The sequence below is a fragment of the Aquiflexum gelatinilyticum genome, assembly GCF_024741135.1.
GTDB classification, from domain to species: Bacteria; Bacteroidota; Bacteroidia; order Cytophagales; family Cyclobacteriaceae; genus Cognataquiflexum; species Cognataquiflexum gelatinilyticum.
The window spans coordinates 1-57,671 of the sequence record NZ_JANSUY010000001.1 but is presented as its reverse complement, the minus strand read 5'-3'; the positions used below and the strand labels follow the sequence as shown (position 1 = coordinate 57,671).

At 41.2% G+C, this 57,671-nt stretch carries 43 protein-coding genes and 1 pseudogene (1 of these 44 running past the window's edge); 32 read left to right on the top strand and 12 right to left on the bottom strand.

Annotated features, from left to right (window positions below; genetic code table 11):
* The 7 genes from NU887_RS00220 to NU887_RS00190 all read right to left on the bottom strand — a co-directional run.
* Positions 1–186: the 5' end (the start) of a YceI family protein gene (locus NU887_RS00220; protein ID WP_258421334.1), read on the bottom strand. 354 nt of this gene lie to the left of the window's left edge; 186 of the gene's 540 nt are visible here — the first part of the coding sequence; its start codon is at positions 184–186; its stop codon lies beyond the left edge, outside the window.
* A 10-nt stretch (positions 187–196) separates the two neighbouring features.
* On the bottom strand, positions 197–820 hold the full coding sequence (locus NU887_RS00215) for a hypothetical protein (RefSeq protein WP_258421333.1): 624 nt from the start codon (positions 818–820) through the stop codon (positions 197–199).
* 248 nt (positions 821–1,068) lie between these two features.
* A complete protein-coding gene (locus NU887_RS00210) occupies positions 1,069–2,448 on the bottom strand; it encodes a sensor histidine kinase (protein WP_258421332.1) in 1,380 nt (459 codons plus the stop codon).
* Entirely contained in the window at positions 2,445–3,113 is a 669-nt protein-coding gene (locus tag NU887_RS00205) for a response regulator transcription factor (RefSeq protein ID WP_258421331.1), read from the bottom strand. The genes NU887_RS00210 and NU887_RS00205 overlap by 4 nt, the downstream gene beginning before the upstream one ends.
* A gap of 75 nt (positions 3,114–3,188) precedes the next feature.
* Complete coding sequence (locus NU887_RS00200; protein WP_258421330.1) at positions 3,189–5,441, bottom strand: lipid-A-disaccharide synthase N-terminal domain-containing protein; 2,253 nt, start codon at positions 5,439–5,441, stop codon at positions 3,189–3,191.
* Positions 5,434–6,171 carry a glycosyltransferase family 2 protein gene (locus NU887_RS00195; protein WP_258421329.1) on the bottom strand — a complete coding sequence of 246 codons (738 nt, stop codon included), beginning with the start codon at positions 6,169–6,171 and terminating at the stop codon, positions 5,434–5,436. The genes NU887_RS00200 and NU887_RS00195 overlap by 8 nt, the downstream gene beginning before the upstream one ends.
* A gap of 709 nt (positions 6,172–6,880) precedes the next feature.
* A complete protein-coding gene (locus NU887_RS00190) occupies positions 6,881–7,801 on the bottom strand; it encodes an AraC family transcriptional regulator (RefSeq protein WP_258421328.1) in 921 nt (306 codons plus the stop codon).
* A 221-nt stretch (positions 7,802–8,022) separates the two neighbouring features.
* Here NU887_RS00190 and NU887_RS00185 point away from each other — a divergent pair, with 221 nt between their 5' ends.
* From NU887_RS00185 to NU887_RS00155, 7 genes are all read left to right on the top strand, one after another.
* A complete protein-coding gene (locus NU887_RS00185) occupies positions 8,023–9,549 on the top strand; it encodes an aldehyde dehydrogenase family protein (RefSeq protein WP_258421327.1) in 1,527 nt (508 codons plus the stop codon).
* A 214-nt stretch (positions 9,550–9,763) separates the two neighbouring features.
* Positions 9,764–10,174 (top strand): DUF779 domain-containing protein, encoded by a 411-nt coding sequence (locus NU887_RS00180; RefSeq protein WP_258421326.1) that lies wholly within the window; start codon positions 9,764–9,766, stop codon positions 10,172–10,174.
* 45 nt (positions 10,175–10,219) lie between these two features.
* Positions 10,220–11,380: a dipeptidase gene (locus NU887_RS00175; RefSeq protein WP_258421325.1), complete on the top strand. Its 1,161-nt coding sequence runs from the start codon at positions 10,220–10,222 to the stop codon at positions 11,378–11,380.
* A gap of 61 nt (positions 11,381–11,441) precedes the next feature.
* Positions 11,442–12,206, top strand: a complete 765-nt coding sequence (locus tag NU887_RS00170) for a DUF5995 family protein (protein WP_258421324.1) — start codon at positions 11,442–11,444, stop codon at positions 12,204–12,206.
* A gap of 73 nt (positions 12,207–12,279) precedes the next feature.
* Positions 12,280–14,706 carry a DUF5686 and carboxypeptidase-like regulatory domain-containing protein gene (locus NU887_RS00165; protein ID WP_258421323.1) on the top strand — a complete coding sequence of 809 codons (2,427 nt, stop codon included), beginning with the start codon at positions 12,280–12,282 and terminating at the stop codon, positions 14,704–14,706.
* Between the two features lie 142 nt (positions 14,707–14,848).
* Positions 14,849–15,073, top strand: a complete 225-nt coding sequence (locus NU887_RS00160) for a DUF2683 family protein (RefSeq protein ID WP_241140492.1) — start codon at positions 14,849–14,851, stop codon at positions 15,071–15,073.
* Positions 15,070–15,336 carry a Txe/YoeB family addiction module toxin gene (locus NU887_RS00155; RefSeq protein ID WP_258421322.1) on the top strand — a complete coding sequence of 89 codons (267 nt, stop codon included), beginning with the start codon at positions 15,070–15,072 and terminating at the stop codon, positions 15,334–15,336. Before NU887_RS00160 ends, NU887_RS00155 begins: the two co-directional genes overlap by 4 nt.
* An 87-nt stretch (positions 15,337–15,423) precedes the next feature.
* Here the strand turns inward: NU887_RS00155 and NU887_RS00150 are convergent, their stop codons facing one another.
* The gene (locus NU887_RS00150; protein ID WP_258421321.1) at positions 15,424–16,455 is read right to left on the bottom strand and encodes a DUF4407 domain-containing protein; all 1,032 of its coding nucleotides are present in this window, start codon (positions 16,453–16,455) and stop codon (positions 15,424–15,426) included.
* Between the two features lie 273 nt (positions 16,456–16,728).
* On the opposite strand from NU887_RS00150, the gene NU887_RS00145 reads away from it, so the two are divergent.
* The 4 genes from NU887_RS00145 to NU887_RS00130 all read left to right on the top strand — a co-directional run bounded on the left by NU887_RS00145 (position 16,729) and on the right by NU887_RS00130 (position 21,606).
* The gene (locus NU887_RS00145) at positions 16,729–17,394 is read left to right on the top strand and encodes a GDSL-type esterase/lipase family protein (RefSeq protein WP_258421320.1); all 666 of its coding nucleotides are present in this window, start codon (positions 16,729–16,731) and stop codon (positions 17,392–17,394) included.
* A gap of 209 nt (positions 17,395–17,603) precedes the next feature.
* Positions 17,604–17,897: a thiamine-binding protein gene (locus NU887_RS00140; protein WP_258421319.1), complete on the top strand. Its 294-nt coding sequence runs from the start codon at positions 17,604–17,606 to the stop codon at positions 17,895–17,897.
* Between the two features lie 158 nt (positions 17,898–18,055).
* Positions 18,056–19,219, top strand: coding sequence for a hypothetical protein (locus NU887_RS00135; protein WP_258421318.1), 1,164 nt, complete (start codon positions 18,056–18,058; stop codon positions 19,217–19,219).
* A 2-nt stretch (positions 19,220–19,221) separates the two neighbouring features.
* Positions 19,222–21,606, top strand: a complete 2,385-nt coding sequence (locus NU887_RS00130) for an OmpA family protein (RefSeq protein ID WP_258421317.1) — start codon at positions 19,222–19,224, stop codon at positions 21,604–21,606.
* A gap of 291 nt (positions 21,607–21,897) precedes the next feature.
* On the opposite strand, the pseudogene NU887_RS00125 reads toward NU887_RS00130, so the two are convergent.
* The 3 genes and pseudogenes from NU887_RS00125 to NU887_RS00115 all read right to left on the bottom strand — a co-directional run bounded on the left by NU887_RS00125 (position 21,898) and on the right by NU887_RS00115 (position 25,921).
* Positions 21,898–22,706 (bottom strand): annotated as a pseudogene (locus tag NU887_RS00125) (glutaminase).
* Between the two features lie 245 nt (positions 22,707–22,951).
* Entirely contained in the window at positions 22,952–24,412 is a 1,461-nt protein-coding gene (locus NU887_RS00120; protein WP_258421316.1) for a hypothetical protein, read from the bottom strand.
* A 108-nt stretch (positions 24,413–24,520) separates the two neighbouring features.
* Entirely contained in the window at positions 24,521–25,921 is a 1,401-nt protein-coding gene (locus tag NU887_RS00115) for a hypothetical protein (protein WP_258421315.1), read from the bottom strand.
* Positions 25,922–26,118: 197 nt separating this feature from the next.
* Between NU887_RS00115 and NU887_RS00110 the strand changes: the two genes are divergently transcribed.
* The 5 genes from NU887_RS00110 to typA all read left to right on the top strand — a co-directional run bounded on the left by NU887_RS00110 (position 26,119) and on the right by typA (position 30,578).
* Positions 26,119–26,463 (top strand): PadR family transcriptional regulator, encoded by a 345-nt coding sequence (locus NU887_RS00110; protein ID WP_113925922.1) that lies wholly within the window; start codon positions 26,119–26,121, stop codon positions 26,461–26,463.
* A gap of 124 nt (positions 26,464–26,587) precedes the next feature.
* Positions 26,588–27,268: a hypothetical protein gene (locus tag NU887_RS00105; RefSeq protein ID WP_258421314.1), complete on the top strand. Its 681-nt coding sequence runs from the start codon at positions 26,588–26,590 to the stop codon at positions 27,266–27,268.
* Positions 27,265–27,888 (top strand): hypothetical protein, encoded by a 624-nt coding sequence (locus NU887_RS00100; protein WP_258421313.1) that lies wholly within the window; start codon positions 27,265–27,267, stop codon positions 27,886–27,888. The genes NU887_RS00105 and NU887_RS00100 overlap by 4 nt, the downstream gene beginning before the upstream one ends.
* Positions 27,885–28,589, top strand: coding sequence for a hypothetical protein (locus NU887_RS00095; protein WP_258421312.1), 705 nt, complete (start codon positions 27,885–27,887; stop codon positions 28,587–28,589). The genes NU887_RS00100 and NU887_RS00095 overlap by 4 nt, the downstream gene beginning before the upstream one ends.
* A 183-nt stretch (positions 28,590–28,772) precedes the next feature.
* Positions 28,773–30,578, top strand: a complete 1,806-nt coding sequence (gene typA, locus NU887_RS00090; protein ID WP_258421311.1) for a translational GTPase TypA — start codon at positions 28,773–28,775, stop codon at positions 30,576–30,578.
* 382 nt (positions 30,579–30,960) lie between these two features.
* Here the strand turns inward: typA and NU887_RS00085 are convergent, their stop codons facing one another.
* Entirely contained in the window at positions 30,961–32,415 is a 1,455-nt protein-coding gene (locus NU887_RS00085; protein ID WP_258421310.1) for an NADP-dependent isocitrate dehydrogenase, read from the bottom strand.
* A gap of 223 nt (positions 32,416–32,638) precedes the next feature.
* Here NU887_RS00085 and NU887_RS00080 point away from each other — a divergent pair, with 223 nt between their 5' ends.
* From NU887_RS00080 to NU887_RS00005, 16 genes are all read left to right on the top strand, one after another.
* Positions 32,639–33,424: an enoyl-CoA hydratase/isomerase family protein gene (locus NU887_RS00080; RefSeq protein ID WP_258421309.1), complete on the top strand. Its 786-nt coding sequence runs from the start codon at positions 32,639–32,641 to the stop codon at positions 33,422–33,424.
* Between the two features lie 22 nt (positions 33,425–33,446).
* Complete coding sequence (locus NU887_RS00075; RefSeq protein ID WP_258421308.1) at positions 33,447–34,970, top strand: lipopolysaccharide biosynthesis protein; 1,524 nt, start codon at positions 33,447–33,449, stop codon at positions 34,968–34,970.
* Positions 34,967–35,401 (top strand): dUTP diphosphatase, encoded by a 435-nt coding sequence (gene dut, locus NU887_RS00070; RefSeq protein WP_258421307.1) that lies wholly within the window; start codon positions 34,967–34,969, stop codon positions 35,399–35,401. Before NU887_RS00075 ends, dut begins: the two co-directional genes overlap by 4 nt.
* A 241-nt stretch (positions 35,402–35,642) precedes the next feature.
* The gene (locus tag NU887_RS00065) at positions 35,643–37,331 is read left to right on the top strand and encodes a tetratricopeptide repeat protein (protein WP_258422034.1); all 1,689 of its coding nucleotides are present in this window, start codon (positions 35,643–35,645) and stop codon (positions 37,329–37,331) included.
* Positions 37,324–38,061, top strand: coding sequence for a lipoprotein insertase outer membrane protein LolB1 (gene lolB1 / locus NU887_RS00060; RefSeq protein ID WP_258421306.1), 738 nt, complete (start codon positions 37,324–37,326; stop codon positions 38,059–38,061). Before NU887_RS00065 ends, lolB1 begins: the two co-directional genes overlap by 8 nt.
* Positions 38,062–38,064: 3 nt before the next feature.
* The gene (locus NU887_RS00055; RefSeq protein ID WP_258421305.1) at positions 38,065–39,309 is read left to right on the top strand and encodes a murein hydrolase activator EnvC family protein; all 1,245 of its coding nucleotides are present in this window, start codon (positions 38,065–38,067) and stop codon (positions 39,307–39,309) included.
* Positions 39,310–39,419: 110 nt separating this feature from the next.
* Positions 39,420–39,623 (top strand): twin-arginine translocase TatA/TatE family subunit, encoded by a 204-nt coding sequence (gene tatA / locus NU887_RS00050; protein WP_113925911.1) that lies wholly within the window; start codon positions 39,420–39,422, stop codon positions 39,621–39,623.
* Positions 39,624–39,646: 23 nt separating this feature from the next.
* The gene (gene gatA / locus NU887_RS00045; protein ID WP_258421304.1) at positions 39,647–41,077 is read left to right on the top strand and encodes an Asp-tRNA(Asn)/Glu-tRNA(Gln) amidotransferase subunit GatA; all 1,431 of its coding nucleotides are present in this window, start codon (positions 39,647–39,649) and stop codon (positions 41,075–41,077) included.
* A gap of 17 nt (positions 41,078–41,094) precedes the next feature.
* On the top strand, positions 41,095–42,522 hold the full coding sequence (locus NU887_RS00040; RefSeq protein WP_258421303.1) for a lytic transglycosylase domain-containing protein: 1,428 nt from the start codon (positions 41,095–41,097) through the stop codon (positions 42,520–42,522).
* A gap of 70 nt (positions 42,523–42,592) precedes the next feature.
* Positions 42,593–43,696 (top strand): DUF4837 family protein, encoded by a 1,104-nt coding sequence (locus NU887_RS00035; protein WP_258421302.1) that lies wholly within the window; start codon positions 42,593–42,595, stop codon positions 43,694–43,696.
* A gap of 22 nt (positions 43,697–43,718) precedes the next feature.
* Positions 43,719–45,983 (top strand): NADP-dependent malic enzyme, encoded by a 2,265-nt coding sequence (locus NU887_RS00030; protein WP_258421301.1) that lies wholly within the window; start codon positions 43,719–43,721, stop codon positions 45,981–45,983.
* Positions 45,984–45,986: 3 nt separating this feature from the next.
* Entirely contained in the window at positions 45,987–46,586 is a 600-nt protein-coding gene (gene ruvA, locus NU887_RS00025; protein WP_258421300.1) for a Holliday junction branch migration protein RuvA, read from the top strand.
* Between the two features lie 301 nt (positions 46,587–46,887).
* The gene (gene sov / locus NU887_RS00020) at positions 46,888–53,760 is read left to right on the top strand and encodes a T9SS outer membrane translocon Sov/SprA (protein WP_258421299.1); all 6,873 of its coding nucleotides are present in this window, start codon (positions 46,888–46,890) and stop codon (positions 53,758–53,760) included.
* A 55-nt stretch (positions 53,761–53,815) separates the two neighbouring features.
* On the top strand, positions 53,816–54,193 hold the full coding sequence (gene gcvH, locus NU887_RS00015) for a glycine cleavage system protein GcvH (protein WP_258421298.1): 378 nt from the start codon (positions 53,816–53,818) through the stop codon (positions 54,191–54,193).
* Between the two features lie 278 nt (positions 54,194–54,471).
* Entirely contained in the window at positions 54,472–55,146 is a 675-nt protein-coding gene (locus NU887_RS00010; protein ID WP_258421297.1) for an energy transducer TonB, read from the top strand.
* Positions 55,147–55,266: 120 nt separating this feature from the next.
* Entirely contained in the window at positions 55,267–55,935 is a 669-nt protein-coding gene (locus tag NU887_RS00005; protein WP_258421296.1) for an energy transducer TonB, read from the top strand.
* Positions 55,936–57,671: the final 1,736 nt, after the last annotated feature.

The window sequence follows — 57,671 nt, the reverse complement described above, 5'->3', positions numbered from 1 at the left end:
GGTATTTCCGGTATCATCAAGGACAATCACGGCATTTACGTCTTTGTTGACACCTGTCCAGTCATGGAGTGAATGGCTGGCGCTGTAGGAAATTTCCGAGGTATCTTTTTTGGCCTTCATGCTGACACTTGGCAGATTAAGTCCGGAACCCACTATTAATAATATTAAAATCAGGTAGATTTTCATGTGTTTAAATTTAGAATTTCATGACAATGGTCGCTCCTGCAAATGCTCCAAATGCGGTAAATGCTGCTGCTTTATGGAATTTGGCATATCGGGGATCTTCGGCTTTCTCGGCCAACATATTGGTCGCTACCATGGCGGTAAAGTGAATGGAAGCCAGGATTTTGTGTGCTTTGATGGAATTCAACCCTTTGACTTCTTTGGAAATAAGAGGCGGAGGTGAAAAGAGCGAAAGAGCAGCACCTGTAAAATACCCGATATTCACTGCTGCTGCCAGGCTTTCGTGCGCATCCTTGAGTTGGGTTTCGCCATTGTAAAGCTTTCCGCCGACTATCCCTTGGGCGATCATCCCGGCCAAAGTTGCATATCCGAGGACCTGATGCGTCACAAGCATAGTTCTTCGGATTTTGAGTTCTTTGATCCGGTTTTCTTCATTGAGCGGCATGATGCCTGTTCTTCTCAATAGTCCCCTTTCACCCCAGAATATTCTTTGGGTAAACATGATTTTGTCAGGAAGCAATTTGACGGGTTCTTCAATTTCCGAATCCAAAGACAGCAAAAGGCTATCGACGTCTTGGGCTAAAGCAGAATATGTAGTCGCTATGAGAATGGTAATAATTGTAATGAACTTTTTCATGGTAGGGGAAATAAAAAGGCCTATGTTGGCTCAAATGTATCCCCGGTAACCTTTGGCTTTCCTTAGGGAATTCTTAAGGTTTGCTTAAAAAAATATGGCTATCCTTTTCTTCGCCTATGCCCTAAAAATCTACTACACACAAGGCTCCTGAACGGATGGAATTGCAAACCGAAGTTTCAATCTTAGTCCCTATCCCAAAATGGTGTCGTTATAGTTATAGGTACACTGTATCTGATGTACTCAAAAAATTAAACCTTATCCGGAAAAATAAGCCGTACAGCTGTCCCATGACCTTTTTCACTTTGGAGGAAGATGGAGATTCCCAGTTGGTCACATAATTTTTTAACTATCGAAAGTCCCAATCCGGAGCCCTGTACTTTGCCAAGTTCAGGCGAATTTTCACGATAAAAAGGATTAAAAACTTTGGACTGGGCCTCTTTATCAATACCGATTCCATTGTCCTTCACTTCAAGAATACCGTTGGAATCTTCTCTCCAGATGGAAATTGAAACTTCTGTGTCTTCCTTGGAATATTTCAGGGCATTTTGAAGGAGGTTGTTCAATATGATAAAAACCGATTTTTCATTTGACTGCACGTAAAGAGGCAATTCGTACCGGTTTTGGAAATGGACCTGCCTTCCTTTGCTTTTAAAAATCGAATCTGTCACTTCTTGCGCTATACTACCAAGATCAATTTCATGGATATCCCAGGCATCTTTTTGAAACCTTGCCAAGGCAAGCAACTGATCAATGATGCTGTTTAATTTGTCGATTTCTTCCAGACCTGATTTTACTTTGGCGATGTATTCATGCTGTTCCCGGGGCTTACGGATCAACACCTCAAAATTTCCTTTGAGCACAGAAAGCGGTGTTCGCAGTTCATGAGAGGCATCCGAAGTGAATTGTTGCTCTCTTTTCATGGCCTCTTCCAACCTTTCGAGCAGGTCGTTGATGGCAACTGTAAGCGCTTTTATCTCATCGTTATTTTCCGGAAGGGGTATCCGCTCGTTGAGATTTTTCTGGGAAATCATTTTTGCCCTTTTGGTTATTTTATCTACAGGCTGGATACTCTTCCCTGCCAAAAACCTCATCGTCAAAAAAAGCGATATCAAAATAAGGGGATATAAAAGAAATAATATTATCCTGAGGTTATTGAGTAAGTTTCTTGACTCCTCAAATGAAGTAGCGACAAGGAGGTAGCCCTCAATTTTTCCCTCATGTTTTAAAGCAATCTGCATTTGTCGTAATTCCTGATTTCCCAAAAACTGGTTATATCCTTCTATATCGGAAGAATGGTTTTTTTGGAAACCAAGTCTCAGGTTTCCCAGATTAGGTGAATTATCAAGTTGATTCCCTTCCGGATCTACGATTTCTATAAATATCGGATGAAACTGGATTTCCTTATGCTCCTCCTCTTCCCATTCGTCTTTATGAGAAAACCTGATCTTTCCATCCACGACTGTAATCTGATCTTGGTGAACTTTGGTCTCTAAGGCTAAATCCTGGTCGATGATCCTGATTAGGGTCCAGTTTGCGACCCCATATATCAGCCAAAAAGCAAGCAAAACAATCAGCGCAGAGGCGCCTGTAAGGTAAATGGAAAGCCGGATTTTATAAGGGAGATTCATATTTCCTGTGCCATGTAACCGACACCTCTGATAGTCTGTAAGTAATTATCTTCTTTGCTGAGACCGAGTTTTTTTCTGATGGAATTGATAAAAACATCGATCACGCCGGTGTCATATTCAAAATGGATATTCCATACGCTTTCTATGATTCTACTTCTCCTGCATACTTTTCCCTTGTTTCGGATGAGAAATTCAAGGAGAGCAAATTCTTTTTGCGTTAGGAAAACTTCCTTTCCATCCTTTTCTACCCGATGGTTTTCGGTATACAAAACGATCGGTCCAAGGGTGAAATTCAGTTGCTGTCCTGATTTTGGTCTTAGCTGCACCCTGATCCTGGCAAGCAATTCTTCAAAATGAAAAGGCTTTCTGATGTAATCATTCGCACCCGCCTGCAGTGCAAAGACTGCTTCATCAGAAGTATCTTTTGCGGTAAGAAATATCAGAGGCGTATCAGGAAAGGCTTTTCTGAAGTTTCGGGTAATTTCTATTCCACTCATTCCGGGAAGCATCCAATCCACCAATAAGAGGTCGTAATCTCCACTTAAGGCTAACTCCAAGCCATGTTTCCCTTCATCTGCCACGTCTACTGCATAGGATTCCTCTTCAAGTCCTTGTTTCAAAAAACCTGAAATCCCCTTCTCATCTTCTATTACCAAAATCCTCATGATCTGATATTTTCCATTTTTCTCAAATTACAAATTCTTTCCATTTTTAAAGATGATTAAGTAGGTGAAATCACCTCAATAAAACAAAAGCCAACCATCTAGTTCAATTTGATTTGGAAAAAGTGTTATGGCTTTTTGGACCATAATGGGGCTCTTGCCGTCATTTTTGATCATTAAAACAGATTGGTCAGGCATCTTTTGTGATAACCAATCCGGATCATCTTTAAGGTTAATCAAATTGGCTTTCCATAAATCGTCTTTTTGAAATTGGGTTTCCCTATTCAGATCAGCCGAACCGTCGTAGAGAGAGATAATATTTTTATCTGTTAAAAATGACATGGAGGGTATCCTTCGGTTGTAGACCAAAATATGTCGGGCTTCCGGAAGTTCATCATTGATAAAAGCAGCAACGTTTTTTTGATCCTTGACCAGTCCTGAATTATTTCCCATAAAATAGGTTGATGCAGCAGTGATCCCCATGATAAATAAAAATGCTGTCAAAACAGCCCTGTCCATCGATTTGATAGTGACAAGCCGAATGGAAATCAAAAGAGCAGCAGTCAGAACGAGGATAAAGAAAAATTTATATTTGAGGACAATCCTCGGGTCCAAAAGCGGACTAAATCCCAAACCTAAAATGACAATAATGTGAAACCAAAACTGAATCTTATCCCAAAAAACCTGACTTTTTTCAGGCAAATTTGACCATATGAGAGCACCTGCAAGTGCTATGGCGGGAAAAATTGGAAGGATATAAAGGACAAGTTTGGATTGGCTCAGGGAGAAAAATACCAAAGGAATAAAGATCCAAGCCAGTAGTAGGGACAATCGCTTATTTCTTTCAAGCAAGATTTTTTTGGCCTGAAATAAAATAATCCAAATCCAAGGAAAAGCAGTTACTCCGACGATGGCAAAATAATACCAAAAGGGCTGACTTCTGCTGAAGGTATTGGTGGAAAACCTTTGGATTGTATGTTTGAAAACAAAATAATCTAAAAATTGCCTGTCTTCAATATATAACAAAACAAACCAGCTAAGTCCGATTATAAGGAATATTCCCAAGCCTAAAAGATGACCGAAGAGATTTCCCAGTTTGGTTTTTTGACTGATTTTTTGAAATAGCAAGACTGAAACCGGAACTATCAAAACCACAGGGCCTTTAGTCAGAAAACCAAGTCCAAGGAACAGGTAGAACAAGAGCAAATGCCTTCTTTGCTGAGCTTTGAAATACAAAAACCAGGAATACATAGCAGCCAAGACAAAGACCGCGAGGTATGCATCGGTTGTTAAAGCCCTTCCCGAGACAATTATGATGGAAAATGATGCGAAAATCAGAGCAGCATAAAATGCAGTTTTTCTATTTTCGAAAAATAGCTTCCCAATCTGAAAGACTAACATGACCTGTACGAGGATGGCGATTTGTAAGATAAAACGTGCAGCCCATGAAGAAATTCCGAATACCTTATACGCTAATGATGTAATCCAATAAGTCATCGGGGGCTTATGATAATGATAAATTCCCATCAATGTAGGATGGATATAATCACCGGAAGTCAACATTTCTTTTGATATCTGAGCATACCTGGCCTCACTGCCTTCGGTTACTTCCCAGTTTCCAAGATTAAAAAACAAAACCATTCCCATAAAAACCATGAGCGTAGGGAGTCTGAAATCTCTGAACTTTGAAACCAAAGAAACAGGCTTTTTCAATATAGGCTGGTAATGGATGTACATGTTGCGAAAGTAAACAACCAAACCAAATGCTTGCCCAATAAAGAGCACCGCATCCTGCCTAAATATTGCGTAAACCGATATCATCAATGCCCCTGCAATGCTGATATACCAAAATGAAATCGGGAAGGCAGACTCATTGAGTTTCTCCGAATGCAACCATTGAATCACAAATCTGGAGGAAAAGATTACCTGTCCTACTGTTCCCCAAGTCAAAAGTAACCCGTCTATTTCGGGATTGTCCATGAAATTTTGCCAATTGAAATTCAAACCGAAAACCAGGAAACTAAACAGGAGTGCAGGTAGCATAAAAGCAAATAACCGTACCGTATATGGCAACCTCCCCCAATCACCTTTGATCTGAAGGTTACGGATGTAAATGACATACCCAATCAGCTGGCCTCCAACAATAACGATGTCGTTTTGGATAAACCCATAAACAACAAGGAAAAAAGAAGCAAGTAAACTCAGCTTCCAAAACAAAGCAGGTGATTCAACTTTTTGGGATTTTTCAGTCTGGAGTAATTGGACCACAAACCTTCCAGCAAAAAGTCCCTGGGCAGTCAAGCCTAGTCCCAACACCAAAAGATTATTCATGATACACCATGGTTTTGGAAAGGTGCATTTCCTTTACGGAATAGCTGATTTTCCTTTTTTTTAATCTATATACTAGAATCAAATCCAACAAGGGTTGAACCATTCTGTTGAAGGTGTTAAATTTCGATTTGCCTTCAGTCCTTGGGAAATGACTGACAGGAATAACCTTTATCCTTCCACCATAGATCTGGGTCAAGGCTGGGAAGAATCTATGAAAACCATTGAAATAAGGAAGCTTCGAAGCAAATTCTCTATTGAAGATTTTCAGGGGGCATCCTGTATCCTTCATACCGTCCTTCAATAATGAATTCCTGATCCAATTGGCAAAGGAAGAAGATATTCTTTTACCTATTCCATCTTTCCGGTTCTGCCGCTCACCCGTCATCAGGTTAAAGGATTGAAGGTGATTCTCAAATTTCAGGAAGTCCCTTGGGCTGGTCTGGAGGTCCCCATCGATATAGCCTACCCATTTGCTTTTGGAATAATCGAAACCTGCCTTAATCGCCGCACTTAAACCCTTATTGGTTTCAAATGAAATAAAGCCAAATCCTTCATTTTGGGTACAAATTTCTTTGATCAAAGATAAACTACCGTCTGTCGAACCGTCATCTACAAAAAGTGTAAAGATCTCAAACTTGGATTTTCTGCGATAATGATCAACTTCGGACCATATCTTTAGAATATTTCCTTCTTCATTGAATACAGGTATGATAATCGTGATACCATTCATTTTAAAAATGTTTTTCTCCAAACAATGTGTCAAAGTTCATTCTCCAATCTTAAGATTGGCTTAAGAAAAACTTAAATAGGCCTTAAAAGAATGGGATCTAATTCATGGTATCTTTGTGAAGAATAGAGTAAAAAAAAGAAATAAGAATCGGATATCTCTTAAATATTCATCCTTTCATCTCTTTGAATGCAAAGCTTTCCAAAAATTCTGCATGAAACCATGTTAGCAGGATAATCATCGGAGATGAATCCACATCAAGCTAGAAAAAGAGCCAAAACCTAGGCATTTTCCATTTTTTATTAAGATTCAAGCAATTTCATAATGTTTTTTGGATCTCAGGGTCAAATTTTCATGCAAAATCAAAAAAATATATCCCAATTACTTATTGTTGGATTGGTATTGATTTGGTTGAATTATAAAAATGTATAAAATCAAAAAAGTGGTTTAAATTTTAACCAATATTTACATATTTTTTGTTGAAAAGTAAAAAACAGGTTTAAAAAATAGACATAAAAAAAGGAGTCTCTGTAAAAGACTCCAAGTGTGGGTTTATTTGTAACTGACTACAGCCGTATAAACTTTGGTAAATTATAAACATTTAAATGTTTTTCACTACCAAAATTTTTTAAACTTAATAAAAGCATATTAAAAGACCATAAAAACCATAAAATATTTTTTAACAATTTTTAAACATCCGAAGGATGTTTGGTTATTTCTGTGTTAACTGAAAAACCTTTGGAGTAACACCAAATTCGTTTTTGAAAGCCCTTATAAAGTAGGTGATATTGTTAAATCCAGACAAAAAACAGACTTCCTGAATTTGGTAATTAGCTAGTTGAAGATATTGTTTGGCCAGCCTGAGTCTTTCCTTCAGGATATAATCCATCGGAGAGAGGCCAAGCTCCACTTTAAAAGTCCTGGAAAAATGCGCTTTACTCATACAAGCCTTTTGGCTGAGTTCATCAAGGTTTAAGTTTTCCCGGATATTTGTTTTGATATAGTCAATAACATATGCCATCCTGTTGGAGGATGAAAGCGCTTTGTAGGTCTTTTCAAGCATTTCCCTGGCTTGGGTCTGGGAAAGCCTTATCAAAAGTTCCTTCAATGCAAAAGAGGCGATAAGGTCCTTTTCTTTGGATCTTTCTTTTACCCCGATCCTGATAAACCTGTTGATAATTTCTGAAAGGTCTTGGGTATTGATTAAATGAAAATAGGATAGGTCCAAACCCCAATCCTTGGTCACTTCCTTATCAGGAAGCCTTTCGTTCAATAGATTGAAGGTGTTTTCTATCATCTCTTTGGAAATTGACAAGGCAATGCATTGCGTGGGATTTTCCAGATTTGCTTCCGGAAAGTCGATTTTCATCACTTCATTGGGAGGGACTATCACAGATTCACCCGGCAAATATTCAAATCCGGGTTTTTCAAACAAATGCATGACCTTTTTCCCTTTGAGCATGGTAGTCAATACCAGGTCTCCAAAAGTCAGGTTGACATTTTTAGCCTCTTGGTGGGTTTCAAAAATATTGAGTTCGCAATCATGCAAAGTATATGTAGTCCTGTTTTCCACTAGGGTTTTCAGGTCTTTTTCATTCCTCCAAGGCACTCCGGCTATAAAATTATTTTGCATTTTGGATATTTTGGGTAATGTTAAAGTTAGCAATTACGAATGTTTTTTCAAAAGCATATTTAATTTCAGCATCCGTTTGGGATGGGTGATTACGGATTTTGGACTGAGCATTTGCCATTAAATACTCAATTAATCAATTTAAGTGGATGACTTGATCGGATAGGTGGATTTTTTAGAAAACTTATTTGGGAAATTTGAATAATTCCAAAATAACCTAAATCATGACAACATTAACATTATCCGAAGCAAAGCCGGTTGATCGGCCTCACATCAAAGAAAAGTATGACCATTTTATCGGAGGCAAATGGGTAGCACCCTCTTCAGGTGAGTATTTTGACAATATTTCTCCTATTGACGGAAAAGTATTTTCCAAAGCTGCAAGAGGGAACAAAGCTGATATTGAAAAAGCATTAGACGCTGCACATGAGGCATTTCCTTCATGGTCCAAAACTTCCGCAACTGAAAGGAGCAAATTGCTCAACAAAATAGCAGATGTAATAGAGGCCAACCTGGAGATGCTGGCTAGAATAGAAACAATAGATAACGGAAAAGCATTGAGAGAGACAAGGGCTGCGGATTTGCCGCTGGTGATTGACCATTTCCGGTATTTTGCCGGTGTGATCAGGGCTGATGAAAGCACCATCTCCGAACATGACGAGCATACTGTCAGCATTGCACTTCATGAACCGCTAGGGGTTGTGGCGCAGATCATTCCATGGAATTTTCCGCTATTGATGGCCACATGGAAGATCGCTCCTGCACTTGCTGCCGGATGCTGTACCGTCGTCAAACCTGCGGAACAAACTCCTACAAGCATCATGGTGCTGATGGAACTCATTGGTGATATCCTTCCTCCGGGGGTCCTGAATGTGGTTACAGGATTTGGGGTAGAAGCAGGGAAACCTTTGGCATCATCCAGCAGGGTTGCAAAAGTTTCTTTCACCGGAGAGACAACCACAGGTCGTCTGATCATGCAATACGCTTCCGAAAACCTAGTTCCTGTCACCATGGAATTGGGCGGCAAATCTCCCAATATATTTATGAAGTCTGTTGCAGCTGCCGATGATGATTTCTTTGACAAAGCAGTGGAAGGTGCAGTACTTTTCGCATTGAACCAAGGCGAAGTCTGTACCTGTCCTTCCAGAATTCTGGTCCATGAAGACATCTATGATGTGTTTATGGAAAGAGTAATCGCCCGCACCAAAGCCATCAAAATGGGACATCCTTTAGCCGAAGACACCATGATGGGTGCCCAGGCTTCCAATGACCAATTTGAGAAAATCCTTTCTTACCTTGATATCGGGAAGCAGGAAGGTGCAGAAGTGCTTTGCGGAGGCACAAAGGCTTCTTTGAATTCGGGATTGGAAAATGGTTACTATATTCAGCCTACCATATTCAAAGGCCACAATAAGATGAGGATCTTCCAAGAAGAAATCTTTGGTCCTGTCGTCTCAGTGACTACTTTCAAAACCACAGAGGAGGCCATTGCCATCGCCAACGATACCATGTACGGATTAGGTGCAGGACTTTGGTCAAGGGATGCACACGAACTGTATCAAGTTCCACGAGCGATACTTGCAGGACGGGTTTGGGTCAATTGCTACCATGCTTATCCTGCACATGCCCCATTTGGCGGTTATAAAAAATCAGGCTTTGGAAGAGAAAATCACCTTATGATGCTCAACCATTACCGTCAGACCAAAAACATGCTCATCTCCTACGACAAGAAAAAACTCGGCTTCTTTTAAGGAGATTGAGACAAGAGATTTGATACGTGAGATTTGAGAGGTTTCCTTTGAATGAAGGAAACTTCTCTTTTTTTACAAAAAACAATTATTATAAATAATTATGGGGTTACTTACCGCCAACCATATAAGATTCGGATCGAAGTGCATTAGTAGCGGCCATGGACTATGGACCGTCACCTAAGGTCAAATTAGCTAAAAATAAAACCCAAAAACCATGACACAAAAGAACAATTTGCCAAGAGTCCTGATCACCGAAGCGGCAATGGAAGTGATAGACACTTTGAGAAAACGGTTTGGATCAGATCTGATGTTTCACCAAAGCGGTGGCTGTTGCGACGGTTCTTCTCCGATGTGCTTCGAAAAAGGCGATTTCAAAGTTGGCGGAAGCGACATATGGATGGGCGAAGTATATGGCTGTGATTTTTTTATGAGTGCAGACCAATTTGAATATTGGAAACACACCGAACTCACTTTAGATATTACTCCTGGTAGGGGAAGCAGTTTTTCGATTGAAATCCCTATGGGAATTCGTTTTTTAATCAGATCAAGGCTCTTTACCATGGAAGAATTTGAAAACTTGATTCCCACCAAAACTGGGGATGAGGTGATGGATAGCATGTTTTGACAATTCTTATTTTTCGTTATCTTCATATCGAAACCTTTTACCTCTATGAAGAAAACTTTAATCGCATTTATCGGTCTTTTTTTAATTTATTGGATTGCTACGATGGTGGTGCCAGGAATCATTGAGAAAAAAGGAAATCCCGTCAAAACCCTTCCTCCTTACAAAGTATCTCCTGAAGCCCAAGCCCTATTCAATTCCTTTGATTTTGTGGCTGACCTTCATTGCGATGCTTTGTTATGGGGAAGAGACCTGACCAAAAAATCAGAAAACGGTCATGTGGATTTCCCAAGAATGCAGGAGGGAAATGCAGCCATGCAGGTTTTCACTATTGTGTCTAAGTCACCCAAAGGTCAAAACATGGAGGTCAACAGTGAGGACGCAACTGACAATATTACTCTGCTCAACATCGCACAGGGCAGGCCCGTATCCAACTGGTTTAGTCTCATGAAGCGGACGCTTTATCAATCTGCCCTGTTGGAAGAATTTTCCAGAGATTTTGATGGGCAATTCATGATCATCAAGTCCAGTGAAGATGTTAAGAAACTGGCAGAAGCAAGAAAAACAGACAAAAACATCATTGGAGGCCTATTAGGAATCGAAGGAGGACATGCCCTTGAGGGGAAAATAGAAAATCTGGACAAAGCGTATGAAGCGGGGGTGAGGCTGATCGGCCCATCACATTTTTTTGACAATGAACTCGGTGGTTCGGCACACGGCCTGAGTGGCGAAGGATTGACAGATTTTGGCAAAGCCGTAGTGAAAAGGATGAATGAATTGAACATGGTCATTGATTTGGCGCATGCTTCTCCTAAGATGTTTGACGATGTTCTGGAATTATCCTCAAAGCCTGTGATGGTTTCCCATACCGGGATTCGGGCAGTCCTCAATTCTCCCCGAAACCTTTCCGATGGTCAGATCCGAAGGCTGGCAGCCAAGGGAGGGATTATCGGAATTGCCTTTTTTGACATGGCAGTTGGTGAAAATGAAATCAGCGGAATCGTGGCCTGCATGAAGCGTGTCAAAAACCTTGTCGGTATTCAACATATTGCACTTGGATCTGATTATGACGGAAATGTGGCTGTGCCATTTGATATTACCGGATTACCGATAATCGTAGAAGCAATGATGCAGGAAGGATTTTCAGATGAAGAAATCAAAGCCATAATGGGTGAAAATGTAAAGAGGTTTTTGTTGGAAAACCTTTAATAAAAATCAGGAAGGCAGGTTTACAAGACACTTTTTATTTCAGCAAAAAGAAAATCAAAACATGCATACAATTGACGAGGTAATCTTACGCATGGACCAAATTGTCGCTGAATGCCGTCTCAAAAGCAGCAGGATAGGTTATTTTGCCATTTTGTACCGACAGGTGACCAAAAGGATCAAAAACGGAATCCTCAATTCAGAATTTGAGGACAATCCAAGAATGGAAAAACTCGACGTGCTGTTTGCAAAGCGGTTTATTGATGCTTATGACGCTTTTCAGTCAGGCCAAAAACCTACCGCAAGTTGGGAGCATGCATTTGAGGCAGCGGATTCTACCAAACACCTCGTCCTCCAGCATCTTCTTCTCGGAATCAATGCCCACATCAACCTTGATCTGGGAATTGCTGCGGTGGAAACCATAGATGGACATGACCTAGCATCCCTTCAAAACGATTTCAACAAAATCAATGCTGTGCTGGCAGAATTGGTAGATGGAGTCAAGGATAACATAGGTTTTATTTCTCCGTTTTTTAAAACCTTGATCCGGTTTGCGAAAGGTAAAGAAGAAATCCTGGTAAACTTCAGCATCAAACTCGCCCGGGACGGTGCCTTGAAATTTGCCTGGAAATACCAAGCTTCTTCAGACAAAATCGAATCTATTCAGAAAAGGGACAAAGCCATCACCTTATTGGCCAAAGGCCTGATCAATCCCGGAATCAAGCTCAGGCTGTGGGTTTGGCTGATAGGATTGGCCGAGTGGAAATCAGTTCCTGAAATTATGGACCAACTGGACAAAGCCTCCAAAACTTCTATTTCGGTCACTTAAAACCTGCTTTGGTGTAAATCTGAAAACATTTTAAACAGAGACAGGTAAAAGAATTAGTTTAGAGATTCAATCTATGAAAATCAGCCACATACTAATTTTGATTACCCTGTTGTTTTTATTTCCCTTAACCATTTTTGGGCAAACCTTGCTATCAGGTCATGTTTACGACCAAAAAACCAACCAACCCATTCCTTTTGTAAATATTCAGGTAAAAGGAAAAGAACGAAAGGGGACGACAACAGATGTGAGGGGTTTGTTTAGACTGGATCCGTTTGTAGACAATGAGGTTTTGATCATTTCTCATGTCGGATATTTTCCACAAGAAATTACCCTTCAAGCTCTACAGTCAAGATCGGATATTTTTTTGATACCGCGGACTGTGGAATTGGGCGAGGTACAAATCCTTGCAGGTGAAAATCCTGCCTTACCTTTCATCCGAAAAGCAATTGCCAACAAAGACCTGAATAATCCTGACAAACTTGATTCCTATCGTTTTACCAGCTACAACAAAATGGTCATGACTTTGGATGGACTTAACGAACAGCCTGAAGTGGATGATACCACAGTAAATTTTCTCAAAGGAGGGCACATTTTTATGACTGAAAGCTTCTCCGAGGTGGTATTCAAAAAGCCGGGAAAAAGGAACGAAACGGTCAAAGCTTCCAAAATGTCCGGCATAGAAAACCCGCTTGTGGCTATGGCTTCGAGTAGTTTTCAACCTTTTTCATTTTACACAGACCATATCAAAATCCTTGAAGTTCCTTATGTCAATCCACTTTCCAATGACGGATTGAGAAAATACGATTACTTTCTCGAAGACAGTATCCAAAATGAAATCGGCACTTCTTACATCATCAGCTACCAACCCAAAGAAGGCAAAGTCTACCACTTGGGTAAAGGACTGATGTACATCTCCTCTTTGCAATATGCCTTGGAAAATATGGTCATCAAACCATCAGACCCAGATACAAACCTACTTTTTGAATTGCAACAAAAGAACCATTGGGATGGCAAAAATTGGTTTCCTGAGCAACTGAACAGTATCTACCTTGCACCGGAAATGGAATTTGAGGGGAAAGCTTTTAAAATCACCAACCAGACTTTCCTCTCCGATGTACAAATCAATGAGCTCGACAGGAGTACCAAGTTCGGGCCAATTGCACTCAACTTTGACATTCAAAACGATCTTTTTGATTGGGGAAATCTCCGTTTGGATTCCCTTACTTCCCGTGAGTATCTCACCTATGTAAGGTTTGACAATATGCCTGAAAAAGACAAAAGACGTCTCAATATGGCCTCCAAGTTATTGACCCAACTGAGCTCGGGAAGAATTCCATTGGGCTCTGTTGACCTGATTCCAAACAGGGTATTGAGATTCAATAGGTTTGAGAGTGTGGGATTAGGGTTGGGCCTGTCTTCCAATGAAACCCTGTCCGATGTTTTTAGATTTGAAGGTTATTTCAGGTATGGATTCCGGGACAAAGGCTGGAAATATGGAGCAGGAACAGAACTCAGGCTGGATAAAAAATATGACTCCAAATTACTTTTTTACTACAGCCAAGACATCTCCGAACCTGGAAAAACACTGTTGCCCAAAACAAATTCTTTCAGTTCTTCAGGTAACATCTTCAGAAACTTCCTTGCGGACCGCATGGATGAAGTGGAACGCTACTCTGTAGAATTTTCCCAAATGCTGTTAAAGGGCGTCAGATTGGGCTTTTTCGGATCAGTGGAAAACAGGGCTAATGTATTGAATTATGCTACAGGAGTACCTTCAGATGATTTCCCAAGAGTATTCACAGCAACGGAAACAGGCATCGACTTCCGTTTTGTTGGGGGAGAAAGTGTATCGAGAATCGGAAACAACCTGATATCATGGACAATGTCCTATCCTGTCGTCAGCTTGCGGGCGTCCAAAGCCATTCCGGATGCGATTGGGGGAAATGTGGATTTTTGGAACACCGAGTTCAAATTCCAACACCAATGGAGTTCCGGCAATTCCCTGAATCAATTCCACCTTTCGGCACATGGCATTTGGGGAGATAACCTGCCGATTTCCTACCTCAACACAGGTTATGGTATCAATGTCGGACAGAGGAATGCTTTGGACTTTGCCTTATCGTTTCCGGGATATTTACAGACCATGTTTCTGTATGAATTCCTTTCAGACAGGAGTATGCATGCGAGCTATTCCCATCAGACAGGTCCTTTGTTTTACAAAAAAGCAGGAAAGGCGATTTTTGCCCCGCAACTCAAATTTCACCAAAGCTTTGCCATCGGTAGTTTGAGTAATCCAGAGTTTTATGATTTTGTCGATTTCAAAACCATGGAAAAAGGTTATCTCGAATCGGGAATTGAATTAAACAACATCCTCAAACAAAAATCAGGACTTCAATACCGGGGATGGGGAATCGGTGCTTTTTACCGATATGGACCTTATGCAAATCCGACATTTAAAGAAAACCTGACCATCACATTGTCGATCACTGCTTCGTTTTGATGTGAATAATTACAAAACAAATCCTACGGAAAATAAATCCAGATTGCGCAACCACATTCCTAATCTCATCTCAAGGTGATTAGAATTGGTTTTGTTAAATAGGGGCAGATACGTTAAATTTGATAAACAGATAATCAAGAAAATGGAATCTAAAGATATTTTCATTGTACATCCTCAAAACAAGGAGGAAGAAACTGTACTGAAAGCTTTTATGAATGCTCTAAAAATCAAATTTGAGGTTACAAAGGATGGTAATTATAACCCTGATTTTTTGGTAAAAATTGAAAAAAGCGGAAAGCAGTTTGCTAATGGGGAATTTGTGAGTGTTGAAAAGGATCAACTTGAGGAATTTTTAGGGCTTAAATGAGCTACACATTAGATTTTTCAAATCAAGCTAATGAAGATATTGCCTTCCATAAAAAGGTGGGGGACAAGGCAATTTTGAAAAAACTCTTGGTTTTATTAAATGAACTTTCTGATCATCCATTTGTAGGTACAGGCAAGCCGGAACCATTAAAGTATGAATTAGCGGGATTTTGGTCTAGGAGAATAAACCGAGAGCATAGATTGGTGTATCAGGTTGGGAAGGAGAAAGTTCTTATTTATTCTGCAAAAGGACATTATCTTTAGATTGCTTAAAACCTCAGCTTTCCGAATGGTTTTTCGCCAAAATACTTATTCCAACTTCCCCCTTCGGACTTCAAACAAATTTTTAAATCACACCCTCACCCCATTTGCAGTTCTAAATACCTGAATATTCTGTTCGCTTTTTTCGCGGGTCTTGACCGTCTGTTCGTTGGCATATACCTGAACCCTCAATTCTGCCAAGTCCAACAATTCGTCATAAGGTCCTCTAGGAGATATCAATTTGACAAAAATCGGTGCGGTCTCCACTGCCACAAAAAGCAGCATAATCATAATATTGGCCCAAAACATGGCATTGCTCTCTTTGGTCAAAATCTCCAAAGCATCCAATCTTGCTGCCAATCCATCAAATCCGTCGATATTGGGTTGGATCTTGTCAAACTCCGCTTGCCTCAAAGCAGTCAGTTTTTTGATTTCAGAATCCAAAGTATCCATTCTAACCTGATGGCCGGCACGAAGTGCTTCCAAGTCTTTTTGCGCTACGTCAAGTTGCTGTTCTTTTTTCTTGGCATTGCTTCCCAATCCGACTATCCCGCTTGTCCCGTCTGTTTTGGTACCGAAGCGCTCGAAATCATATTCCTTTTGGACTTTGTCCCGAAATGCTGTAGCGGCAGCAACCTCAGATTTTAGGCTGTCTTTTTTGGCTTCCAATCCATTGATTTCAGAAAATCCAGCTTTCAAAGCTTCCTTACTTTGGGCGATCATGGCAGTTTTTTTCTCATCCAATTTCCTGTTGATTTCCCTTTCGAAAATCTTAAGCTCCAATGGTCTGGATATAACAATAGCTAACAGCACTGCGAAAACCAATCTCGGGATGGCCATTTTCCATTCTGCCCATGCATTGTTGCGCTTGCGCATACTTGCCACGATAAACCTGTCCAAGTTGAAAATCATCAAACCCCAAACCAACCCAAAACCGATAGCGTACCATGGAGATTCAAATACCGTATAGAGCGCATATCCAGCAGAAATCGCTGCCAAAAGTCCCGTAAAAAATACAGTTCCGCCGATGCCGACATATTTATGTGTTTCGGTCGGGGTTTTGGTCAAAAGGGGCGCATACGCACCGGAACAGAACCAAAAGAATTTGGTGATTTTATTCATAATCGGATGGGATTGCTTGGAATACAAAACTGCTAACAAAAAACGAACTAGAACGGGCGAAAGTATGGAGTTTTTGGTTTCACTTGATAAAAATGGGATGGAATCAGGTAAATAAGGTTTAGAAACAAGATTTGGGTAAAAAAAACTCTCAAACCACGGGGAGGTAATCAATCTCAATATTCTGTCCGAATCTGGAAAACTTTAGAAAAGTGTTCGTTTTTTGTCCGAAATTGGCACATCATAACTTTCAAGCTATAATTATAAACACAGAATATGAAAAATCCTTTTGGTTCAAAGATCCTTCTGCTAGTTTTCTTTTTCACCTCCAGTCTGCAAAATCTTCAAGCACAGGAAAACAGATTCGCAGGTGAGGTCGCTGCTTTGGTAGTCAAATACGCAGATCTCCCAACTTATAGAGGCGGAATTGTCTTTACCGGAAGCTCAAGTATCCGTTTATGGAAAACATTGGAAAAAGACTTTCCAAAATCGAAAATCGTCAATACCGGATTTGGAGGATCGCAGACCGATGACCTTTTGCTTTACCTTGATGAACTGGTCATCAATTTTGAACCCAAAAAAATCTTTATTTATGTGGGGGAGAATGACATCAATGCCGGCAAACCTGTCAGGCAGGTGCTCAGCGAATATGCGGTACTGATGGAAAGGGTAAGCACAAAATTTTCGGAGACAGAATTTTATTTTATCGGAATCAAGCCAAGTCCAAGCCGTTGGGAGAAAAGAGGTCAAATGATGGCCCTCAATGAGGAAGTCAGGATGCTGGCCCAAAACAAGGAAAAGGTAACTTACATCGATGTTTGGACACCAATGCTTGACAAGTCAGGAAGTCCAAATGAAGAATTATTTGTCGAAGACCGTCTCCACATGAATTCCAAAGGCTACAAAATATGGAAGAAAGCGGTGAAGGAGCACTTGAGGTAGCTTTTTGGATTAAGGGTTAATTGGTTATTTGGTTATTTGGTTAACTGATGCCAAGCTCAATCCCCTAATTAAGACAATTCCCTTTATTTTGGAATTTAATCATGGTACTTTGTACTTGATTCTTGGTACAAAGTTCTCGCTTCTCGCTTCTGTCTCACGTCTCACATCTCAAGTCTCACGTCTCAAGTCTCACGTCTCAAATCTAAACCATGTCCAAATCCATCAATCTCGGAATCCAGATTGTCCCAAAAAGCAAAACCCTCGACAGTTATGCTTTGGTGGACAAAGCCATTGAAGTCATCCAAAAATCAGGCGTCAAATATGAAGTCACCCCATTTGAAACCGTGATGGAAGGCCCACAGGACAAACTGATGGCGATAGCTTTACTTGCGCAAGAGGCCGTATTGGCAGCGGGGGCGGATGAAGTATTGGTCTATTACCGAATGCAGGTCAGAAAAGAATACGATGTTACCATGGAAGAAAAAACAGCCAAATTCAGGTAAAAATGCAGAATTTCAGAGACTAAAAAACAGACTATCTATTATTGGCAAATCAGCTGATTCGGTTTAAAACCATTGAATTTTAAACTCAATTATTTTTTTGATTTTGGTAAAAAATCCTCCGATATTCCGTGGAAACAACTGTTAAACTGTCCTGAAAAATGACCCGGATTTTTATTGGTTTCCTATGCCTGATTCTCTTTTCAAATGAAGTAGCTGCACAAATCAAAATAGTCAATTACGATATTCTTACCAATGAAATCAATGGCAACATGCCGATGCCTTCGGAGGATATTTTTTTTGTAAAAGGAGCCTTGCCTAAGAATATTGAACTGGTAGAAGTCAGGGTGCTGAGGGGAGGAAAATCATCCAACATAGAAAAAACTTATTCCTGGGAAAAACCTTTTGATTTTGAAATTTCCCAGTTTGAATTATTTGTCTCTGACCCTTTAAGAAGCAATGAAAATTACCGCTTTGAGTTCAGCTTTTTCAAAAAAGCTGAACCTACACAACTTGAAATAATCAAAAAATCCATCAATAATAACCTTGAATCCTACATCAGGGCCAATCTTGAGGTTTCCTCCAAAGGTATCCGAGCCAACCACCCAAACCATGTCATGATGGCTCAAATGGATCAAATCGTGATCGATGCCTTGGAAGATTACCGGCATTATTTAGGAAAAGAATTCAAAGGATTTAGCGGAATATTCCGCCAAAAACTGGAACAGAGAGACCGCCTGAAGCTCAGGAAAGCAAGGTTTAACATATCCTGTAAAAACAAGGAAGACAACGACAAGGCAGTGTATGCCAACCAATACATCAATGAACTCATTGCCGCCGCCCAAAACGAATCGGATCAATTTGTGGACAACAGCTTGCTGACCTTGGTTGAAATCAGGAAGATAGATAGTTTCCCGACTGAAAAAAAACCTTCAACCTTACCGTTGAATTTTGGATATGCGACTATTCCTTTCAAAAGGTACTTGCCCGATACCCAATATCTACACGGATTTTACACGGGAGTTTCCATTCCTTTAGGCAACAGAACATTCACAAAGTTCCTTGGGAATACCTCCTTTTCTGCAGGTGTATTTATCCAAAACTTTGAGACAAAACAAGGAGACAAAATCACCGGACAATTTATTGGGGTACCGATGTATGCCGGTCTTGGCTATAAATTTTTTAGGATTATGCGGTTCAATGTTGGGGCTGTTTTGGTCAACCACGAAGAAATCAATACCGGAATCAGCCATGATTATGTCCAGTTCTTTACAGGAATCAGCTTGGAATTTAACCTTTGGATGGGACTCAATAAATTACGGTAAGGATGAAAAAAAGAACCTTTCTTTTTTTACTTGGCCTCATTTGCATTTTTGAGAGTGCATATTCCCAGCAAAAGGAATTTCAGTGGAGGATTGGGGCAAGTGGGGGATTCACCAATTATTATGGTGACCTCACTCCTTACAAGCTCGACGGACTCCATAATTGGGATGCAAACAGGCATTTGTTTTACTTTAATGAAAACTATGGTGACCGGCCTTCCTATAAGATATTTTTGGAGAAGCAGCTGAATCAGACCATTGGACTCATGCTGAACTTTGGTAATTACCATTTTGGGATGAGTGACAGGTATATCCAACGTGATGGGGATCTGTACCTAGAGAACCCCAACTTTGCCCGGGGATTGAATTTTCAAAACCATACCCGTGATCTAGGGCTTTCATTTGTTTTCAAATCAGACAATGACAGGCTCCTTCCTTTCAATTCATTGATTGCCCCCTATTTTACACTCGGTTTGGGTTATATCCATTTTGCGGTAAAAGGTGACCTTTTGGACAGTGATGGCCAACGCTATGATCAAAATTTGCCGGGAATCATCCATGATGGGATTTATGAGACCAACCTTTCTGATTGGAATACCGAGTTGGTCAATGGCTACGACCTTGATTCTTGGTATGCTAATTTTGGATTGGGATTCCGTATCCGGTTGGGACAAAAGATGGAATTTTTTGCCCAAAGTGATTTTCTACACACTTTCACTGATTTCCTTGACGATGCTAGCGGCAAGTACAGGATGAATTATGACAATGATTTTCAGGCTTATGCAGCCAAACCGGGGACAAATGTAATTGATCCTGAAAGCCCCTATCGCGGCCATCCTAACGGTGGCAAGGATTGGATTATTTACCATGGGATCGGCTTGAAATTCAATTTCGGAGCAAGCAAAAAGACTTTTAAAGCACCAAGACTGAGCTCTTATCATCCATATAGTCCTATAAACCAAAAAGAAACCTCAAAATTTCAACCGGAAAACAAACTCGATTCATTGCCTGAAAGACAAGTCAAAATCACCAATAATTTTAATTATACTTTCAAATTGATCGAAGCAGAAAGGTTGGACAGTTTGGCTTATGCCACCAAAATCCTGGCATTTGAGCAGGAAATCCAAAAAAGAGAAACCCGGATCATTGAAGGAAAAACAACAGAAAGAAGGCTTTTGGACCTTTCCCGGACATTTGACAGCCAATATGAAAACCTGGAGAAAGATTCTAGGTTGGATCCAAAAGAAAAGCAGGATTTATTGCTTGCTTCAGAAAAAGCCAGATTCAATGTCAGGTATAGCATGGACAGCCTTTACCGCAGGCAGCAGGAACTTTTTCAGGAAATTGACTCGATAGCAGCCCTCAAAAGAAATCTTCCTTTGGAGCAAAGGGTTTTGGTTTTCCCAAATATGGATAGTGTTTTTCAAAGGCAGGTCGCGGTTTCAGATTCTGTTTTCCGTGAGTCAGCCTTGAGTTCGGAAAAAAAGGATCTTGCTTCTTCAACCTCAAAAACCAATCTACAGGATAATGGACAAACCCCCACCGAAAATCAAGCCTCCCCTACTGCCATGACATCGGCAAATCAGGAAACCATCTCTGAATCAAGATTGACCCAAATAGAACAGGAAAACAAATACCTGAAATCAGAGCGGGACAGGATTCTCAGGGAATATAGTGACTACCAAAAAGCCAACAAGCCCAAAAAGCAAAAGCCACAATACATTGAAAACACAAAGACTATCCAAAAAGAAAATACAAATACTGTTGCCGAACAAGATGAAAGGCAACGGCGAAAGAGGTGGTGGTGGCCTTTTGCTGCGGCAGGAGGAGTGGCCACTGTAGTTGCATTGTCAGACAATGGCGATAATGACAATTGGCCTATTGACTCAGCTGCTGTTGCACAGGCGTTTCTCGAAAACCAAGAAACCATCTTGGCAATTTCTTCCGCCATGCTGGGGTTGGATCTTCTCAGAATACCTTTGGAGGGAGATTCAGCATCAATGGCTTTGGAAATCCCTAATGACTCACTATCCAAAGAAGAACCCAAAACACCTCTATTCAAATCCAAGGAAATTGTTTATTTTAAACTGAACCAAAGGTTCCCTGATGCCTCAGAAACCGAAAAATTAGGCCTTTTAGGTGAATTTATGAAAAACAATGAAGGGTATCTGTTGGTGGTAACAGGGTTTGCAGACAATACCGGAAATGTGAATTTCAACCTCAGGCTGGCGGAAGAACGTGTGAATTCCGTGGCAGATTTCCTGAAAAATGAATTTGGGTTGGAAGATGAGCAATTCCGACTGGAAACCGGCGGTCAGGTCATCCGTGGAACACGCCAAACTGCCAATGAACTCGATCGAAGAGTGGAAGTTAGGTTGGAGAGGAAGTGATTGCGTGGAAGGTTAATTGGTTATTTGGTTTTCAATGTTGTTATGGTTGGAATTGTTTTAATTGTTGTCTGCTTCGCGTTGTCAGGTTGTCAAGTTGATAAAGATGCTAAAACTGCAAACTAGGAATGTTCCATTTCGACAAAACAACTTCAACCTGACACTGAATCCTTCGACTGCCAACTGTGACTGGAAACTAGGTCTTGGCACCTCATGCTTTGTCCAAAAATCTCGCCTCTCGTTTCTCGTCTCGCGCTTCTGTCTTGATACTTGACACTAAAAACTTGATACTTCCTACTTTCTTTCTTCAAATAGCGAATATTTCAATTTTTCCCTCAGCATCTGAAGGGCTTTGACTCCTTTTGGAGAATTGCCTTTGCCATTGAGAGGGGGACTCCAGACAGCGACAGAAAATTTGTTGGGCATCACAGCGACAATTCCTCCACCTACGCCGCTTTTGCCTGGCAGGCCAACACGAAAAGCAAACTCTCCCGACTCGTCATAAAAACCACAAGTGAGCATCAGTGCGTTGATCCTTTGGGTATCAAGAGGACTTAGAATTTCTCTTTTTGCAAAAATTGAATAGCCATGATTGGCCAAAAAAGAAAAAGATCTTGCCAAGTCCGCACAACACAATTCTATAGCACATTGGCCGCAATAGGTCCTAATGACTTCTTGGATGTTATTTTCAAAATTGTTGTAGGCCTTTAGAAAATAAGCCAAAGCCGTATTCCTCTCCGAATGGGCGATCTCCGAGTTCATCACCGATTCATCGATTTGGACGCAGGTTCTTCCCACGATTTCGTTGATGAAAGCATGGATTTCTTCCAAAGGATTTTGGTGTAAAGTGCTGAGTGCATCGGTGATTACCAATGCCCCGGCATTGATAAAGGGGTTTCTCGGGATTCCTTTTTCGAATTCCAGTTGCGCAATCGAGTTGAAAGGATTACCGCTTGGTTCGACTTTACCCTTGACCAAAGTTTATCTTTGAAAACGTGGGCAACCATAGTCAAAGTCAATACTTTAGAAATACTTTGAATGGAAAAAGGAATGTCATAATCACCAACTCCATACACTTTCCCTTCCAGGTCTACCAAGGCAATCCCAAAATGATCGGGATTGACCTTTGCCAGTTCGGGAATATAGTCCGCGACTTTCCCTCCAAATTCCTGGTCCTTTAATTCATGGTAGATGTCGTCAATGATCGTTTGGTAGTTCATGAATCAAAAGTGATGATTTTTTCTCTCAATATTCTAGGTTGAATAAATCAAGTGTCAATCTCTTGATGTTTTTTATTTAAAAAAATGGAGATGAATTTATAAATGCACTGAATAAAAATCAGCCATAACTACTGCTTCAAAGCCAATTTCTTTTGCTTGTCGAGGATATTTAAAGGCAATTTCCAGCCAAAATCAAATCTGAATCCATTTAAAGTGGCTTCCTGCTCAAATTTTATATTCGTGGCTTCAATCTGGTAGTCTGCTTCGAATCTACTGATGACAGGAGACCCAAAATTTCTTGACAAATTCAGACTCATAAAACTGGAATTAAAAACCAGGAACTCTAGGTGCATCCCTGCATTGAAAAACATATACTTTCTGTCTTCAATGGGCAAAGTTCTGACGACTCCAGTAATATCAATCCTGCTACCATCTTCAAAAATTCTAGCTCCATTTGTGGTTCCGTATATGAAATTATCCTGATTGGTGTTGTCTTTTAACAAAAAAATAGAGCTGAAACTTGGACCAAATCTTACCGTCTTGAGATCTGAAATCGGAATGTCGTATTTGAAGGTCAATGGTATGAAGGGCGTATTGATTCCATAAACCACCCACTCCGTCCAAAGTGGCTGATGGGATCCATAATCCAATGAAATATTATTTCCAGCAGAAAACTGTCCATAACCTGTCTCCAATGAATACCTGCCCATTTTATACCCTAAGACGGTACTGAACTGACCGCTGCTATTAAAATAAATGTCCTGTCGTGGGGTTATAGGTTCCTTAATCCTAAAACCTCCATACGCCATCAGATAAAAACCGTTAGCATTGGCCAAATCATTTTTAATCATCTTATTTTGGTTATAATACCGTTGGGGGATTTTCTTATAGTGTTTGCTCCAATTGGAAGTATTGATGCCGTATCCCAAAAAGGCGGATGCAAAGGAACCATTACTTCTGACCTGATGGACAGCCATTTGGTCGAATTCATTATAAATCGGGATGTTATATTGTTCCATCCGATAAAGTCCCTGTTGGTACCTAAGACCGATGAGGAAATAATTATCTCTTCGATTGAAAATTTTATAGCCTACTTCAGCATTCAGGCCTAGACCTAATCTGCTTGTGATCAATCCTGTCTCAATCCCATCATTAGATTCTCCTTTGCTTAAAAGGTTGAAAGGAGCTGGAGGGAAAATCACATTGAGACCGGATTCCAAGTAAAATCCGCGATTTTGGAGATTGAGAAATGATTTTCTTATGAACAGTCCACTTTGAAAAACATTCTCACCTAAAAAGGTAAATGGACTTAGATTATTTTCACCAAAAGATCTCCAATGATTTCTCTTGACCAAATCCAATTGAAGTCCCAACTCCAGGTCATTGCCTATTGCATAATACCCCGCCAGACTACCATGCCATGCCAGTCTGGTATAGGATCGAAATACTGGTTCAAAAGCAGAATTTTCAAAATTCAAAAAAGACTTTGAAGGCCCACCTGAAAGCTCCAAATTGAATTTGCCCTGTCCTTTGGATTCAGTCACAAAAATCATCAAAATCAATCCTAACAAAACAAAATTTAATTTCATAGAAAAGGGGAGTAATTGTTAAAATACATTGTATTAACTAAAAATTGGTTGGAATATTTTATGAAGTTTAAAAAATATAATACATAGAATATCTCAACTCAGCTAATATTATTTTTTAAACAACACATTCAACGGCAACTTATAGCCTAATTCCAGCATAAAACCATTCAGCGTGCCTGAACTCTCAAAGTTCACAGGCTGACCATTCACTTCCCCCGTCACATCCAACAATCCTACATCAGGACTGCCAAAATTCTGGGAAACCTTAAAATTCAACAAACTTGAATTGAAGATCGGGACTTCGGCAAATATTCCCGCATTGAAAAATATAGCGCCTTTTGGATCAGAAGGATTTGTATTATAAGTAAGATCAAATTCTCCGTCAGGTCCAGTACCACCGTAACCTCCTTCCCTGAGTCTTTCTCCATTGGTACCTAATGTGTAGAATGCAGAGAAAGTGGGTCCAAATCGAAGCCTATTTTTATCACCCACCTGAAAGTCATATTTGAAAGTCAAAGGGATAGCCGTCACCAAAAAGTTATTTGCAAGGTTCGAGTTGACATTTGTTCCAGCAACAGAAATATTGGTAAATGTATTAAATCGTGAATACCCTGTTTCCACGCTCAAAGCATTGAATCTATAGCCTGCCGCAAAAATACTTCCTCCCGAAATATGCGAAAATTCAAGATTGGGTTCTCTCTCGGACTTTGGCCTGAAGCGGAGAAATCCCGAAACCATGACATAAGGACCACTTTTCCAGGCAAGATCCCTTTTTTCATCTTTTCGGTCAGGACGGTTTGACCTGAATTGTTCCCTGCTGGCTTTATTGCCAAAGTTAATCCCGTAACCCATAAATAAACCTGCATAGGAGCCTCTTCTTTTATCTTCTATTCTCAAATTTGTTGACGGATTATAGAAGCCATTAGTGTTTAACTGTCCAATACTTTGTTGGAACCTTGCACCGAAGACAACATAATTTTTTCTTGGCGTGTACAGTTTTATCCCGCCTTCAAGCCTGACATTACCAACAATGGCGGTCTGTTTTGGACTGTAGCCAACAAAGTAATTCGAATCATTTAAAATCATTTCACTGTAATTATTGACAGTAAATCCTACGGAAGGCTGGGCAAAAAGCGCATATTTTTCTTTTTCCCAGTTATATCTTGCTCCAATACTATAATTTCCCAAAAGTTCTGATGACCTGCCTTTGATCTGGGGATTCGCATCTGGAAAATTGGGATACCAAGTAGTCATCCTTGAATTCCTCAATGCCTCGGCTTGGAGAGATAGTTGCCAAGGGCCCTTAATTCTGTAAAGCAGATTAGCACCTACATGGTAATCTAATGGTGTAGAGACTTTCAAATCGGAATTTTGAGGAAACTCTATTGCTTTGTTAAATGACTTTTGCGGTCCCCCGTAGAGCTCCAGGTTCAATTTCCTTTGTCCGTAGGAATTTTGGAAAATGGAGAAAAGGAGCAGGATAGGTAGGTAAAAGTAAATTTTTCTCATAACAAGGTGAATTTGATTAATCCAAAGGTAGTTGATTTGAACTAATCCTGTCGAAGAGAAATTCAAATTTTTGTTAAAATGTTAGTTAATCAATGTTAAACTCCCCTAGTCATGGAACTCAAAGAATTGTATGCATAATTTTCTTATGTATATAATTTTCTTTTATATTCGCTGTAAATCCTGAATGCGATAAATAAATGTCAAACAATAACCTCATCAAGGGAAGTCTGCAGACCATTATCCTCAAACTGCTCGAGGAAAATGACCGAATGTATGGCTATGAGATTACACAAAAAGTCAAGGAACTGACCGCCGGGGAAATCAAAATCACGGAAGGTGCCCTCTACCCTGCCCTGCACAAGTTGGAAGCTGATGGATTGCTGACTACCGAAATCGAGCAGGTCGATAACCGGGTCAGGAAATACTACAGCCTGACCAAAGACGGTCAAAAGGAAGTGGACAACAAAATGGCCGAGTTGCAGGGATTTGTAGAAAACCTCCAAAGAATTCTTAATCCAACTTGGAATCCGGGATTGACATAACCTTTGAGGTTTTTGGAACCTCGAAGGTTTCAGTAAAAATTCAGCCTTTCCGAGGTAATAAAAAATTATCCTAAATTAAAAAACCTTCGAGGTCTTTAAGACCTCAAAGGATGTCCGAAGAGAAATGCGAAACCTGACTGACATAGAATATCAAGCCATCAAAAGCGCCATTGTCCGAAAAGAAATCTCTTCGGCCGAAATCCTCATGGAGGTCTATGACCATTATGTCAGCCACTTGCAGGAATATGGGGAAGTTGATTTTGATGATCAATTGGCAGAACTGGAAGAAAAATTCACTTATGGGTATTGTCATGCCTTGCAGGCCAAATTCAACAAAGAAATCCGAAAAGAAATCGGTGTCCTTCAGTGGGAAGTCGTCAAGAAAAATTTTTGTTTATCGAGAATTCTTTACGTGCTGGGATTTATGATGATTGCTTTTTACTTGGGTTCGAATGTGAAAAACGAAAAAGAAGGAGCAATAATGATGGTTGCACCATTACTGATCCTATCGGTTTTCCATATTTATTTCTTAGTCAAATCAAGCAGCAGAATCAAAAAGATCAAGGAAAACATGAGTCAGGCAAGTTCGCTGCAATCTTCTTTATTTTATCCTTTTTCTGAAAGGATGTATTTGCCGGTAATTATGGCGTATTCCATTGTTTGGTTTGCAGATCTCATTTTTGATGTGCAGGTACTTTCAAACATAGCTCCACAGATTGCCGCTACATTTTCAATACTCTTGTTCATATATGTGATTTCTCTGATGGAAGTATGGAAAATCAAATCCAAAACCTCCCTGCTATGAAACTATCCAAACCCCAAATCGAAAAGATAAACCAATCCATCAAACCGGGGATTTATTACCAAGACATCCGATCGGAATTGGTGGACCACTTGGCATCAGCCGTCGAGCAGGAAATGGAAGAAGGTGAGATTTCCTTCGAGTTGGCTTTGGATCAACAGCTCGCAAAGTTGAATTTAGACAGATTCCAAAGACAAGTTTTGATCAGTCATCATTCTTCCGCATTCAAAAAGTTATTTGCAGGTTGGGTAAATCTAGAAAATTTTGGTTTGGCTTTGCTCGCATTTTGTGTGACGTATTTTCTGATCCATATTGGTTCCATAGAAGCAAGTCATACATATTCTACTTTCCTGATCGTCATGATCACTGTAAATACGGCACCATTTTTCTATTGGATTTTCACTAAGCCCATGCGCAATAGCAGTGAGTTTATGTCTGCCATCAACAGCATGTTTTTACTGTACATATGCATGTCATTTTCTTTCGACTTGTTACTAGAGTTTTCATCTCTTCCAAAGCAAATCTTTATGCCGGCCTTTATAGGAATCTTAGCAGGGCAATTGCTCATCGGGATCAGGTTGGTCAGCAGTACTTATGAAAAATTGAAACTTGCCAAACAATGAAACTCACCAAACCCCAGATCGAGCAACTTAAAACCCTGATTTCCAAAAAAGGATATCCTGAAATCGATGTCCAATATGAAATCCTGGACCATGTGGCCTGCAAGGTGGAAACAATGCTTGATGAAAATCCGAAACTTAATATTGGGGAAGCCTTTCAAAAAGTCCATGCTTCATTTGGAATTTTTGGATTCAGTGGATTGGAGGAATCTTATAAAAAGCTGATAGAAACCCGCCTGACGAAATATTTTTGGCAAGAATTGAAATCAAACCTGCTAAGCATCAAGATATTGGTTCCTTTACTTTTGACTTTTTGTTACTTCCAAAGTGCGTATGTTCTAGAGAAGTATTTCAGTTTCGGTGAAGGAGGCCAACTGTTGATTGGTTTGTTATTCTTGGCTTTTGTGATGCTTTGGTGGTTTTATTCCTTTGGCAGAGGTTTCAAAAAATACAAAAACTATGCATCATGGAGGGGAAATCAAGGGATATTGATGTTCACTTATCTTCCGCTTCAGTTTATGATACAGGGATACAAATACGTGGGAAACTTTAATTTGCTTGACCCGTCAACTTTGGGTTTTTGGCAGGTTTTTGCTGTTCTGTTTGTCTTTGCCGGCTTGTCCATCCTAAGTTCTCTTCCCGGAGTTTTCTCAAAATCCCTTAAAGACACAAAAAAACTAGAGGAGGTTTATAGGTTGGTTTGATTTCCTTTTGGCTTCCAATCTCCGCAACCTTAATACTTTTCAACCTTCCAATCCAAATAGAAAAACCTTCCTACTTTTTTAACCTTCCAAACTTTCCAACTTTATCTTTTCATTTCCTTTTTGAAGCGTATCGAGAGTAAACCAAATATTCTTCCTACCTTTGCACCCTAATTCAATTTTACAATGCTTAATATTCGGAATATCGCGATTATCGCACACGTTGACCACGGCAAAACCACCCTGGTGGACAAGATCATACACGTTTCCAAAATCTTCCGTGAAAACCAACAGTTTGACGACCTGATCCTGGACAGCAATGACCTCGAAAGGGAAAGAGGAATCACCATCCTTTCCAAAAACGTTTCCGTAAGGTACAAAGACCACAAGATCAACATCATTGACACCCCAGGTCACGCTGACTTTGGTGGTGAAGTAGAAAGGGTTCTGAAAATGGCCGACGGGGTAATCCTTTTGGTCGATGCATTTGAAGGACCGATGCCGCAAACCCGATTTGTATTGGGCAAAGCATTGGCGCTTGGACTGACTCCGATCGTCGTAGTCAACAAAGTAGACAAAGAAAACTGCCGTCCTGACGAAGTGCACGAGGCTGTTTTTGACCTCATGTTCAACTTGGACGCTACCGAAGAGCAACTGGAATTCCAGACGCTATACGGTTCAGCCAAGCAAAACTGGATGGGTCCTGATTGGAAAAACCCAACTGACTCTATCCTTCCTCTATTGGATGCCATCATCGAACATATCCCTGCGCCGAAAATCGACGAGGGAACATTACAGATGCAGATCACTTCTCTGGATTATTCCAGTTTTGTGGGACGTATTGCTATTGGCAGGGTAAAAAGAGGCTCCATAAAGGAAGGCGCTCAATTGTCCCTTTGCAAAGCGGACGGTGTCATCAAAAAAGTAAAAGTTAAAGAACTTCAGGTATTTGAAGGACTTGGAAGGGTTAAGGTAAGTGAAGTTCTTGCAGGAGATATCTGCGCAGTCACCGGCATCGAAGATTTCGAAATCGGAGATACTTTGGCAGATCTAGAAAAGCCTGAAGCATTGGTAAGGATCTCTATCGACGAGCCTACCATGAACATGCTCTTCACGATCAACAACTCTCCGTTTTTTGGAAAAGAAGGCAAGTTTGTTACTTCACGTCACTTGAGAGACAGACTTTATAAGGAAACTGAAAAGAACCTTGCATTGAAAGTTGAGCCTACAGACAGCGAGGATAAATTTTTGGTCTATGGCCGAGGTATCCTCCACTTGTCAATCTTGATCGAAACCATGAGAAGGGAAGGCTATGAACTTCAGGTTGGTCAGCCTCAGGTTATCTTCAAAGAAATCGATGGAGTCAAATGCGAGCCGATAGAAACATTGGTGGTGGACGTTCCGGATGCTACAGCAGGAAAAGTAATCGAAATGGCTACCCAAAGAAAAGGAGAACTCCTGATCATGGAACCAAAAGGCGATCTACAACACCTTGAGTTTAGAATCCCTTCAAGAGGATTAATCGGATTGAGAAACAACATGTTGACAGCCACTCAAGGTGAAGCCATCATGAACCATAGATTTACAGCATATGAGCCATTCAAAGGCCCAATTCCCGGACGTATCAATGGTTCATTGATCTCTATGGAAGGCGGACAATGTACTGCTTACGCGATTGATAAGTTACAGGACAGAGGTACATTCTTTATCGATCCGGGAGATGATTTGTATGCAGGTCAGGTTATCGGTGAAAACTCCCGTGACAATGACATCGTAGTCAACGTGCAAAAAGGTAAGAAATTGACCAACATGCGTGCTTCCGGTTCGGATGACAACGTGAGGATCGTTCCTGCCAAAAAATTCTCTTTGGAAGAAGCCATGGAATACATCCAAAAGGATGAGTACCTTGAAATCACTCCAAAATCCATCCGTATGAGAAAAATCTACCTGGATGAGAATGAGAGAACAAGAATGGCGAAGAAGGATTCTTAAGAAGTTGGAAGTTAGAAGTACGAAGGTGAAAGGTAAGAGGTAAAAGGTAAAAGGTACTGAAAACTTGAAAATAAATGAAAACCCCCTAAGCTTTCGCTTAGGGGTTTTTTTATGGGATTTCAAACTTGTGAAATGATGAGTTTTGAAAAAATCGCAAAGTGTTGTTTAGTAAACAATACTATTATTGGTTTCTAAACAACAATAAAAAAACCGGAACATCTCTGCCCGGTTTTTTTAATTATTGATCCTCAAGACCTCTCTTACGTCGAGGTGACAAGAATAAGCCATTTCTGATTCTTACCTATCACCTTTCACTTCTCGGCTCTCCTCCAAGCGGTCATCAACCTTGAAACATTATAACTTTTCAACCTTCAAACCCTCTTTACTCTCCCTGCGCCAGGCTATAAGCCCTGACCCCATCAAAAGCATACAGATGCTCCGTCTTGATAAAGTCAAAACCCAAGGCTTCGATCTGGGAAAGCAAATCCAAAATCTGCTTATGGGTGATCACCGACTGACCCGCAGTCTGGAACCTGCATCTCCAATGGTCAGTGCAGAATGTTTCCGCCATCCCGCCAGGATATACTTTGATACCCCTATTCGTAATTAATTGGAGTACGAGTCCATCGGCATTTGCTTTTCTTAACTTCTCCCCGATGACATCAGGATTTCTCCTCACCGTATCCCAATCCACAAAAACATCCACTCCAATCAGTTCTTTCTTGGATTTGGTAACCGGACTCAATTTGATTTGCATAGGTGCAGTGGCGGATTTATCAAAAACTGCAGGGATAAGACTTGAAGGCACTTGACCCAATCTTTCAATGACTGCTTTTGCAAATTCGTTTGTGCCAACTTTTTTGGAAGAAAGTGTAGGTTGGTAGATGTCTCCGGTATGGATACCATCCTCAAGCGTCTTCATCCAAGCGTTTGAAATTTTCTCAGCGACTTCCGGTTGGCCGATATGCACAAGCATCATGATGGCGCCATTGAGCAATCCTGACGGGTTGGCAATATCCATACCTGCGATGTCAGGCGCCGAACCGTGGATCGCCTCAAACATGGCTACTTCTTCTCCTACATTGGCCGAACCACCCAAACCAACAGACCCTGTCACCTGTGCTGCCACATCTGAAATAATATCTCCATAGAGGTTCAATGTCACGATGACATCAAAAATCTCCGGTCTTTCAGCTATCAAAGCTGTCCCTATGTCAATGATCTTATGGTCAGTCTGGATTTCAGGATATTCCTTGGCTACTTCCAAAAATGTCTTATGAAACAAGCCATCTGCTAATTTCATGATGTTGTCTTTGGTCATGCAGGTCACTTTCTTACGTCCATATTTCCTGGCATATTCAAAGGCATAGCGGATGATTTTTTCAGATCCTGGTTTAGAAATCAATTTCAAACATTGGTACACCTCTTGGGTTTGTCTATGTTCAATTCCTGCATATAGGTCTTCCTCATTTTCACGGATGATGACTAAGTCAGTCTTTGGGAAATAGGTTTTTACAAATGGCGAAAAAGCCTTACAAGGCCTTACATTGGCAAACAAACCAAATGATTTTCTGGTAGTCACATTCAAACTTTTAAATCCTCCACCTTGTGGAGTCGTGATTGGGGATTTCAAAAAGACCTTTGTCTTTCTCAAAGACTCAAAAGAACCCGGCTCCATTCCTGAACTGATTCCTTTTAAATAAACTTGTTCCCCGATTTCAATTACCTCATATTCCAACTGCGCGCCTGCCGCCTCGAGGATATCGAGTGTGGCTTTCATGATTTCGGGACCTATACCATCCCCGTAGGCTACGGTGATTTTTGTTTTTGACGACATATATAAAAGAAGTTAGTTTTATTTGGATTACTCCGCAAAAATAGGAAAATAAGCCGAAAGCCTCTGTGACCTTCCATAAATTAGCATAATGGCGACCATAAATTGCACAGGGAATTCCCATGGGATAAGTGCAGGCAAGTTGGGCTTCGAGGTATTTTTCAGGGCAATGCTTGGGGAATGAATGCCTTGCTTGTATATTTGATATCCACATCTACCTATAATCATGCCTGACAGCAAGAATATTCTCTCCGAAGAAAAACTTGGCATTCTGTATTTGACCATCAACAGGGAATCCAAATTGAATGCACTTAATTTTGCGACCTTAAGTGAAATCAGGGAAATCTTCACCGAAGTTTCTGACAACAAGGACATCAAAGCAGTCATCATCACGGGTTCAGGCGACAAGGCATTCATCGCGGGAGCAGATATCAGCGAAATTGCTGAAATCAATGAACTCAACGCAAGGAAGTTTTCAGAAAACGGACAGGAAATATTCAGCATGATTGAAAACTGCCATAAACCTGTTATCGCAGTAGTCAACGGTTTTGCTTTGGGTGGTGGCTGCGAATTGGCAATGGCATGCCATATGCGTATCGCGGTTTCCTCAGCAAAATTCGGACAGCCCGAAGTGAATCTTGGAATCATTCCAGGATATGGCGGAACCCAAAGGCTGACTTACCTCATCGGAAGGGGAAAAGCCAATGAGTTGATGATGACCGGAGACATGATCGGAGCAGATGAGGCCAAATCTTTGGGCTTGGTGAATCATATCCTCCCTACCAAGGAAGAAGCTATTTCCAAGGCAGAGGAAATCATCAGGAAAATAATGAGCAAAGCGCCATTGGCCATAGGAATGATTGTGGACTGTGTCAATTCGGTCTTTGTGCAGGATGAGGACGGCTACCAGACTGAGGCAAACAGCTTTGCAAGATGTGTCAAATCAGGCGATTATAAAGAAGGCACTTCTGCTTTCCTTGAAAAAAGAAAACCAATTTTCAAAGGGGAGTAAGTCCCCTTTTCTTTTTTAAAAAATGAGTCAACTCAAAAAGCTTGCAGGACAGACAGCCATCTATGGCATCAGCAGCATCCTTGGCAAGACCATTAATTTTTTACTTCTTCCCATATATACCGCATACCTTGCCAAAGAAGAATTGGGTTCTTTTACTGCGATTTATGCCTTTATAGCTTTCCTAAATATCATTTTTACTTATGGCATGGAGACGACTTACTTCCGCTATGCCACTGGAAAAAGCCTCGATCCACAAAAAGTTTTTGCCCAGATCCAATCCTTGCTTATTACCACTTCAATCTCCTTGGGAGCTATTATCTATTTCAGTGCGCCGGCTTTGGCAAGTTGGCTGGGATACGAAGGTCAGGAATACCTGTTCCGTTGGATGGCTTGGATTTTGGCCATTGATGCAGTCTTAGCTTTGCCTTATGCGAAGTTGCGGAAGGAAAATAAAGCCCTTCCCTTTGCCCTGACCAAGCTTGGCAATATTTTGCTAAATGTGGGATTCAATATTTTCTTCATCGTATTCTGTTTTCACGTGTGGAATGGAGAACTGCTGTCTTCCTTGCAGCCTTTTGTCAATACCATTTACAATTCTGACTGGGGCATAGAATACATCTTACTTTCCAACTTGCTTGCTAATGCGCTGATGATTCCGGTCTTGTTTAAGCTGTCAGGAAAGTTTGTATTTGGGATGGACAAAGAAATCCTGCAACCTATGTGGCATTATGCGGTTCCTTTGCTGTTTATGGGCTTGGCGGGTGTGACCAATGAAGTGTTTTCAAGGGGATTGTTTGAATATGTATTGCCAGAAAACTTCTACGAAGGATTGACCCAAAGAGAAGCAGGAGGGGTTTTTGGAGCCAATTTCCGATTGGCCATTTTTATGAACCTGATTATTCAGGCATTTAAATATGCTGCCGAACCGTTTTTCTTCAACCAATCTACAGACAAAAACAGCCCTGCCCTTTTTGCCCGAGTGATGCATGCGTTTGTAATTTTCTGCTCTCTGCTGATGGTTGCAGTGTCTGTCAATCTGAATATTCTTGGCGGCTTTTTCTTGCGGGGAGAAGGATATGGCGAGGCACTTTACATTGTTCCAGTATTACTTTTGGGTTACCTGTTTTTGGGGATTTACTTCAATCTCAGCATTTGGTTTAAGCTGACGGATCAGACGAAGTATAGCTTTTACATTACCAGTTTGGGTGCCGTGGTGACGGTGGTTGTAATTTTTGCATTGGTTCCCGTATTAGGCTATATGGGAGCGGCATTGAGTACTTTGTTGAGCTATTTGATAATGGCTGTGGTGTGTTACTTTTTCGGGCAAAAATATTTCCCAATACCATATCAAAAAGGCAAAGATTTATTTTATCTCCTTTTGGCATTTGGATTGAGCTATCTGGGATTTTTCTTGGAAATAGATCAGGCTGTTCTTCAATTTATTACAAGAAATAGCCTTGTGATTGTTTTTGTTCTTGTAGTTTTGTGGCTTGAAAAAGAAGAACTCCGAAAGTTCTCCAATCCATTGAAAAAAAGAAAACCATGAAAATCAAGGTAATCAACCAATCCAAACACCCATTACCGGAATACCAGACACCTTTGGCTGCAGGTCTCGATCTCAGGGCAAATCTTGATGAACCTGTTTCCTTGGAACCTTTGGAAAGGAAGCTGATAGGGACGGGTCTTTTCATTGAATTACAGGCAGGATATGAAGCGCAGATCAGACCCAGAAGTGGTTTGGCATTCAAATATGGCCTTTCGGTGTTGAATACTCCAGGAACAGTGGATGCGGATTATAGGGGAGAAATCAAGGTTTTGCTGGTCAATCTCTCGAATGAAACCTTTGTGGTGCAGGACGGTGAACGGATTGCACAAATGGTGATCGCCAAGCACGAACAAATCCAATGGGATACCGCGGAAACCCTTTCTGAAACCGAAAGAGGTGCCGGCGGATATGGAAGTACAGGGAAGTCCTGATCCGATAACTGAAAGGCAATAATCAGAAACTTGAGCCGTTTCAAAAATTTGCCTTTTCCCAAAAAGAACAAAAAGGTACTATGTTTGCGTTAAATGGGAGAAAGTCAATTTCATGAGGAATCCGCCCATCATCCCACTACCCTGATGATGCCCTCACTTATTGGAAACTGAATAAAAAATCGAATTTAAGGACTCACCTGTGATCAAAATTATCAAAATACCATTTATCCTTTCACTGTTAATGCTGCTTAGTTTCAGCAGTTTTTCCCAAGAAAAACTTTCCAAAAAGGAAAGAAAAAAACAATTGAACGAAGCACAGGCTTCGAGACTTTTTATTGAAGGACAGCGGTTTTTGATGCAGGAAGATTTTGACAGAGCTTATTTTTATTTTCAAAAAGCAAAAGAATTTAGTCCGGAGCAACCTGCCATCAATTTTAAAATAGCGGAAATACTTCTCCGCGCAAACCAAGTTGACAAAGCTTTGGAATATGGGTTGAAAGCTGTGGAATTGGATCCTGACAATAAATATTACAACCTGGTGATGGCAGAAGTTTTTTCCAAAAAAGGCGAACCAAAAAAGGCAGCTGAGATCTTGGAGAAGCTTATGGCCAATTCGGAAGAAAATCAAAATTATATCCTCGATCTGGCTTCATTGTATCTGGCGGCGGGAAATTTTGACAAAGCACTGGAAGCCCTCACAGCAGCAGAAGAATACTATGGAATGGCTGCACAGATCACAACACAAAAACAGCGGATCTACCTTCGAAAGAACGATCTCAACAGTGCCATTGCTGAAGGAGAAAAGCTGATAGATTCTCAGCCCGGTAATTCACAGTTCGTCATCAATCTGGTTGAAATCCTCTTTAATAACGGAAAAACAGATCAGGCCATTGAGCATGTTGAAAAGTCATTGGCTACTTTTCCCAATCAGCCTGACCTTCAAATGGCGGTCTATGCCTTGTACAAAGACAAAGGGGAAATTGACAAAGCAGAGGAATCAATTAAGGCGGCCTTTGCCAATCCGGACCTGGAATCCCAGGTCAAAGCCCAGGCATTTGCGGGAATCCTGCAGGAAACCAAGTCTACACGAAGGGATGCGCTTTTGGAAAACCTTGCTTCAAGCCTGATTGAAATCCATCCCAATGATGCAGATGTACTGACAGTATTGGGCGACCAAAAATTATTCAATGGTGACAGAGAAGGAGCTTTAGAACTTTACAGAAAATCAATCAGCATCAATCCTTCAAATGCCCAGGTCTTGCAAGGAGTCATCACTACCATGTTTGAATTGGGAAAAGACTTTACTGAAATTGAGGAGTTGACATCGACTGCAGTGGATGAATTTCCCGAGAAACCTGAATTTTGGTTTTTTGATGGCACAGCCAAACTTGCACTTAAAAAAGGTCCTGAGGCTGAAACTTCTCTCAATAAAGCACTTGAAGTCAACGCTGGCAAAAATCCTCAGATCGACCTATTGGTCAACGGACAATTGGGAGATGCTTACCATTTGACAGGAAAAACAGAAAAAGCTTTTGAGGCCTATGATGCGGTATTGAAAGTGAACCCGGATGACGAACATGTCCTTAACAATTATGCTTATTACCTTTCTCTTGCCAAGAAAGACCTCGAAAAAGCGAAGAAAATGTCAGAACAGCTGGTGAAAAGATTTCCAAAAAACGCCACTTATCTCGACACACATGCTTGGGTTCTGTTCCAGTTGAAAGATTATGAAGGAGCAAAGACATACATGGAACTTGCTTTGAAGTATGAGGAATCTCCAAGCGGGGTGATGCTGGAACACTATGGAGACATTTTATTCCTATTGGGTAACAGCAATGAAGCCATTGCATATTGGAAGAAGGCAGAAGGTGGGGAAGAAACTTCGGAATTTTTATTAAAAAAAATAAAGGATAAAAAGTATTATGATTAGGCCTTTAATAGCTTCATTATTTCTTTTTATAGTCTTCATTTCAGGATGTGCCAAAAAGACAAATCTTTATACCTCGGATGAGATAATGCAGGAATTCAATCCTAATTATTTGGAATTCCAATACCTAAGTGCCAAAGGGAGAATAGTCTTGGAAGAATCCAACGGCAAAGTAACCAAAGGAACCATCAATCTGCGGGCAAAAAAAGACAGTGTTTTATGGTTCAGTATTACACCGGGATTGGGAGTAGAAGCGATCCGGGGAATGGTCACTTCTGACAAAATGCGAATCAAAGACCGGATAAATGGAGAAGACATCAATATCAGTTTTATCGAAATGATGGACAGGTATGGTCTCAAAATGGATCTGCCATTGATTCAAAATCTGCTTTTCGCCAACGTACCACAGGAATTTAGTTACAGAGATAGGCTTCTCCGTTCTGGAAAATATTTTGAACTTACCCAAGTCCGGGAGGGCGTGAGATATCACTCTAGGGTGGGCACCAACCATGGCAAAGTCGTAGAACTTTCCAGCAACAGACTTGACGACATGGGAGCATTTATGGCCAGTTACCCTACCTTTGAAGATGTTAACGGTCAGGCCTTCCCAAACAAGATGTTGCTTAAACTTTCGTTTAATTCCTCAGAAGGACTTCAAAACGCCATCATTCATCTTGAATTCAGCCGGATAGAATTCCAAAGTGAAGCCCTTTCCTTTCCATTTCATTTTTAAACAATGAAAATAAAAATTGTACTCTTACTGTTTTTTATTTTGTCACTGGGATATCCCTTTGCAGATGCCAATGCCCAGACAAAAAAAACGCGGGCACAATTGGAAAAAGAAAAGGCAGATATCCAAAAACGCTTGTCCGAGTTTGACCAAATGTTGAGAAAGACATCAGACACCAAAAAGGCATCTGTCGGTCAATTAAATGTGGTCAATAAACAACTTCAGACAAGGATAACTTTTATCCGAACACTTAGCAATGAAGTCTCCCTGATCAATAGAGAAATCAAAGAAACAGAAACGGCCATCAGCTCATTGGAAACAGACCTCAAAAACCTAAAACAGGAATATGCAGGAATGGTTTATACCTCTTCAAAGTTGAATTCCGGCATGACAATGACCGCATTTATTTTTAGCTCGAAGACATTCAAGCAGTTTTATATGAGGCTTAAATACCTCAAACAATACTCTGATGCCAGAAGGAAGCAGGTAGAACTGATCAATGAAAAAACCACCGAATTGGCATTCCAAAAAAACCTTTTGGAAGAAAAGAAAAAAGAAAAGCAGGTGGTGCTGACCAAAGAACAGGAACAAAAGCAAAAGCTTGATAAAGAGAAAAGGGAACAACAGGGGATTGTTAACAACCTTTCCAAGCAAGAACAGGATTTAAGAAAAAAAATTGCCGCCGCCAAAAAACAGCAAGAAAACCTCAACAGCATGATCAAAAAGATCATTGAAGAAGAAATCAGGCTGGCTGAGGCTGAAGCAAAGAAGAAAAACAGCACAGCTTCAAAATCTTCAGGCAGCAGTATTCCCTTGACCCCAGAGGCTGCCGCCTTGTCAAGTTCCTTTGCAGGCAACAGGGGTAAGCTTCCATGGCCGGTAGAAACGGGTTTTGTGACCAAAAGATACGGAACCCATCCCCACCCCACCCTAAAAGGAATCACAGAAGACAATGATGGAGTAGATATTCAGACCACGCCCAATTCCAATGTCCGGGCTGTTTTTGACGGTGAAGTCACTAAAATATTTACACTTCCAGGATATGGAGGCACTATCGTTGTAAAACACGGGGAGTACTACACGATGTACAGCAAACTGAAAGTGGTTTCTGTCAAATCCGGTGATAAAGTGAAAGCCAAGCAGGTCTTGGGACAGGTTTATACCAACAAGGAAGGGGTGGCTGAAGTCCACTTCGAAACATGGAAAGGATTACAACCCATGGACCCATCATCTTGGCTAGCTGGTCGATAAAACAATTAAATCGTATATTTATAAAAAAAGCAGTATAAGGGAGCAGGTTTCCTTTGTGTAAGACAGGCACTCTTATATCTTTGTATCACATAAATCTAAACAATACCATCATGACTACATTGGGTTTCTTGCAAAACATGGGCGGAGGATCTATTATTTTGATAATAGTAGTAATACTTCTGCTATTTGGAGCCAAAAGAATCCCTGAATTGGCACGAGGACTAGGAAGAGGAATCAGAGAGTTCAAAGATGCCACCAAGGAGATTCAGGATGACCTTGAAGAAGGTCTCAAGGAAAAAAAGAAAAAAGAATAATCAGAATCAAAGAGTAAAACACCTTGGAAAAATTCCTTTCATTTGACGACATTAAAAAGTCGCTTGAAAATAGGGAAACCGATTGTAAAGCGATTGTAAACTATTATCTACAAAACATCCAAACGAAGGCGCACCTCAACGCCTTCGTTGAAGTTTATAAGGATTCCGCTTTGGCTCAAGCCGAAAAGGTGGATGAGAAAATCACTTCAGGAAAAGCAGGTAGGTTAGCCGGCATGGTGGTCGGCATCAAAGACGTATTGGTCTACAAAGACCACGAATCAAACGCTTCCAGCAAAATCCTCAAAGGATTCAAATCCCAGTTTACTGCGACAGCCGTGCAACGTCTGATTGACGAAGATGCCATCATTATCGGCAGGCTCAACTGTGATGAGTTTGGAATGGGAAGTTCCAATGAAAATTCAGCCCACGGAAAAGTTTTGAATGCCGCAGATGAAACCAGGGTTCCGGGAGGTTCATCCGGAGGTTCTGCCGTAGCTGTACAAGCCAACTTGTGTACCGTTTCTTTGGGAACAGATACAGGAGGTTCGGTAAGGCAGCCTGCTGCTTTTACCGGCCTTGTCGGAATCAAACCTACCTACTCCAGAGTTTCCCGTTGGGGATTGATTGCTTACGCATCATCTTTTGATACGATCGGGGTTCTTAGTAGAAACGTAAGGGACAATGCCCTTGTCATGGAAATCATGGCTGGAACGGATAATTTTGACAGTACGGCTTCCAAAAAACCCGTACCCCATTATTCCGAATTGTTGCACTTTGGAAAAAGAGCAAAAATCGCCTACATCACGGAAACCATTGAATCAGAGGCGCTACAGCCTGAGATCAAAGCCAACACTTTGGCAGTTTTGGAAAAACTAAAACAGGAAGGGCATCAGGTAGAGGAGGTTCATTTCCCATTACTGAAATACACCTTACCAACATATTATATCCTGACTACTGCTGAGGCAAGTTCCAACTTGTCAAGATTTGATGGTGTAAAATATGGCTATAGAAGCCCACAGGCCCACAATCTTGAAAGTATGTATAAAATGACAAGATCTGAAGGATTTGGAGAAGAGGTAAAAAGAAGGATCATGCTCGGTACTTTTGTGCTCAGCGCAAGTTACTATGATGCTTATTTTACCAAAGCACAGAAGGTCAGGAGATTAATTAAAGAGTATACTGAAGAAGTATTAAATAAATTTGACTATATTATTATGCCAACTACGCCATCGACGGCGTTTAAGTTTGGTGAACATAGCAATGACCCGGTTGCAATGTACTTGGAAGACTTATTTACAGTTCAGGCTTCAGTTTCAGGAGTTCCTGCTTTATCACTTCCAAACGGTACAGACAGTAAGGGCTTGCCAATCGGGATCCAGATTATGGCAAATTCATTTAAAGAGGCTGAATTATATGCTTTTGGCAATTATCTGATGGAATTAAACAGTAATTAACTCAAAATCACCCGGCAATGAAAAATCTATCTATCTCTCTGACATCCATTTTTTTTCTTCTTATTCTATCTCAAAAAGAGGCTTTAAGCCAGGAATTATTCGAAATCAATAATGCGACAATAGAAGAGGAAACTATTGCCCCCATTTATCATTTTGAACATATACCTGATTTTAATTACAATGAGGTAGCCAAGAAGATTCAAGCTATGGATACGGATATGCCTTTTGAATTGAATGAAAGGATCTTCTCCTTCATCAATTACTTTGTGGTAAGAAACAGGGAATATACCAAAATGGTCATTCAGAGGAAGGATGTTTTTTTTCCGATGTTTGAGCAAGCTCTTTTGGACCATGAGATGCCGGAAGATATCAAATATCTTTCCATCATAGAGTCAGGTTTGAATCCTAAAGCCAAATCACGTGTAGGTGCTTTAGGTCTTTGGCAGTTTATGCCTGCCACAGGCAAAATGTATGGATTGGATTACAACAAGGATGTAGACTTGAGAATGGACCCTGAGTTATCCTCTGACGCAGCAGCCAAATACCTCAAGTCTCTTTACAGGATGTTTGGAAATTGGGAATTGGCACTTGCTGCTTACAATTGCGGGCCCGGAAATGTCAGAAAAGCAATCAGAAGATCAGGTGGCAAAAAAACTTTTTGGGGAGTTTATGACTACTTACCCAAAGAGACAAGAAGCTATGTTCCTCAATTTCAAGCGATGATGTATGTCATGCGATATGCTGAGGACCATAACCTCATCTTAGAACAGCCAACCTACCCCATTGCATACGAAAAAATCAAATTCAATCAGGAGTTGGATTTGGAGCAGCTAGCAGCTATTTCGGGAATTTGTATTGAAGACCTCGAGTACCTGAACCCTGCGGTACAAAACAGGATGATTCCTGTTTCAAATCAGTTTATGGCTGTTAATGTGCCCAAATCAAAAGCCGGGTTTATCACCGAAAACAAAGAGGAGTTCTCTGATGCTGTCAGGTTGACCTCCGAGAGATCAGTCGCATTAAGGACAAATTCCATTGCCACTTCCAATATTTCCAAGCCTGTAGCTGCAGCGACAACTAGCCAAGTTCCTTCCAATCAGGACAAAATCACTTATGTGGTGAGATCGGGTGATGTTTTGGGAACAATCGCCCAAAAACATGGAACTACTGTGACCAATATTAAAAATTGGAATAACCTCAGTTCAAATACCATAAAGGTGGGACAGAAACTGGCTATTTATAAAAAAGGGGGTTCGTTTGATTCCAATCTAGCCAATAACAATTCCACTTTGGACAATGCCAACCAATTTTATACTGTTCAGCCGGGCGATTCACTTTGGATAATATCCAAAAAATTCAATGGCGTAACCATTGAGCAGATCAAAAAACTCAACAACCTCAATTCCAATCAAATCAAACCGGGACAAAAATTAAAAATCGGCTAGTCAATTTGGATTGTGAAACTTTTTCCTGGTTATTCTTATTCCTAAATTGAAAACGATAATTTATTTTATTATGGAAAATCTAAAAAAAATAACCTTATCCTTAATTCTGACACTTGCTTCTTTCGCTTTTTGGAGCTGTGAAGAAGGTGAAGGATCATCCTCCACCAAACCCAAGGCAAGAGGCGCAATCGGGGAAATTGTATTGGCAATTGATTCTGCTAAGTGGGATGGTCCTGTCGGTGATGCATTAAGGGAAGTATTTCAATCAGATGTGCCGGGATTGATCCGCGGAGAGAGCATGTTTGACATCCGTAAGATTGATCCTAGTGCCATGTCAAGGATATTTAAGACCTCTACCAATATTATTTTTGTGACAACCTTTGATGACAAAAAAATGGGGAGTCAAAATATCAATGCGATATTTACAAAAGAGGCAAAAGAAAAAGCAGCCAATGATCCAAGTCTTTATCTGTTGAGAAGTGAAGACGAATTTGCCCAAGGTCAAGAAGTCATTTACCTGTTTGGTAACAATGAGCCACAACTCGTTGAAAATATCCTGAAAAACAAAAACAAACTCCGAAATCTGTTCCAAGTCAGAGAAAGAGAAAGGTTGGAGAAAGTATTGATGAGCCGGAAAAGTTCAGAAGCAAGAGTCGCATCAGAGAAGTTGGGATTGGCAATTAACGCTCCTGCATCCTATCAGATAGTAAAATCCGAGGATAACTTCCTATGGCTGAGACAGCCAACACCCAATACAAGTAGGGCAGACATCAGCCTGTTTTTTTATGTTACAGATTATAACTCCGAACAGCAGGCTTTTCCGGATTCTATTATAGCTTTGCGCGAAAAAATAACCAAAAAACACATCTTTGGAGACCCAAACAACCAAAATTCCTACCTGACCATCGAAAGGGTAGATCCTTCTCCCCTCTTTAATAATTTCCTGATCAAGGATAATTTTGGGGTAGAAATACGGGGCGGATGGAAGACCAACAATCTCAGCATGGGCGGATCATTTTTGTCTTATTTGATTGTGGATTCCAAGAGAGGAAAGCTTTATTATATGGAGGGATTTGTATACTATCCAAATGAGGCACACCGCGAAGCGATCCGCGAAATAGAAACCATCTTATTGGCTACTGATCTTTTGGATGAAAAAGAAAAGGCTAGCTGATCCTTATTAACAATAAACCTTTATGGCAATTAAAATCAGAAAACAAGACGCTTTAAATTACCATTCACAGGGGAAACCCGGAAAAATCGAAGTAGTACCTACCAAACCTCTTTCCAGCCAATTAGACCTGGCCCTTGCTTATTCCCCAGGCGTCGCTGAGCCTTGCCTAGAGATAGCCGATAATAAAGAAAGCGTTTATAAATATACCGCAAAAGGAAACCTCGTCGCTGTTATTTCAAATGGAACTGCTGTACTTGGATTGGGAAATATCGGCCCTGAAGCATCCAAACCGGTAATGGAAGGAAAAGGTGTCCTTTTTAAAAAATTTGCAGGGATCGATGTCTTCGATATTGAAATCGCTGAAAACGATCCTGACAAACTGATTCACATCATCAAATCCCTTGAGCCGACATTTGGAGGCGTCAACCTTGAAGACATCAAGGCTCCTGAATGCTTTGTGATAGAACAGACACTCAAAAGGGAAATGAACATTCCCGTCATGCATGATGACCAGCACGGGACAGCCATTATTTCCGGTGCGGCATTGTTAAATGCCCTTGAAGTTGTAGACAAAAAAATCGAAGAAATACATTTGGTAGTAAATGGTGCCGGCGCATCAGCCATAGCTTGCACCCGGTTTTACATGGCATTGGGAGTAAACCCGGACAATATTGTCATGTGTGACAGAAAAGGAGTAATCCGGAAGGACAGACCAGATTTAGATGCAACAAAAATAGAGTTTGCTACCTCAAAGGATTTGCATACACTTACTGAAGCCATGACAGGCGCAGATGTATTCCTTGGATTATCTTCTGCAAATTCAGTAAGTCCTGAGCAACTATTGCTAATGGCGGACAACCCGATAGTTTTCGCTTTGGCCAATCCTGATCCCGAAATCGCCTATGACCTTGCCATGTCTACAAGGGACGATATCATCATGGCCACAGGAAGATCAGATTATCCCAACCAGGTAAATAACGTACTTGGCTTTCCATACATCTTTAGAGGTGCGCTTGATGTAAGAGCTACCTCTATCAATGAGGAAATGAAGCTTGCGGCATCAAAGGCCATTGCGACTTTGGCAAAGGAATCTGTTCCTGATATTGTAAACAGGGCTTATGGCGACAATAAAATCACTTTTGGGAAAACCTACCTGATTCCAAAGCCATTGGACCCAAGGCTGATTACTACCATTGCTCCTGCTGTAGCAAAAGCTGCGATGGATTCAGGAGTGGCAAAAAATCTGATTATTGACTGGGAAGCATATAACCTCGAATTGCAGGAGCGAATTGGCATAGACCAAAGACTCATGCTGCGGGTAGTCACCAGAGCCAAAAAAGATCCGAAACGCGTCGTATTCGCAGAGGCAGACAATGTGAAAATTCTCAAAGCCTCCCAATTATTGAGAGATGAGCGTGTGGCAATTCCAATTTTATTGGGGAATAAAGAGAAAATTGACTCTCTGATCGAGGAGCATAACCTGGATCTGACCGGGGTAACGATCATAGATCCCTATATGGATGAGGAAAAACTGAAGCTTTTTGGAAACATTCTTTACGAAAAGAGAAAAAGAAAAGGCCTTACTCCTGCAGAATGTATCAGGTTGATGAAAGACCGAAATTATTATGGGGCGATGATGGTAGAAATGGGTGAGGCAGACGCTTTGATTTCAGGACTTACCAAGGATTATCCCAAAACCATCCTTCCGGCACTACAGGTAATCGGAGTAAAACCTGAGGTAAACAGAGTGGCAGGGATGTATATCATGAATACTTCAAAAGGACCGTTTTTCTTTTCTGACACTACCGTCAATGTAAACCCAACTGCTGATCAGTTGGTAGAAATCGTCGGCCTTACAGCAAGCGGTGTAAGGTTCTTCAATATTGAACCAAGGGTTGCCATGCTTTCTTATTCAAACTTCGGTTCTGCAAAAGGTGAAGTGGCTTCCAAAACAGCCCTTGCCACTGCAATGGCCAAGGCCAAATATCCCGAACTTGTCATTGAAGGTGAAATGCAGGCTAACGTAGCCGTAAATGAAGATATCCAAAAAGAAACTTATCCCTTCAGCGCTCTGATTGGACAAAGAGCCAATACCCTCATATTCCCGGATCTAAGTTCAGGAAACATTGCTTATAAGCTGCTTTCAGAATTGGGAAATGCGGAAGCAATCGGACCGGTACTGTTGGGTATGAACAAACCTGTTCATATATTACAACTTGGAAGTTCAATAAGGGATATCATCAATATGGTAGCTATCGCAGTGGTAGATGCCCAAACCAAGGACTAAAGCATGATTGCATATTTAAAAGGGAGATTAGCCTACAAAGACCCGACATTTGTCATTATCGATATTTCAGGTGTAGGGTATCAGGTAAAGATTTCCCTGCAGACCTATTCACAAATCAAAGATGAGGAGCAAATTATGCTCCTCACTTATTTAAGTATCAAAGAAGATGGGCATACCTTATATGGATTCGGTCAGGAATCAGAAAAAAAACTGTTTCTAAACCTGATTTCCATATCAGGAGTGGGACCGAATACGGCACTCATGATCTTGTCTTCATTAAGTTCGGAGGAACTGGAAAGTGCTATAGTAAATGAAGATGCCCGAACCATCCAAAATGTAAAAGGCGTAGGCACAAAAACAGCACAAAGAATCATCCTTGAATTGAAGGATAAAATCAAAAAAGAGTCATTTTCAGATTCCGTAATACAGACCTCCGCATTTTCAAAAAGTAACAATAAAACAAAAGAAGAGGCGTTACAAGCCTTGCTGACATTAGGGTTTACTAAAGCCGTTGCAGAAAAAAACATTGCAACAGTTTTGAAAAAAACCGGTCCGGAAATTTCTTTGGAAGAATTAATTAAAGCATCTTTAAAAAACCCGTAATCATCAAAAACCCGACTGTCTTTTGTATCCGCAATTTTTTTCAAAAAAAAGCGCAACACCTCTCTTGAAACCAATAGGTCTTCTGATTCTGGTCTATTGCTTATTGATTTTTAGTAATATACAAGCCCAGGAAATCAATGCTGACAGCGTAATAACCCGACCTGACAGTATACAAAGCAGAATTGATTCTTTGAATAAAAGGAGAATGCTCCCCTCTTTTTTGCTTTGGCAGAATATGAGGACAAATCCTCTATACCCAAACCAGAACCCATACCTACCCAGATACTCTCCTTTTTACCAGATGAATCCTGCCCAGCCATCGATTCAGGTAGAGATGGATTCCATTCCAAGATACCGGATCCAGGAAAAAGTTGATTCTACAGAAATTGAACCTGGGGTTTTGTATGATTTTGATGAATTTTCCAAGATTCAGGAATTCCGGGTAAGGCAGGAGTATTGGAGAAGCAGGTCCAAGGGTCTAGATGGGGAAAGCCCTGTAAGTGGTAGAAATCTGATTCCCCCAATTACCACAAGCCCAAGTTTGGACAGAATATTTGGTGGAAATGAGATAAACATTATTCCAACCGGATTTGTAGATCTTGACCTTGGTGCCATTTTTAGAAGAATCGACAACCCCTCCATCCCTGTCAGGCAGCAACAAAACGGGAATTTTAATTTTAACCAACAGATCCAAATGGCCGTCAACGGTACTTTGGGCCAAAAATTGAAAATTGGAGCCAACTTTGACTCCAACAATTCTTTTGACTTCCAAAACCAACTCAAGGCAGAATATACCGGTTTCAAAGAAGACATCATCAAATCCATTGAAATAGGCAACGTCAGTATGCCTGTTCAAAACAGTTTGATTCAGGGAGCCCAAAACCTTTTCGGGGTCAAAACCCAGCTTCAGTTTGGTAAACTTTTTGTGACTAGCGTGGCTTCTACCCAAAGAGGTAGAAGGGATGAACTCGTCATTGAAGCAGGGGGTCAAGGTAGGCAATTTGAGATCCAAGGATCTTCCTATGATGAAAACAGACACTTTTTTCTAGCCCATTTCTTTAGAGACAATTATGAAAGGTGGCTGAGAGGCTTGCCCCAAATACTCTCAGGACTCAATATCACAAGGGTGGAAGTCTATATAATGAACCGTGCCCAAAATACAGAAACGCTGCGGAATTTTACGGCATTCATAGATTTGGGTGAAGGCAGGAGGATATACAAACCCGAAAATCCAAGTATTGGAACAGGAAATCCTGGCGCACCGGCATTCAACCAAGCCAATCTTCTTTTTGATAACCTTAATGGGAATCCTGCATTCAGGCCATTTGATACCGGTTCGGGGGCAATAGAATCCAACCTCGGACTGACACGGGGCATAGACTTCGAACAGGTAAACGGTGCAAGGAAACTCGCTCCGACAGAATATCAGTTCAACAGAGAACTCGGTTACATTTCACTTTCGCGTAGGCTTCAGAATGATGAAGTTTTAGCTGTTTCATTCGAATACACCTATAATGGACAAGTTTATAAAGTAGGTGAACTTTCGGAAGACTACCAGAACCGTCCGATCTCAGACCTGATATTTTTGAAAATGCTCAGACCGGCAAGGATCAATATCAGGATTCCTACTTGGGATTTGATGATGAAAAACGTCTATAACCTCAATGCCAATCAAATCAAACAGGACGGTTTTCAGCTTCAGGTCATCTATCGTGATGACAGGACAGGCTTGGATAACCCTACTCTTTTGGAAGGTGAAAATGTGAAAAACAGGCCTCTGATCAGACTCACAGGACTTGATAACCTCAACCCCCAAAATGACCCTGCCCCTGACGGAAACTTTGACTTTATACCAGAGATAACCATTTTTCCCGAACGTGGTCTATTGGTGTTCCCTGTATTGGAACCATTTGGTCAGACCCTAAGGGATATTTTTTTACCCAATGAAGCCAATCTTGCCAATAAATATGTCTTTGACACACTCTACCGGACTACGCTTGCCGATGCGGAATTGGTGACCAGGTATGATAAGTTTTTTATTAAAGGAAGACTTACAGCTGGATCTGCTTCTGAAATATTATTGCCGGGCCTCAATATTTCACCGGGATCAGTAATCGTCATGGCCGGAAATATCCCATTGGCTGAAGGGGTGGATTTTACAGTCGATTACAACTTTGGACGGGTCAATATCATCAATGAGGGGATTCTCCAATCCGGAAAAAGGATTTCTATCAGCTTTGAAAAGGCCGACTTGGTGTCTTTCCAGACCAGAAGTCTATTGGGGACTCGGGTGGAATATATTCTCAATGAAAAATTCAATATCGGAGGTACACTTTTGTATTTGAATGAGCGTCCCAATATCACCAGAATTGCCATAGGAAATGAAACCCTCAGGAACAGCATGTGGGGATTGGATGCCAATTTCAGTGATGAGTCAAGGTTCCTGACCAAGCTAGCCGATGCACTTCCCTTTACAGACACCAAAGAAAAATCACTGATCCAGGTCAGCGGTGAATTTGCACAGCTTCTTCCCGGTACATCCAATCAGGTATTGGGCGAACCTACCAACTACATTGATGATTTCGAAACAGCCATTACACCTTATAGCCTTGGAGGCTCAGCGGCACAGACCTGGCATTTGGCTTCGACACCAAAAACAGACAACAACCTTTTTGACTTAAGCGCCATTACAGCTGACAGACTTGGAAATGCCTATAGAAGAGCAAAAGTTGCTTGGTATAATATTGACAACATTTTCTATAGAGAAGGTGGTGCAGATGTCCCTTCCAATATCAACCAAGCTGACCGGATCAACCATTACGTTAGAAGGGTATTGCCTCAGGAAATCTTCCAAAACAGAGACCGTGATGTCATTGTGGTACCTGAACCCCTTTTTGAACTTGCCTATTTTCCAAGTGAAAGGGGAATGTATAATTACAATCCAAACCTGAATTCAGACGGTTTGCTTCCGAATCCAAAGCAAAACTATGGTGGGGTTACCCGGCCGATCACCACAGAGGTGGATTTTGACAGGACCAATATAGAATACCTTGAATTTTGGTTGTTGGATCCGTTTATAGAAGGGGAAAATGGACGGGTTTTGGATGGAAAATTCAATCAGAACAATACCACGGGCGGAAAATTGATATTTAACCTAGGTGAGGTATCAGAAGATGTCATCAGAGATGGCCGCCACGGATTTGAAAACGGACTTCCTGCAGATGGAAATCCCGATAATGCCAATGTCACTGAATGGGGAAAAATCACCCAACAACAATTTTTGATCCCTGCCTTTGACAATTCTCCAGAGTCAAGGGTAAACCAAGATGTGGGTATGGACGGTCTCCGCAATGAGGAAGAAGAAGATTTCTTCAGAACCCGATTCATTGACAGGCTGAACGTCAGTCCCCAAGCCTTGCAAGGTATCAGAAATGACCCTTCTGCGGATAATTTTCAATACTATCTGGACCAGAATTTTGACAACAACGACATCAAAATCCTGGAAAGGTATAAGAAATTCAATGGGATGGATGGGAACACTCCTATTTCCAATAACAGCAACCTGTCTTTTGTCCCCGCCGGGTCTAACCTTCCAGACAATGAAGACCTTAACAATGACAATACCGTCAATGAACTGGAAGCCTACTACGAATACGAAATCGACCTCAGAAAGGGAGAAATGGAAGTTGGTAAAAACTACATTGTAGACAAGGTTACTTCCAGCCAAAGCGGTGACCGGGTAGATTGGTACCTGTTTAGAATTCCCGTGAGGACCCCGGACAGGGTTCAGGGTGAAATCTCAGGATTTAAATCCATCCGCTATATGAGAACCTACCTGACGGATTTTGAGCAGCCGGTAGTCCTCAGGATGGCAAACTTCCGCTTGGTAGCAAGTCAATGGCGGGTATTTTTGGAATCGTTGTATGAAAGGGGATTTTTTGAAATCCCAGAACCTGATAATTCCAATTTCAGTGTGGACGTGGTCAACATCGAAGACAATGGACAAGGAAGTGCCACACAAAGCCCCTATGTATTGCCTCCGGGTATCATCAGAGACCGGGACAACCTTGCTTCAGTAGAAAGGGTGCTAAATGAGCAGTCTATCAGACTGTGTGTGGAAGACCTTCAGGCAAAAGATGCCCGCGCAGTTTTCAAAAATGCCAACTCATTGGACATGGTGCAGTTTGAAAGGATGAAGATGTTTATCCATGCCGACAGCGAAGATGCTCAGGATGGGGAATTGACAGCATTTTTGAGGTTGGGAACAGATTACACAGACAACTATTATGAAATAGAAGTTCCTCTCAACATCACCCCAAAAGGTACCCGTGACCCTCTTCAGATCTGGCCACAGGAAAATGAAATCGACATTGCCATCAATGAAATAGTCGGAGTCAAAATTGAAAGGGACAACAGGCGTGTACCTTTAAACCTTGCTTTTTCCCAAGATATCAGACAATATCGGGTAACTGTAGTGGGCAGGCCTGAACTCAGCCTCGTGCAGGGAATGATGATCGGAATCAGAAATCCGGGAAGTGGCAGCGGTGCTTCCAAGTCGATCTGTATCTGGGCCAATGAATTGAGATTGACAGGTTTCAAACAATCCACCGGATGGGCCGCCAATGCCCGGCTTAATGCACAGATTGCGGATGTCGCTACTGTCTCCACTTCGGTAAGACACAATACGTTTGGGTTTGGAGGCCTAGAGACAAGACTTTCCCAAAGAGCCCAGACTGCCGCAACCCAATATGACATCTCTGCCAATGTCAATGTGCATAAAATCCTTCCTGAAGGATTGAATGTGTCGATTCCGATGTACATCAGTTTTGAAAATGCCACAACCAAGCCCCAATTTGACCCTTTAAACCCTGATGTCCTTTTTGATCTTGCGCTACAAAAATTCCAAAATGATTCGGAAAGGGAAATCTATCGCGATCAGGTATTGGATCAAATGACGAGGAGAAATATAGGATTTACCAATGTCCGTAAAAACAAAAATCCCAATCAGGAGAAGACCCGGGTCTATGATTTAAGCAATTTCTCCTTCTCCTACGCCCACGGTTCCGTCCGGCAAAGCAACATCAATACAGAAAGCTATCTTTTTGAGACTTACCTCGGAAATGTCGCCTATGTGTACCAGCCTAAGCCGGTTGTTTTGGAACCTTTTAAAAATTCCTCTTGGGCAGGCGGCGAAAAATTCAGCCTGATAAGGGATATGAATTTTAACTTTGTCCCTACCTCCTTTGCGGCACGGGTGGATGTGGACAGGCGGTTTCTCCGAACCCAATACCGAAATGACCAACTGACGATCGACGGTGTAGATCCTTTCTTCCAAAAAAGCTTCTTCATCAACCGGACTTATAACCTCAACTGGGACCTGACCAAAAATCTAAGAGTAGATTACCTGAGTCGGGTAATGGCAGTCGTGGATGAACCGGATGGAGACATTGACTCTGAAGCCAAAAGAGATTCATTGAGAAACAACATCAGGAGCTTTGGAAGGACTACCAATTATAACCACCAGCTGAACATCAATTACAAGCTGCCTTTTGATAAAATTGGGGCTTTGGATTGGATAGGTATGGATTATAAATATGCCAGTACTTATTCATGGCTGACCGGTGCGATCGGGCAGCGGGATACTTTGGGAAATGTCATCCAAAACACAAGAGACCAATCCATAGTCGGCAAACTTGACTTTGTCAAACTCTATAACAAAAGTGCCAAATACAAGGCCCTAAATGCACCAAAGCGCCCAAGCATTCCGGGAAGGACGGCCGTCATTGCCGAAGATACCATTGGCACGCCGTTCACGAGAAAAACCATCCAATTCCTCACCATGATCAAGGATATCAACTTCAGGTATTCCGTTGTGGAAGGAACATTCCTGCCTGGATACATGGGAGAAACAGGCCTGCTCGGCTTGGACAGAAGTTTCTTGAACCCGGGCTTTGGTTTTATTTTTGGTGCCCAGGATCCTAATATCAGATTAGGTTTGGCAGACCGCAGTCTCATGGCGCCAAGCACTGAGATGACCCAACTCTTCCGGCAAAACCAGACCAAAAACCTTCAAATAACAGGATTGGTAGTACCCTTCAAAGACTTTAATATCACCCTTGAGGCTAAAAAAAGGGAAACCGGGGACTACACAGAAATCTTCAGAAACTCTTCCGATAATCCCGGTGAATTCAATTCCCTGAGTCCAAACCGCTCCGGGGCTTACAGCATCACCTATTCCATCATTAGGACAACTTTGGCCAGAGATGACCAAAATAACAATTCCCCATTGTTTACAGATTTTGAACAAAACCGAAGCATCATCCAGTCAAGACTGAATGCAACTAATCCGGGTGGGGAGTATTCTCTGAATGGTCAGGATGTATTGACACTTTCCTTCCTGTCGGCCTACTCAGGGCGGGATCCAAACACCATTGACCTGAATCCTTTTCCCAAAATTCCGATTCCAAACTGGAGAGTAGATTACAAAGGACTCAGCCAGATACCGGCGCTAAAGGAGTACTTCTCAAGCATCAGCCTTACCCATGTATATTCATCGACCTATGATGTAAGTAATTTTTCCAACTCACTCCTTTACAGTAAAGGCTTGGAACTATATAACAGCATCAGGAATTTTCCGGGAGCAAACCTCACCAACGAATTCGGTGAATACATACCGGTCTTCATCCTCAATCAGGTCGTGCTTTCAGAGCGCTTTGCACCTTTGATTGGCGTGAATCTATTGACAAAAGACCGACTCAACATCGTCATGGAGTACAACTCGGAAAGGAATTTGGGTTTGAACTTTTCAAATGCCCAGGTTACAGAACAGACAAGCCGGGATTTTGGATTTGACTTGGGATATACCAAAGCAGGGGTAAAAATTCCGTTTAAAATCCAGGGAAGACAGGAAATACTGGAGAATGACCTGCAGTTTAGATTAAGTACCAAAGTGGTCGATACGAGGCAAGTCCAGCGCAAAATCGATGAAGGAAGCACAGTGACCAATGGCAACCTGAACATTCAAATCAGGCCTACCATCGGTTATATCGTAAGCAAAAGTCTAAACATCACCATCTATTTTGATCGGACCATCAATGACCCAAGGGTCACTACAGCCTTCCGTAGAAGTTCTACAGCCTTTGGTGGACAATTACGATTTAATTTAGCCCAATAGGTTTTTACATTTGTCGAAACCTTGTATTTTTGGACACTTTAAAATTAAAACCGATATGAATTTTCCAAAAGAGCTCAAGTACACCAAAGACCACGAATGGGTCAAAATTGAAAATGACATTGCTGTGATTGGTATTACAGAATTTGCACAGAGAGAACTTGGAGACATCGTCTATGTCGAAGTGGAAACTGTCGGCGAAACCATTGCAGCAGGTGAGGTTTTTGGTACCGTTGAGGCTGTGAAGACTGTATCTGACCTTTTTATGCCTTTGGAAGGTGAAATCATAGAGTTCAATGAAGATCTTGAATCCTCCCCAGAACTTGTAAATGAATCCCCATATGAGTCAGGATGGATGATCAAGGTGAAATTTTCCGGAGATATCCCATCGGATCTTTTGTCATTTGAAGAATATTCCGAACTAGTAGGCGGGTAATTCAATACCGAATGGAATTGAACCTGCAGGATATTAGATTGCAGGATTTGAATCCGAAAATATACTTGGGAAAAATTTTACCCCCATCAAAACCGCTTGGCTATCAAAAAACGTATATAGATCTGATCCCACCTACCAAAAATTAGAGAAAAATTTAGGCTAAATGGTTTATAAATTTTATGCAAGGCAATTTCATCTCTTGTAAAAATTAAAATAAATGGCTAAAATTGTTTTCTCTTAATCTGTCAAAAAATTATTAACCTAATAAATTAACAACCATGGAAGCTAAAAAGACGCCACAAGCGGATTTATCCAAAAAAACAGGAATGTTCCTGAATCTTGGATTAGCAGTTAGCGTCGGGTTATGCCTTTTTGCTTTTGAATATAAATCCTATGATGATAGGAATTTGAAAGATCTAGGTAGTGTTACCGATGAATTTGAAGAACTACTAGATATTCCGATCACAGAACAACCACCGCCACCGCCACCGCCGATTGAGCAGCCGGTTATTCAGGAAATTCCTGATGAGGTTGAAATTGAAGAAAAAATCGAGGTTAACTTCGACGTGGATGTTCAGGAAGAAACAGTAATCAAAGAAGTTATCATAGCTGATGCACCTGTGGTGGAAAAAGCAGATGAGATCTTCGACGTTGTTGAAAACTCTCCGGAATTCCCAGGTGGTATGGAAGCTTGGAATGAATACTTGAGGAAAAACCTCAAATATCCTACTCAAGCTAGACGTATGGGTATAGAAGGAACTGTATATGTTGTATTCGTTGTAAACACTGACGGTACTGTGCAGGACGTAGAGCTCCTCAGAGGTATCGGAGGAGGTTGTGATGAAGAAGCCCTCAGGGTAGTCAAAGGAGCACCAAAATGGACTCCGGGCAAGCAAAGAGGCCGCCCTGTAAGGGTTAGGATGAGACTTCCGATCAGATTCAAACTTGGATAAAATACATAAGGGGCTTAAAGCCCCTTATTTTTTTAACATTTTTTAATATTGTAAAATTAGTTAAAATGAAAAAATATTGGCCTGCAATATTTAAATTCATGAACACTAAACTTTACAACCATGGAAACCAAGAAAAATCCTTCTGCAGATTTAAGGCCAAAGAGAGGATATTTCCTCAACATCGGTCTTTGCATCAGTATTTCCATTACCCTTTTGGCATTTGAATGGAAAACAGCACAGATCAACAACATCATCATCGATGGGCAGGACATCCTTTTTAGGGAGGAAGATATCCCTGAAATCCCTCAGGTATTGCAGCCTCCTCCCCCACCAAAGATCAAAAACCCGGTCATTGAGATTGTCCCGGACGATATCGAAATCAAAGATTTGCCAGACTTCCAGATTGAGGTAGATCCTGAGGATAAAAACCCCGAAGTAACCATTGAAATAGAGCCTGAAAAAGAGATTGCAGATGAAACTGTAGATTTTTCGGAAGTAATGCCACAACCTGTGGGGGGAATGGAAGCTTGGAATAGCTTCCTGTCCAAAAATTTAAAATACCCAACCCAAGCGAGGCGGATGGGGGTCGAGGGAACTGTTTATGTTTCTTTTGTAGTCAACAAACTTGGACAGATTGAGGATGTGGAGCTTGTCAGAGGAATCGGTGCAGGATGTGATGAGGAAGCCTTGCGGGTGATATTAGCAGCCGAGAATTGGTTGCCGGGCAGAAACAGAGGGATTCCCGTAAAAGTAAAGATGCGGGTTCCGATCAGGTTTAGGTTACAATAGTATTAGAAAAGGGGCCTTGCCCCTTTTTTTCTGATAATTTTCCTGACTAAATAACCCTAGGAAAAAAGCCCCGAATTGGGCGAAATATTTATAGCCATGGGTAAGGTGCTAAACCTATTTTCCTGATTTACCTGATCCCCATGCACCGCAGCCCATGGTAGAAATTGTAAGGAAGTAGGTATTTCGGTCACGGATTTTATAAGTTGGAGAATCTTAATTACCGAAATGGGGAGAGAAGTCCCCAGATTAAAATTCCTATGGAGAAAAGCCCCAACCGGGGCGAAATATTTATAGCCATGGGTAAGGTGCTAAACCTATTTTCCTGCATTATCTGATCCCAATGCACCGCAGCCCATGGTAGAAATTGTAAGGAAGTAGGTCTTTCGGTCACGGATTTTATAAGTAGGAGAATCCCCAATACCGACATGGTGAGGGAAGTCCCACGATTACAATTCCTATGGAGAAAAGCCCCCACCGGGGCGAAATATTTATAGTCCGGAGTAAGGAGCTAAACCTATTTTCCTACTTTATCCGATCCCACTGCACCGCAGCCCATGGTCGAAATTGTAAGGAAGTAGGTCTTTCGGTCACGGATTTTATAAGTTGGAGAATCCCCAATACCGAAATGGGGAGGGAAGTCCCCAGATTAAAATTCCTATGGAGAAAAGCCCCATCGGGGCGACCTATTTATAGTCATGAGTAAGGTGCTAAACCTATTTTCCTACTTTATCCGATCCCACTGCACCGCAGCCCATGGTCGAAATTGTAAGGAAGTAGGTATTTCGGTCACGGATTTTATAAGTAGGAGAATCCCCAATACCGAACTGGGGAGGGAAGTCCCCAGATTAAATTTCCTATGGAGAAAAGCCCCATCGGGGCGAAATATTTATAGTCATGAGTAAGGTGCTAAACCTATTTTCCTGCATTATCTGATCCCCATGCACCGCAGCCCATGGTAGAAAGTGTAAGGAAGCAGGTATTTCGGTCACGGATTTTATAAGTTGGAGAATCCCCAATACAGAAATGTGGAGGGACGTCCCCAGATTAAAATTCCTATGGAGAAAAGCCCCATCGGGGCGAAATATTTATAGTCATGAGTAAGGTGCTAAACCTATTTTCCTGCTTTATCTGATCCCCATGCACCGCAGCCCATGGTAGAAATTGTAAGGAAGCAGGTATTTCGGTCACGGATTTTATAAGTTGGAGAATCTTAATTACCGAAATGGGTGGAGAAGATTTTTCAAATTCAGTCATTGGGACAAATTTGAGTCGTTATATCCTCGTGTCACTTTTTGTCTTACCACAAAAAGTAACCATCCCGATAGCTATCGGGAGGCAAGAAATTTTAATCCTATCCACGCTCAGTCCCACCGCCGGCCCGGTCCGCCGACCTCCTCCCCACAGGTGTTCCATTAGAGAATCTTTTTGAAGTATAAGTTTCCAACTTCGACCAACAGTCCGCCCCATCGGGGCGAAATATTTATAGCCGTGGGTAAGGTGCTAAACCTATATTCCTGCATTATCTGATCCCCATGCACCGCAGCCCATGGTAGAAATTGCAAGGACGTAGTTATTTCGGTCACGGATTCCCTAAGTTGGAGAATCTTAATTACCGATATGGGTGGAGAAGTCCCCAGATTAAAATTCCTATGGAGAACAGCCCCATCGGGGCGAAATATTTATAGCCGTGGGTAAGGTGCTAAACCTATTTTCCTGCATTATCTGATCCCCATGCA

What these genes read in the sequence shown, in the direction of transcription:
- NU887_RS00165 (WP_258421323.1), top strand. Translation starts at nt 12,280, where the DNA reads ATGAAAATCAGCCACATACTAATTTTGATTACCCTGTTGTTTTTATTT.
- NU887_RS00030 (WP_258421301.1), top strand. Translation starts at nt 43,719, where the DNA reads ATGGCAATTAAAATCAGAAAACAAGACGCTTTAAATTACCATTCACAG.
- NU887_RS00155 (WP_258421322.1), top strand. Translation starts at nt 15,070, where the DNA reads ATGAGCTACACATTAGATTTTTCAAATCAAGCTAATGAAGATATTGCC.
- NU887_RS00205 (WP_258421331.1), bottom strand. Translation starts at nt 3,113, where the DNA reads ATGAGGATTTTGGTAATAGAAGATGAGAAGGGGATTTCAGGTTTTTTG.
- NU887_RS00160 (WP_241140492.1), top strand. Translation starts at nt 14,849, where the DNA reads ATGGAATCTAAAGATATTTTCATTGTACATCCTCAAAACAAGGAGGAA.
- typA (WP_258421311.1), top strand. Translation starts at nt 28,773, where the DNA reads ATGCTTAATATTCGGAATATCGCGATTATCGCACACGTTGACCACGGC.
- sov (WP_258421299.1), top strand. Translation starts at nt 46,888, where the DNA reads ATGAATCCTGCCCAGCCATCGATTCAGGTAGAGATGGATTCCATTCCA.
- NU887_RS00105 (WP_258421314.1), top strand. Translation starts at nt 26,588, where the DNA reads ATGCGAAACCTGACTGACATAGAATATCAAGCCATCAAAAGCGCCATT.
- ruvA (WP_258421300.1), top strand. Translation starts at nt 45,987, where the DNA reads ATGATTGCATATTTAAAAGGGAGATTAGCCTACAAAGACCCGACATTT.
- NU887_RS00080 (WP_258421309.1), top strand. Translation starts at nt 32,639, where the DNA reads ATGCCTGACAGCAAGAATATTCTCTCCGAAGAAAAACTTGGCATTCTG.
- dut (WP_258421307.1), top strand. Translation starts at nt 34,967, where the DNA reads ATGAAAATCAAGGTAATCAACCAATCCAAACACCCATTACCGGAATAC.
- NU887_RS00150 (WP_258421321.1), bottom strand. Translation starts at nt 16,455, where the DNA reads ATGAATAAAATCACCAAATTCTTTTGGTTCTGTTCCGGTGCGTATGCG.
- NU887_RS00085 (WP_258421310.1), bottom strand. Translation starts at nt 32,415, where the DNA reads ATGTCGTCAAAAACAAAAATCACCGTAGCCTACGGGGATGGTATAGGT.
- NU887_RS00055 (WP_258421305.1), top strand. Translation starts at nt 38,065, where the DNA reads ATGAAAATAAAAATTGTACTCTTACTGTTTTTTATTTTGTCACTGGGA.
- NU887_RS00110 (WP_113925922.1), top strand. Translation starts at nt 26,119, where the DNA reads ATGTCAAACAATAACCTCATCAAGGGAAGTCTGCAGACCATTATCCTC.
- NU887_RS00095 (WP_258421312.1), top strand. Translation starts at nt 27,885, where the DNA reads ATGAAACTCACCAAACCCCAGATCGAGCAACTTAAAACCCTGATTTCC.
- NU887_RS00190 (WP_258421328.1), bottom strand. Translation starts at nt 7,801, where the DNA reads ATGCAAAATAATTTTATAGCCGGAGTGCCTTGGAGGAATGAAAAAGAC.
- NU887_RS00200 (WP_258421330.1), bottom strand. Translation starts at nt 5,441, where the DNA reads ATGAATAATCTTTTGGTGTTGGGACTAGGCTTGACTGCCCAGGGACTT.
- NU887_RS00115 (WP_258421315.1), bottom strand. Translation starts at nt 25,921, where the DNA reads ATGAGAAAAATTTACTTTTACCTACCTATCCTGCTCCTTTTCTCCATT.
- NU887_RS00040 (WP_258421303.1), top strand. Translation starts at nt 41,095, where the DNA reads ATGAAAAATCTATCTATCTCTCTGACATCCATTTTTTTTCTTCTTATT.
- NU887_RS00010 (WP_258421297.1), top strand. Translation starts at nt 54,472, where the DNA reads ATGGAAGCTAAAAAGACGCCACAAGCGGATTTATCCAAAAAAACAGGA.
- NU887_RS00185 (WP_258421327.1), top strand. Translation starts at nt 8,023, where the DNA reads ATGACAACATTAACATTATCCGAAGCAAAGCCGGTTGATCGGCCTCAC.
- NU887_RS00065 (WP_258422034.1), top strand. Translation starts at nt 35,643, where the DNA reads ATGCTGCTTAGTTTCAGCAGTTTTTCCCAAGAAAAACTTTCCAAAAAG.
- NU887_RS00170 (WP_258421324.1), top strand. Translation starts at nt 11,442, where the DNA reads ATGCATACAATTGACGAGGTAATCTTACGCATGGACCAAATTGTCGCT.
- NU887_RS00120 (WP_258421316.1), bottom strand. Translation starts at nt 24,412, where the DNA reads ATGAAATTAAATTTTGTTTTGTTAGGATTGATTTTGATGATTTTTGTG.
- tatA (WP_113925911.1), top strand. Translation starts at nt 39,420, where the DNA reads ATGACTACATTGGGTTTCTTGCAAAACATGGGCGGAGGATCTATTATT.
- NU887_RS00135 (WP_258421318.1), top strand. Translation starts at nt 18,056, where the DNA reads ATGACCCGGATTTTTATTGGTTTCCTATGCCTGATTCTCTTTTCAAAT.
- NU887_RS00180 (WP_258421326.1), top strand. Translation starts at nt 9,764, where the DNA reads ATGACACAAAAGAACAATTTGCCAAGAGTCCTGATCACCGAAGCGGCA.
- NU887_RS00215 (WP_258421333.1), bottom strand. Translation starts at nt 820, where the DNA reads ATGAAAAAGTTCATTACAATTATTACCATTCTCATAGCGACTACATAT.
- NU887_RS00145 (WP_258421320.1), top strand. Translation starts at nt 16,729, where the DNA reads ATGAAAAATCCTTTTGGTTCAAAGATCCTTCTGCTAGTTTTCTTTTTC.
- NU887_RS00195 (WP_258421329.1), bottom strand. Translation starts at nt 6,171, where the DNA reads ATGAATGGTATCACGATTATCATACCTGTATTCAATGAAGAAGGAAAT.
- lolB1 (WP_258421306.1), top strand. Translation starts at nt 37,324, where the DNA reads ATGATTAGGCCTTTAATAGCTTCATTATTTCTTTTTATAGTCTTCATT.
- NU887_RS00175 (WP_258421325.1), top strand. Translation starts at nt 10,220, where the DNA reads ATGAAGAAAACTTTAATCGCATTTATCGGTCTTTTTTTAATTTATTGG.
- NU887_RS00210 (WP_258421332.1), bottom strand. Translation starts at nt 2,448, where the DNA reads ATGAATCTCCCTTATAAAATCCGGCTTTCCATTTACCTTACAGGCGCC.
- NU887_RS00100 (WP_258421313.1), top strand. Translation starts at nt 27,265, where the DNA reads ATGAAACTATCCAAACCCCAAATCGAAAAGATAAACCAATCCATCAAA.
- NU887_RS00130 (WP_258421317.1), top strand. Translation starts at nt 19,222, where the DNA reads ATGAAAAAAAGAACCTTTCTTTTTTTACTTGGCCTCATTTGCATTTTT.
- NU887_RS00005 (WP_258421296.1), top strand. Translation starts at nt 55,267, where the DNA reads ATGGAAACCAAGAAAAATCCTTCTGCAGATTTAAGGCCAAAGAGAGGA.
- NU887_RS00035 (WP_258421302.1), top strand. Translation starts at nt 42,593, where the DNA reads ATGGAAAATCTAAAAAAAATAACCTTATCCTTAATTCTGACACTTGCT.
- gcvH (WP_258421298.1), top strand. Translation starts at nt 53,816, where the DNA reads ATGAATTTTCCAAAAGAGCTCAAGTACACCAAAGACCACGAATGGGTC.
- NU887_RS00140 (WP_258421319.1), top strand. Translation starts at nt 17,604, where the DNA reads ATGTCCAAATCCATCAATCTCGGAATCCAGATTGTCCCAAAAAGCAAA.
- NU887_RS00075 (WP_258421308.1), top strand. Translation starts at nt 33,447, where the DNA reads ATGAGTCAACTCAAAAAGCTTGCAGGACAGACAGCCATCTATGGCATC.